At 71.2% G+C, this 54,107-nt stretch carries 57 protein-coding genes and 2 pseudogenes (1 of these 59 running past the window's edge); 26 read left to right on the forward strand and 33 right to left on the reverse strand.

Annotation, left to right across the window (positions count from 1 at the left end):
- The first annotated feature begins 419 nt into the window (after positions 1-419).
- Positions 420-833, forward strand: a complete 414-nt coding sequence (locus tag ACIRPX_RS25470) for a MerR family transcriptional regulator (protein ID WP_404198818.1) — start codon at positions 420-422, stop codon at positions 831-833.
- A gap of 16 nt (positions 834-849) precedes the next feature.
- Here ACIRPX_RS25470 and ACIRPX_RS25475 read toward each other — a convergent pair whose 3' ends face one another.
- Positions 850-1,188 (reverse strand): ArsR/SmtB family transcription factor, encoded by a 339-nt coding sequence (locus ACIRPX_RS25475; protein ID WP_404198821.1) that lies wholly within the window; start codon positions 1,186-1,188, stop codon positions 850-852.
- A gap of 116 nt (positions 1,189-1,304) precedes the next feature.
- Between ACIRPX_RS25475 and ACIRPX_RS25480 the strand changes: the two genes are divergently transcribed.
- The gene (locus ACIRPX_RS25480) at positions 1,305-2,285 is read left to right on the forward strand and encodes a zinc-binding alcohol dehydrogenase family protein (protein WP_404198824.1); all 981 of its coding nucleotides are present in this window, start codon (positions 1,305-1,307) and stop codon (positions 2,283-2,285) included.
- 4 nt (positions 2,286-2,289) lie between these two features.
- On the opposite strand, the gene ACIRPX_RS25485 is transcribed toward ACIRPX_RS25480, so the two are convergent.
- Positions 2,290-2,592: a hypothetical protein gene (locus tag ACIRPX_RS25485; protein WP_404198827.1), complete on the reverse strand. Its 303-nt coding sequence runs from the start codon at positions 2,590-2,592 to the stop codon at positions 2,290-2,292.
- A 120-nt stretch (positions 2,593-2,712) separates the two neighbouring features.
- On the opposite strand from ACIRPX_RS25485, the gene ACIRPX_RS25490 reads away from it, so the two are divergent.
- From ACIRPX_RS25490 to ACIRPX_RS25505, 4 genes are all read left to right on the forward strand, one after another.
- On the forward strand, positions 2,713-3,423 hold the full coding sequence (locus tag ACIRPX_RS25490; protein WP_404198829.1) for a MerR family transcriptional regulator: 711 nt from the start codon (positions 2,713-2,715) through the stop codon (positions 3,421-3,423).
- Positions 3,424-3,552: 129 nt separating this feature from the next.
- Complete coding sequence (locus tag ACIRPX_RS25495) at positions 3,553-4,452, forward strand: transglutaminase-like domain-containing protein (protein ID WP_404198832.1); 900 nt, start codon at positions 3,553-3,555, stop codon at positions 4,450-4,452.
- Positions 4,453-4,525: 73 nt separating this feature from the next.
- Positions 4,526-4,975 (forward strand): nucleoside deaminase, encoded by a 450-nt coding sequence (locus ACIRPX_RS25500; protein ID WP_404198835.1) that lies wholly within the window; start codon positions 4,526-4,528, stop codon positions 4,973-4,975.
- Entirely contained in the window at positions 4,968-5,942 is a 975-nt protein-coding gene (locus ACIRPX_RS25505) for an isopenicillin N synthase family dioxygenase (RefSeq protein ID WP_404198838.1), read from the forward strand. The genes ACIRPX_RS25500 and ACIRPX_RS25505 overlap by 8 nt, the downstream gene beginning before the upstream one ends.
- Before the next feature lie 18 nt (positions 5,943-5,960).
- On the opposite strand, the gene ccsB is transcribed toward ACIRPX_RS25505, so the two are convergent.
- The 7 genes from ccsB to hemL form a co-directional block, all read right to left on the reverse strand.
- The gene (ccsB, locus tag ACIRPX_RS25510; protein ID WP_404198841.1) at positions 5,961-7,061 is read right to left on the reverse strand and encodes a c-type cytochrome biogenesis protein CcsB; all 1,101 of its coding nucleotides are present in this window, start codon (positions 7,059-7,061) and stop codon (positions 5,961-5,963) included.
- Positions 7,058-8,788 (reverse strand): cytochrome c biogenesis protein ResB, encoded by a 1,731-nt coding sequence (locus tag ACIRPX_RS25515; protein WP_404198845.1) that lies wholly within the window; start codon positions 8,786-8,788, stop codon positions 7,058-7,060. Before ACIRPX_RS25515 ends, ccsB begins: the two co-directional genes overlap by 4 nt.
- Before the next feature lie 4 nt (positions 8,789-8,792).
- A complete protein-coding gene (locus tag ACIRPX_RS25520) occupies positions 8,793-9,563 on the reverse strand; it encodes a cytochrome c biogenesis CcdA family protein (RefSeq protein ID WP_404198848.1) in 771 nt (256 codons plus the stop codon).
- A 1-nt stretch (position 9,564) separates the two neighbouring features.
- Positions 9,565-10,188, reverse strand: coding sequence for a TlpA family protein disulfide reductase (locus ACIRPX_RS25525; RefSeq protein ID WP_404198851.1), 624 nt, complete (start codon positions 10,186-10,188; stop codon positions 9,565-9,567).
- Positions 10,189-10,254: 66 nt separating this feature from the next.
- Complete coding sequence (locus tag ACIRPX_RS25530; protein WP_404198854.1) at positions 10,255-11,535, reverse strand: hypothetical protein; 1,281 nt, start codon at positions 11,533-11,535, stop codon at positions 10,255-10,257.
- A 145-nt stretch (positions 11,536-11,680) separates the two neighbouring features.
- Positions 11,681-12,379: a histidine phosphatase family protein gene (locus ACIRPX_RS25535; RefSeq protein WP_404198857.1), complete on the reverse strand. Its 699-nt coding sequence runs from the start codon at positions 12,377-12,379 to the stop codon at positions 11,681-11,683.
- Positions 12,376-13,695, reverse strand: a complete 1,320-nt coding sequence (gene hemL / locus ACIRPX_RS25540; protein WP_404198860.1) for a glutamate-1-semialdehyde 2,1-aminomutase — start codon at positions 13,693-13,695, stop codon at positions 12,376-12,378. The genes ACIRPX_RS25535 and hemL overlap by 4 nt, the downstream gene beginning before the upstream one ends.
- Positions 13,696-14,047: 352 nt before the next feature.
- Here hemL and ACIRPX_RS25545 point away from each other — a divergent pair, with 352 nt between their 5' ends.
- On the forward strand, positions 14,048-14,683 hold the full coding sequence (locus ACIRPX_RS25545) for a hypothetical protein (protein ID WP_404198863.1): 636 nt from the start codon (positions 14,048-14,050) through the stop codon (positions 14,681-14,683).
- Between the two features lie 144 nt (positions 14,684-14,827).
- Here ACIRPX_RS25545 and ACIRPX_RS25550 read toward each other — a convergent pair whose 3' ends face one another.
- The 5 genes from ACIRPX_RS25550 to ACIRPX_RS25570 all read right to left on the reverse strand — a co-directional run bounded on the left by ACIRPX_RS25550 (position 14,828) and on the right by ACIRPX_RS25570 (position 19,089).
- Positions 14,828-15,517 carry a YdcF family protein gene (locus ACIRPX_RS25550; protein WP_404198865.1) on the reverse strand — a complete coding sequence of 230 codons (690 nt, stop codon included), beginning with the start codon at positions 15,515-15,517 and terminating at the stop codon, positions 14,828-14,830.
- Between the two features lie 191 nt (positions 15,518-15,708).
- Positions 15,709-16,458 carry a class I SAM-dependent methyltransferase gene (locus ACIRPX_RS25555; RefSeq protein WP_404198868.1) on the reverse strand — a complete coding sequence of 250 codons (750 nt, stop codon included), beginning with the start codon at positions 16,456-16,458 and terminating at the stop codon, positions 15,709-15,711.
- Entirely contained in the window at positions 16,455-17,858 is a 1,404-nt protein-coding gene (locus tag ACIRPX_RS25560; protein ID WP_404198871.1) for an asparagine synthase-related protein, read from the reverse strand. Before ACIRPX_RS25560 ends, ACIRPX_RS25555 begins: the two co-directional genes overlap by 4 nt.
- 512 nt (positions 17,859-18,370) lie before the next feature.
- Positions 18,371-18,496, reverse strand: coding sequence for a hypothetical protein (locus tag ACIRPX_RS25565; protein WP_404198873.1), 126 nt, complete (start codon positions 18,494-18,496; stop codon positions 18,371-18,373).
- Positions 18,497-18,717: 221 nt separating this feature from the next.
- The gene (locus tag ACIRPX_RS25570; protein WP_404198875.1) at positions 18,718-19,089 is read right to left on the reverse strand and encodes a hypothetical protein; all 372 of its coding nucleotides are present in this window, start codon (positions 19,087-19,089) and stop codon (positions 18,718-18,720) included.
- A gap of 165 nt (positions 19,090-19,254) precedes the next feature.
- On the opposite strand from ACIRPX_RS25570, the pseudogene ACIRPX_RS25575 reads away from it, so the two are divergent.
- From ACIRPX_RS25575 to ACIRPX_RS25585, 3 genes and pseudogenes are all read left to right on the forward strand, one after another.
- Positions 19,255-19,374: pseudogene (locus ACIRPX_RS25575) on the forward strand (helix-turn-helix transcriptional regulator); the annotation flags it as partial.
- A gap of 295 nt (positions 19,375-19,669) precedes the next feature.
- Positions 19,670-20,509 carry a transcriptional regulator gene (locus ACIRPX_RS25580; protein ID WP_404199020.1) on the forward strand — a complete coding sequence of 280 codons (840 nt, stop codon included), beginning with the start codon at positions 19,670-19,672 and terminating at the stop codon, positions 20,507-20,509.
- Positions 20,510-20,523: 14 nt separating this feature from the next.
- Positions 20,524-20,889, forward strand: a complete 366-nt coding sequence (locus ACIRPX_RS25585; protein ID WP_404198878.1) for a hypothetical protein — start codon at positions 20,524-20,526, stop codon at positions 20,887-20,889.
- A gap of 413 nt (positions 20,890-21,302) precedes the next feature.
- On the opposite strand, the gene ACIRPX_RS25590 is transcribed toward ACIRPX_RS25585, so the two are convergent.
- The 6 genes from ACIRPX_RS25590 to ACIRPX_RS25615 all read right to left on the reverse strand — a co-directional run bounded on the left by ACIRPX_RS25590 (position 21,303) and on the right by ACIRPX_RS25615 (position 27,545).
- Positions 21,303-21,599, reverse strand: coding sequence for a hypothetical protein (locus ACIRPX_RS25590; protein ID WP_404198881.1), 297 nt, complete (start codon positions 21,597-21,599; stop codon positions 21,303-21,305).
- 606 nt (positions 21,600-22,205) lie between these two features.
- Positions 22,206-23,894, reverse strand: coding sequence for a phosphoenolpyruvate--protein phosphotransferase (locus tag ACIRPX_RS25595; RefSeq protein WP_404198884.1), 1,689 nt, complete (start codon positions 23,892-23,894; stop codon positions 22,206-22,208).
- Complete coding sequence (dhaL, locus tag ACIRPX_RS25600) at positions 23,891-24,532, reverse strand: dihydroxyacetone kinase subunit DhaL (protein ID WP_404198886.1); 642 nt, start codon at positions 24,530-24,532, stop codon at positions 23,891-23,893. Before dhaL ends, ACIRPX_RS25595 begins: the two co-directional genes overlap by 4 nt.
- 136 nt (positions 24,533-24,668) lie before the next feature.
- Positions 24,669-25,667 carry a dihydroxyacetone kinase subunit DhaK gene (dhaK, locus tag ACIRPX_RS25605; protein WP_404198889.1) on the reverse strand — a complete coding sequence of 333 codons (999 nt, stop codon included), beginning with the start codon at positions 25,665-25,667 and terminating at the stop codon, positions 24,669-24,671.
- Positions 25,668-25,679: 12 nt separating this feature from the next.
- Complete coding sequence (locus ACIRPX_RS25610; RefSeq protein WP_404198892.1) at positions 25,680-26,441, reverse strand: MIP/aquaporin family protein; 762 nt, start codon at positions 26,439-26,441, stop codon at positions 25,680-25,682.
- 324 nt (positions 26,442-26,765) lie between these two features.
- Positions 26,766-27,545, reverse strand: a complete 780-nt coding sequence (locus tag ACIRPX_RS25615) for an IclR family transcriptional regulator (RefSeq protein WP_404198895.1) — start codon at positions 27,543-27,545, stop codon at positions 26,766-26,768.
- A gap of 60 nt (positions 27,546-27,605) precedes the next feature.
- On the opposite strand from ACIRPX_RS25615, the gene dhaM reads away from it, so the two are divergent.
- The 3 genes and pseudogenes from dhaM to ACIRPX_RS25630 form a co-directional block, all read left to right on the forward strand.
- Entirely contained in the window at positions 27,606-27,998 is a 393-nt protein-coding gene (dhaM, locus tag ACIRPX_RS25620) for a dihydroxyacetone kinase phosphoryl donor subunit DhaM (protein ID WP_404198898.1), read from the forward strand.
- Entirely contained in the window at positions 27,982-28,281 is a 300-nt protein-coding gene (locus ACIRPX_RS25625) for an HPr family phosphocarrier protein (protein WP_404198900.1), read from the forward strand. Before dhaM ends, ACIRPX_RS25625 begins: the two co-directional genes overlap by 17 nt.
- 164 nt (positions 28,282-28,445) lie before the next feature.
- A pseudogene (locus ACIRPX_RS25630) lies at positions 28,446-28,778 on the forward strand (ATP-binding protein); the annotation flags it as partial.
- 116 nt (positions 28,779-28,894) lie between these two features.
- Here ACIRPX_RS25630 and ACIRPX_RS25635 read toward each other — a convergent pair.
- The 4 genes from ACIRPX_RS25635 to ACIRPX_RS25650 form a co-directional block, all read right to left on the reverse strand.
- Positions 28,895-30,334 carry an ATP-binding protein gene (locus tag ACIRPX_RS25635; RefSeq protein WP_404198903.1) on the reverse strand — a complete coding sequence of 480 codons (1,440 nt, stop codon included), beginning with the start codon at positions 30,332-30,334 and terminating at the stop codon, positions 28,895-28,897.
- Complete coding sequence (locus tag ACIRPX_RS25640) at positions 30,335-31,042, reverse strand: response regulator transcription factor (protein ID WP_404199017.1); 708 nt, start codon at positions 31,040-31,042, stop codon at positions 30,335-30,337.
- 91 nt (positions 31,043-31,133) lie between these two features.
- A complete protein-coding gene (locus ACIRPX_RS25645; protein ID WP_404198905.1) occupies positions 31,134-31,775 on the reverse strand; it encodes an FMN reductase in 642 nt (213 codons plus the stop codon).
- Positions 31,772-32,932, reverse strand: a complete 1,161-nt coding sequence (locus tag ACIRPX_RS25650; RefSeq protein WP_404198908.1) for an LLM class flavin-dependent oxidoreductase — start codon at positions 32,930-32,932, stop codon at positions 31,772-31,774. The genes ACIRPX_RS25645 and ACIRPX_RS25650 overlap by 4 nt, the downstream gene beginning before the upstream one ends.
- A gap of 105 nt (positions 32,933-33,037) precedes the next feature.
- On the opposite strand from ACIRPX_RS25650, the gene ACIRPX_RS25655 reads away from it, so the two are divergent.
- Together ACIRPX_RS25655 and ACIRPX_RS25660 are read left to right on the forward strand one after the other, a co-directional pair.
- Positions 33,038-33,832 carry a DUF6597 domain-containing transcriptional factor gene (locus ACIRPX_RS25655; protein ID WP_404198911.1) on the forward strand — a complete coding sequence of 265 codons (795 nt, stop codon included), beginning with the start codon at positions 33,038-33,040 and terminating at the stop codon, positions 33,830-33,832.
- Between the two features lie 51 nt (positions 33,833-33,883).
- A complete protein-coding gene (locus ACIRPX_RS25660) occupies positions 33,884-35,356 on the forward strand; it encodes an MFS transporter (protein WP_404198914.1) in 1,473 nt (490 codons plus the stop codon).
- Between the two features lie 204 nt (positions 35,357-35,560).
- Here the strand turns inward: ACIRPX_RS25660 and ACIRPX_RS25665 are convergent, their stop codons facing one another.
- Positions 35,561-36,451 (reverse strand): NADP-dependent oxidoreductase, encoded by an 891-nt coding sequence (locus tag ACIRPX_RS25665; protein ID WP_404198917.1) that lies wholly within the window; start codon positions 36,449-36,451, stop codon positions 35,561-35,563.
- A gap of 122 nt (positions 36,452-36,573) precedes the next feature.
- On the opposite strand from ACIRPX_RS25665, the gene ACIRPX_RS25670 reads away from it, so the two are divergent.
- On the forward strand, positions 36,574-36,993 hold the full coding sequence (locus ACIRPX_RS25670; protein WP_404198920.1) for a winged helix-turn-helix transcriptional regulator: 420 nt from the start codon (positions 36,574-36,576) through the stop codon (positions 36,991-36,993).
- Here the strand turns inward: ACIRPX_RS25670 and ACIRPX_RS25675 are convergent.
- Complete coding sequence (locus ACIRPX_RS25675; protein WP_404198922.1) at positions 36,990-37,463, reverse strand: MarR family winged helix-turn-helix transcriptional regulator; 474 nt, start codon at positions 37,461-37,463, stop codon at positions 36,990-36,992. The two genes, ACIRPX_RS25670 and ACIRPX_RS25675, sit on opposite strands and share 4 nt — an antisense overlap.
- Before the next feature lie 84 nt (positions 37,464-37,547).
- The gene (locus tag ACIRPX_RS25680) at positions 37,548-38,015 is read right to left on the reverse strand and encodes a hypothetical protein (protein ID WP_404198925.1); all 468 of its coding nucleotides are present in this window, start codon (positions 38,013-38,015) and stop codon (positions 37,548-37,550) included.
- A 116-nt stretch (positions 38,016-38,131) separates the two neighbouring features.
- On the opposite strand from ACIRPX_RS25680, the gene ACIRPX_RS25685 reads away from it, so the two are divergent.
- Genes ACIRPX_RS25685 through ACIRPX_RS25695 form a run of 3 tightly spaced genes read left to right on the forward strand, consistent with a single transcriptional unit; the run spans position 38,132 to position 39,437 of the window.
- Positions 38,132-38,470, forward strand: coding sequence for a YnfA family protein (locus tag ACIRPX_RS25685; RefSeq protein WP_404198928.1), 339 nt, complete (start codon positions 38,132-38,134; stop codon positions 38,468-38,470).
- A gap of 53 nt (positions 38,471-38,523) precedes the next feature.
- Positions 38,524-39,297, forward strand: coding sequence for an SDR family NAD(P)-dependent oxidoreductase (locus ACIRPX_RS25690; protein WP_404198931.1), 774 nt, complete (start codon positions 38,524-38,526; stop codon positions 39,295-39,297).
- Entirely contained in the window at positions 39,294-39,437 is a 144-nt protein-coding gene (locus ACIRPX_RS25695; protein ID WP_404198934.1) for a hypothetical protein, read from the forward strand. Before ACIRPX_RS25690 ends, ACIRPX_RS25695 begins: the two co-directional genes overlap by 4 nt.
- Positions 39,438-39,449: 12 nt before the next feature.
- Here the strand turns inward: ACIRPX_RS25695 and ACIRPX_RS25700 are convergent, their stop codons facing one another.
- Positions 39,450-40,643, reverse strand: a complete 1,194-nt coding sequence (locus ACIRPX_RS25700; RefSeq protein WP_404198937.1) for an RtcB family protein — start codon at positions 40,641-40,643, stop codon at positions 39,450-39,452.
- Positions 40,644-40,848: 205 nt separating this feature from the next.
- Between ACIRPX_RS25700 and ACIRPX_RS25705 the strand changes: the two genes are divergently transcribed.
- From ACIRPX_RS25705 to ACIRPX_RS25715, 3 genes are all read left to right on the forward strand, one after another.
- Positions 40,849-41,682 carry a DUF3558 domain-containing protein gene (locus ACIRPX_RS25705; protein WP_404198940.1) on the forward strand — a complete coding sequence of 278 codons (834 nt, stop codon included), beginning with the start codon at positions 40,849-40,851 and terminating at the stop codon, positions 41,680-41,682.
- Between the two features lie 134 nt (positions 41,683-41,816).
- Complete coding sequence (locus ACIRPX_RS25710; RefSeq protein ID WP_404198942.1) at positions 41,817-42,722, forward strand: DUF3558 domain-containing protein; 906 nt, start codon at positions 41,817-41,819, stop codon at positions 42,720-42,722.
- A 156-nt stretch (positions 42,723-42,878) separates the two neighbouring features.
- Positions 42,879-44,090 (forward strand): DUF2637 domain-containing protein, encoded by a 1,212-nt coding sequence (locus ACIRPX_RS25715; protein ID WP_404198944.1) that lies wholly within the window; start codon positions 42,879-42,881, stop codon positions 44,088-44,090.
- Between the two features lie 43 nt (positions 44,091-44,133).
- Here the strand turns inward: ACIRPX_RS25715 and lysS are convergent, their stop codons facing one another.
- Entirely contained in the window at positions 44,134-45,873 is a 1,740-nt protein-coding gene (gene lysS / locus ACIRPX_RS25720; protein ID WP_404198946.1) for a lysine--tRNA ligase, read from the reverse strand.
- Positions 45,874-46,001: 128 nt separating this feature from the next.
- On the opposite strand from lysS, the gene argS reads away from it, so the two are divergent.
- A complete protein-coding gene (argS, locus tag ACIRPX_RS25725; RefSeq protein WP_404198949.1) occupies positions 46,002-47,771 on the forward strand; it encodes an arginine--tRNA ligase in 1,770 nt (589 codons plus the stop codon).
- Between the two features lie 84 nt (positions 47,772-47,855).
- Here the strand turns inward: argS and ACIRPX_RS25730 are convergent, their stop codons facing one another.
- Positions 47,856-48,671 (reverse strand): class I SAM-dependent methyltransferase, encoded by an 816-nt coding sequence (locus tag ACIRPX_RS25730; protein WP_404198951.1) that lies wholly within the window; start codon positions 48,669-48,671, stop codon positions 47,856-47,858.
- 76 nt (positions 48,672-48,747) lie between these two features.
- On the opposite strand from ACIRPX_RS25730, the gene ACIRPX_RS25735 reads away from it, so the two are divergent.
- Entirely contained in the window at positions 48,748-49,338 is a 591-nt protein-coding gene (locus ACIRPX_RS25735) for a TetR/AcrR family transcriptional regulator (RefSeq protein WP_404198954.1), read from the forward strand.
- A gap of 186 nt (positions 49,339-49,524) precedes the next feature.
- Entirely contained in the window at positions 49,525-50,268 is a 744-nt protein-coding gene (locus tag ACIRPX_RS25740; protein WP_404198957.1) for a DUF4253 domain-containing protein, read from the forward strand.
- 67 nt (positions 50,269-50,335) lie between these two features.
- On the opposite strand, the gene ACIRPX_RS25745 is transcribed toward ACIRPX_RS25740, so the two are convergent.
- Complete coding sequence (locus ACIRPX_RS25745; protein WP_404198960.1) at positions 50,336-51,238, reverse strand: SAM-dependent methyltransferase; 903 nt, start codon at positions 51,236-51,238, stop codon at positions 50,336-50,338.
- Between the two features lie 267 nt (positions 51,239-51,505).
- Between ACIRPX_RS25745 and ACIRPX_RS25750 the strand changes: the two genes are divergently transcribed.
- Entirely contained in the window at positions 51,506-51,688 is a 183-nt protein-coding gene (locus tag ACIRPX_RS25750; protein ID WP_404198962.1) for a hypothetical protein, read from the forward strand.
- 17 nt (positions 51,689-51,705) lie between these two features.
- On the opposite strand, the gene hemB is transcribed toward ACIRPX_RS25750, so the two are convergent.
- Both hemB and ACIRPX_RS25760 read right to left on the reverse strand, forming a co-directional pair.
- Positions 51,706-52,698, reverse strand: a complete 993-nt coding sequence (gene hemB / locus ACIRPX_RS25755) for a porphobilinogen synthase (protein WP_404198964.1) — start codon at positions 52,696-52,698, stop codon at positions 51,706-51,708.
- 135 nt (positions 52,699-52,833) lie between these two features.
- Positions 52,834-54,107: the 3' portion of a uroporphyrinogen-III synthase gene (locus ACIRPX_RS25760; protein WP_404198967.1), read on the reverse strand. The gene runs 433 nt beyond the window's last position; only the last 1,274 of its 1,707 coding nucleotides appear in the window; its start codon lies off the right edge, out of view; the stop codon is at positions 52,834-52,836.

The raw sequence follows: 54,107 nt of genomic DNA on the forward strand, positions 1-54,107 counted from the left end.
GCAGAAGGCAAGGGAGACGGAACCTTGTCGTGCTCGGGCACACCCCAGCGGTGGGCCGGGGCGTGCGGGAGGACGCGGAGGGGCCGGGCCGGCACCCCGCGGACGGCCCCGCGCGTACGGGGCCGGAAGTCGAGGACGGACAGGTGGGGGCCGGCACGGGGCGCGGCCTCACCTCACGTCCGCGGGCGAAGCCTCACGGCGGGCAGGCGGCGGCGCCGGGCGTCATGAGCTCGCGCACGCTTCTCTCCCGCGGGGATCGGATCTTCGCCGGGGGCGCCATCGGCCCCGACACGGCAGCGGCGGGGCAGCGGCACGCGACCCTCACCGCCGGCAACTCTACCCTAACGTTAGAGTAGGGACCGACGGCGCCCACCCGGGCCGAGACCGCCGACGACGAGAAGGACCGGAGGATCACGGGCGTGGACGGCAAGATGCAGATCGGCGAGGTCGCCGCGCGCACGGAGCTGTCCCTGCGCACGATCCGGCACTACGAGGAGACCGGCCTGGTGGTCCCCTCCGCCCGCTCGCAGGGTGGCTTCCGCCTCTACACCGAGGCCGACGTCGCCCGGCTCATGGTCATCCGCCGCATGAAGCCGATCGGCTTCACACTGGACCAGATGCGCGACCTGCTGGAGGCGACCGACCGCCTCGACGCCGGCGCCGGACTGGACGCCGGCGAGCGCGAAGCCCTCCTGGAACGTGTGCGGACCTGCCGGCGGGCCGCGGCCGAACAGGTGGAGAAGCTGCGGGTCCAGCTGGCCCGCGCGGAGGAGTTCGCCGCCACCCTGGACGCCCGCCTGGAGCAGAGCGCCCCGGCAGCCCACGCCCGCTGAAGCGGCGCCCGGACCGTCAGGCGCCCGGGCCGTCCCGCAGGACCAGGGCGAGCAGTCCCGGGAAACGGGCGTCGAACTCCGCCCTGCGCAGCCGGTTGACCCGCCGGGCCCCCTCGTCGCGCTGCTCCACCAGCCCGGCACCCCGCAGCACCGCGAAGTGGTGGCTGAGCGCCGCCTTGCCGACCGGCACGTCGAAGCTGCCGCAGCTGCGGGTCCAGTCGGCCGAAGCCGCCAGCTCCCGGACCAGGGTGAGGCGTACGGGGTCGGCGAGGGCGGCGAGCGCGGCGAGGACGGGGACCTCGTCGGGGTGCGTATGGCCGGGGGCGGCCCGATGACCGGTCGTGCGCTGCGCCACGCCCTGCTCCTTGCCGTAGATCCGCCTGCCGGGTGTCCGCTTGCCGAGTGTTCGATGAAAACCATACACTCACGAGTGTTCGCTTCCCATCGAACACTCGTGAGGAGTGTGCTGTCATGCGCGCGGTCGAGTTCCAGGAGTACGGCGGGCCCGAGGTCCTGAAGGTCGTGGAGGCGGAGGTCCCCGAGCCCGGCCCCGGCCAGGTGAGCGTGGAGGTGGCGTACACCGGGGTGAACTTCGCCGACCTCAAGGCACGCGGCGAGGGATACCGCGTGCCCCGCCTGCCGTTCGTACCGGGCCTGGAGGCGTCCGGCCGGATCCGCGCGGTCGGCGAGGGCGTCACGGGGCTGTCCCCCGGGCAGGAGGTGACGGCACTGACGGAGGGCGGCGCCTACGCGGACGTGGTGCTCGCGCACGCCTCGACCGTGTTCCCGGTCCCGGCCGGCGTCGGCCTGCGCACGGCGGCGACCCTGCCCACCGTGCTGCCGACCGCGTACGCCCTCGTCCATCGCGTCGGCCGGCTCCAGCCCGGTGAGACGGTGCTCGTGCAGGGCGCGGCGGGCGGGGTCGGCACCGTGGTCGGGCAGCTGGCGAAGGCGGCCGGCGCCGGCGCGGTGTACGGAGTGGTGTCGGGCGCGGCCAAGGCGGACTACGCCCGCGCGCAGGGGTACGACGAGGTGTTCGTCGGCGAGTTCACCGAGGCGGTGCGGGCCGCCACCGGCGGCCGCGGCGTCGACCTCGCGCTGGATCCCGTCGGCGGCGAGACCTTCCGCGGCAGCCTCGCCTGCCTCTCGGTCTTCGGGCGCCTGGTCTCCTTCGGCAACGCGAGCTCGGCCCCGGCCTGGAGCGTGGGACAGCCGGAGCTGTACCCCTCCGGCGTCTCGGTGGGCGGCTTCTCGATCCTGACGCTGGCGAAGACGGCCCCCGGCGAGCTGCGCGCCCTCGCGGAGCAGGCCTTCGCCAAGGCCCTGGACGGCACCGTGTCGCTGCCGGTCACCGCCGAGTTCGGCCTGGCGGAGGCCGCGGAGGCGCACCGCCTGATGGGCACGCGCACCAGCACGGGCAAGCTCCTGCTGAGGGTGGACGACGGCCGGTAGCCGCTCAGCTCTCCGGACCGGCCTCCAGCCAGGTCAGCTGGAGGTCGTCCAGGAGCGACTGTCCCGGCCGCCCCGAGGCGTGGGCGTTGATCTCCACCTGGACCGTCGCCCAGCACGCGAGGCTCATGGCGAGGACCCGCAGACCGTCCGTGCCGTACCGGTCCAGGACATCGTCGGCGCAGTCCAGGGCCTCCTGGGCGACCCGTTCGGCGGGATGGGTCCCGACCGCGCGGCGCAGCAGGTCGATGGAGAGCCGGGAGACCTCCGGAGCGATGGCGGACAGCTGCCGGTCCTCTTCTTCGTCCACGCCGATCCACACTAGGGGGTGGGGTCGATCTCGTACGGATTCCGCCAGGAATCTGCCCATTGGTGAAGATCCGGCAAGGGGAGCCGGCGGGGCCCTGGCAGGTCCGTACCCTTCGGACGGATGAGAAACGCCGACCGCCTCCGCCCCGTCGACCTGGCCCGGACGGCCGGCGTCTCGACCCAGCAGATCCGCACCTACGAGGACGCGGGCGTCCTGCCCCCGGCCACCCGCACCGCGTCCGGCTACCGCACCTTCACGGACCTGCACCGGCGCGCCCTGCTGACCCACCGCACGCTGACGAAGGGCTACGGCCCGGTGGCGGCGACCCGCATCATGCGCACCGTGCACGCGGGCGACGTCCCCGCCGCCCTGGCCCTGGTGGACGCCGCACACGCCGCCCTGCACACCGAGCGGACGGATCTGCGCGCGGCGGCCGAGGCGCTGGAGGAGCTGGCGCGGGCGGAACCCCAGCCGCTGCCCGCGCCCGGCGCACTGCGGGTGGGGGAGGTCGCCGCACTGCTCGGCGTACGGACGTCGGCGCTCCGGGTGTGGGAGGCGGCCGGGCTGCTGGCGCCCGGGCGGGAGCGGGGGACGCGGTACCGCACGTACGGCCCGGCGGACGTGCGCGACGCCCGGCTGATCCAGACGCTGCGCCGCGGCCACCACTCCCTCGACCAGATCCGCCCGGTCCTGGAGGGGCTGCGCCGCGAGGGCGGCAGCGAGGCGCTGCGGGCGGCGATCACCGCGCGCGGGGAGGCGCTGACGGAGCGGACGCGGGCGATGCTCGACGGGGCGGGGGCGCTGTACGCGTACCTCGCGGACGGGTCCTGACCGCACCGGGTGGGGGCGGCCGCAGGCCGGGGCGGGTCGCGGCTGGACAATCGGCGGCGAATTTTGGCACGGTGTGGCACACCGGCCCGTAATCGAACACGTGGCCGATGATGCCGAAAGGGAGGCTTCGTGTCCCTCGCCTTCTACGCCACGCAGAGCACCTTCTCCGACCCCGGTGAACTCCTCCCCCGCTACGCCGATCTGCCGCGGGACCCGGCCCGGCTCGCCCGCATCACCCGTGACCTGCTCATCCACCGCCTGGAAGGCGACATCTTCGGCCACACCCACCCGGCCGACCGCCTGCACAACGACGCCGAGACCCGCTACGTCGACGACATCCTGCGCCTCCTCGTCGCACGCGACGGCGCCTCGCTGACCCGGCGGCGCGAACCGGCCGACCGGTTCGTCGGGACCTGCCGGGACTTCGCGCTGCTGCACAGCTCATTCCTGCGCCACGCCGGCATCCCCGCCCGTACCCGGTGCGGCTTCGCCGACTACTTCGGGGACGGCGGCTTCCACGTCGACCACGTCGTCACCGAGTACTGGGACGGGGAACGCGGCTGGCTGCTCGCCGACCCCGAGCTCGCCGACCTCTTCGTCACCGGCCACTGGAAGGTGGACTTCGACCCGATGGACGTCCCGCGCGACCGCTTCCTCGTCGCGGGCGAGGCATGGCGGGCGATCCGCGAGCAGGGCGCGGACCCGGAGACCTTCGGGCTGCACCCGCCGGCGCAGGGCCCGTTGTGGGGCGAGCGGTTCGTCTCGGGCAACATCCGCCTCGACCTGGCCGCACTCAACAAGGTGGAGCCGCTGCTCTGGGACGTCTGGGGCGAGGCCGAGGGGGAGCCCGGAGAGCCCCTGCCCGAAGCGGCCCGCCTCTTCTACGACCGCGTCGCCCCCGTCGTCAGCGGCGAGATCTCCTTCGAGGCGGTACGCGGGCTGTTCCGCGAGGACGACGTCCTGCGCACCCCGGGGACGGTGACCTGCTACGCGCCCTTCAACGGGCCGAGCCGGGTGACCCTGCGCTGACCCTCCCCGCCTCGCTCCGCCGGGTCCGGGTCCGGCGTTGCCCGGACGCCCCGTCCCCTGGACAGTGGGAGACATGGATCAGGCACAGGCACGCACCTGGCTCGCCACCGCCGTCGAGGAGGCCCGCGCCGGACGCGCGGAAGGCGGTATCCCGATCGGCGCCGCCCTCTACGGCGCCGACGGCACCCTCCTCGGCCGCGGCCACAACCGGCGCGTCCAGGACGGCGATCCCTCGACGCACGCGGAGACGGCCGCGTTCCGCGCGGCGGGACGGCAGCGCTCGTACCGCGGGACGACCATGGTCACCACGCTCTCTCCGTGCTGGTACTGCTCCGGTCTGGTGCGCCAGTTCGGCATCTCCCGGGTCGTGGTCGGCGAGGCGGTGACCTTCCACGGCGGGCACGACTGGCTGGCCCGGCACGGCGTGGAGATCGTGCTGCTCGACGACCCCGGGTGCGTCATGATGATGCGCGACTTCATCAAGAAGGAACCGGCCCTGTGGAACGAGGACATCGGTGAGTGACGCCCCTGCCCCGCGTATCCCCACCATCGACCTGCGGCCCTGGACGACCGGCGGCCCCGCGGGCCGCGCCCGGATCGCCCGCACCGTCGACGCGGCCCTCCAGACCGCCGGATTCCTGCTGGTCACCGGCCACGGCGTGGACCCGGGGCTGCGCTCAAGCATCCGGGAGTCGGCCCGCGCCTTCTTCCGGCTGCCGGCGGGCACGAAGCGGGCCTACGAGGCGAAGGTCGGCGGGCGCGGCTGGCTCGGCCCGGGCGCCGAGGCCAACGGCTACGCGGAGGGGACCGAGACCCCGCCGGACCTGAAGGAGTCGCTGACGTTCGCGACCGACGAGCCCTTCGCGGACCCGGTCGTCAACGCGGAGTGGTACGCGCCCAACGTGTGGCCCGCGCAGGTGCCGGAGCTGAGGGGACTGTGCGAGGAGTACCTGGAGCGGATGGCCCGCCTGGAGAAGCAGCTGCTCCGCCTGCTCGGCGAGGCCCTCGGGGTCGGGCCGGACTTCTTCTCCCGGCACATGGACCACCCGACCTACGGCTTCAACATCAACTGGTACCCGGGCACGGAGGTCGTCGGCGAGCCGCGGCCGGGGCAGTTCCGCATCGGCCCGCACACCGACTTCGGCACCGTGACCATCCTCGACCGCCAGGCGGGCAGGGGCGGCCTTCAGGTCCACACGGACGCGGACGGCTGGCAGGACGCGCCGTACGACCCCGCGGCGTTCACCATCAACATCGGCGACCTGCTGGCCCGTTGGACCGGCGACCGCTGGCGCTCGGGGCGGCACCGGGTGCTGCCGCCGCCCGCGGACGCGCCCGCCGAGGAACTGATGTCCCTGGTCTACTTCGGCGAGTGCACCCCGGGCACCCTGGTGGAGTCGCTTCCCGCGCCGGTGGGGCGGGTGGTGCACCCGCCCGTCGACTCGCACGTCTACCTGCGCGCGAAGCTGGACTCCATCACCGTGGGCTGAGCCCTCCGGCCGCCCGGCTCACACGCCCGCGTAGGAGTGCTTGCCGGTGACGAAGATGTTGACGCCGTAGTAGTTGAACAGCCAGCAGCCGAAGGCGATCAGGGCCAGGTAGGCGGCCTTGCGGCCCTTCCAGCCGGCGGTGGCGCGGGCGTGCAGGTAGCAGGCGTAGGCGACCCAGGTGATGAACGCCCAGGTCTCCTTCGGGTCCCAGCCCCAGTAGCGGCCCCAGGCCGACTCCGCCCAGATCGCGCCCGCGATGATCGTGAACGTCCACAGCGGGAAGACCGCGGCGTTCAGCCGGTAGGCGAACTTGTCCAGCGACGAGGACGCGGGCAGGCGCTCCAGGAAGGACGTCGCGAAGCGGCCGGGCGTGCCGCCGTTCTCCAGCTTGGTCTCGTAGGAGTCCTTGAACAGGTAGAGGAGCGTGCCGGCCGCGCCCACGTAGAAGACCGCACCGCACAGGATGGCGGTGGAGACGTGGATGTAGAGCCAGTACGAGTGGAGGGCGGGAACCAACTGGTCACTGGCGGTGTACAAGACGGTGACGGCGATGCCGAGATCGAGGAGGACCGTCGTGACCAGGAACAGGCCGAGCCAGCGCACGTTCTTCCGCAGCGCCAGCAGCGTGAGGTACACACCGACGGCGACGGTGGAGAAGGTGATGTTGAACTCGTACATGTTGCCCCACGGCGCCCGCTGCACCGAGGCCGCCCGGGCGATCACGCCGACGAGGTGGACGAGGAAGGCGAGCACCGTCAGCGAGATGGCGATACGCCCGTAGAGGTCGCCCTGCTCGTCCCCGCCGTGCGCCCCGGGTCCGTCGGGCACGTCACGGGAGCCGGCCGAGGACCGTACGACGACCTTGGGCCGCTCGAGCACGGCCGTGCCGCCCGCCGTCTTCACGGTGACGGCGGGGGCGGCTCCCTTGGCCTTCCCCGTCGTGGTCAGCGCCGCCGCGGTGCGCGCGACCTTGCTGCGGCTGCCGAAGAGCCATTCGGCGATATAGGCGAAGAAGGCCAGGGTGTAGACGGCCATCGCGGAGTAGATCAGCGTGTTGCTGATGTTCGCGAGGTGTTCGTTGGCGGCCGTGGCCAACTCGGTCGGGGCGGCGAGAGTCACGTCGTCTCAGCCCTTTCGGCAGATGCGACTTGGGGGTCGGGGGTGGTGTCGTCTTGGTCTGGGGAGTCGTCGGACTCGGGTGCGCCCGGCGCCTGGTCGTACAGGACTGCGGCGAGGTCGCCGAGTTCCTCGGGTACCTTGGCGGACTCGCTGCGGCCGAGTCCGGCCATCTCCACGACCGTCACGCCGTCGGCGCCCGCGACCGCCCGCACCCAGACGCGGCGGCGCTGGATGAACAGGGAGCCGGCGAGGCCGAAGATGGCGACGAGCGCGCCGCCGAGCGCCCAGACGGTGCCGGGCTGCTGGACGATCTGGAAGTTCGCCCACTCCTTGGTGCCCTCGTAGGTGATCGTGCCCGCGCCGTTCGGGAGCGTCATGGTCTGGCCCGGCTTCAGGTTGTCCCTGAGCTGTGCGCCCTTGGCGTCCTTGAAGCCCTTCACATGCGACTTGTCGAGCTGGTAGACGCTCTGCGGAATCCCGGAGTCGACCCCCAGGTCGCCGTAGTACGGCGTGAGGTTCAGCACCGGGTTCCTCAGCGCCGGGAAGGTGGAGGCGGTCTCGCTGCCCTGGGTGTAGGTCGGCAGCAGGAAGGCGGAGATGCCCAGCTGCTGGCTGACGCCCTTCGCGTTCCGGTAGCCGTCGAGGACCTTGATCACACCGGTGGAGGTGACGTTGGAGTCGAGCGGAAGAAGGGGGACGGCGTCGTGGTAGACGACCTTGCCCCTGCCGTCGCGGACGGTGATGACCGGGGCGTAGCCGTGGGCGGTGAGGTAGACGTTGGCGTCGCCGATCTGCAGCGGCTCGTTGACCTTGACGAGGTCCTTGCGGTCCTTGCCGTAGGCGCCCTTGCTGTAGGTGAGGGCGGCCTGGTAGGTCCGCGGGGTGCCCTTGTTGGGGCCGCTGGCCTCGTAGGTGCCGGTGAACTTGTCCAGGGTGAAGCTGAAGGGCACCAGGTCGTCGGCGGTGAACAGGTTGCCGGACTTGAAGTCGTCGTACTGCGTGGTGGTGTTGGAGAAGCCGTCGCCCTCGACGATCAGCTTGTTGCCCTCGGACTTGAAGAGCTGGCCCCAGGCGAAGGCGATCAGCAGCACGATCAGCGCGATGTGGAAGGCGAGGTTGCCGATCTCGCGCAGATAGCCCTTCTCGGCGGCGACGGCGTCCCCGGCGGTGTGCGCGCGGAAGCGGCGCCTCTTCAGCAGGGCGAGCGCGGCCTCCCGGACCTGCTCGGGCTCGGCCCGCGTCCGCCAGGTCGTGTACGCGGGCAGCCGGTTCAGCCGCCTGGGCGCGCCCGGCGGGCGGCCGCGCAGCTGCCCGACGAACTGATGGGTGCGCGGGACGATGCAGCCGATGAGGGAGACGAACAGCAGGATGTAGATCGCGGAGAACCACACCGAGCTGTAGACGTGGAAGAGGCCGAGCCGGTCGTAGACCGGCGCGAGGAAGGTGTGGGCCTTGCGGAAGTCGGCGACCTTGGTCTCGTCGGTGCCGGACTGCGGGATCAGCGAGCCGGGGATCGCGCCCAGCGAGAGGAGCAGGAGCAGCAGCAGCGCGACCCGCATGGAGGTGAGCTGCCGCCAGAACCAGCGCGTCCAGCCGATCACGCCCAGCGAGGGCAGGTTCGGCAGCTCCTCCTTGGGGGCGGTGGACAGCTGCGAGCCGGCCGCGCCGAGGTCGTCGTCGGCCCGCTCGGGGGTCGTGCCGGACGCGGTGTTCTCAGTGGTGCTCATCGAGTCAGATCCCCACAGTGAAGCCGGCGGACCAGGACTGCATGTCCTGCACGAGGCGGTCCCAGGCGCCGGTGAGCAGCAGCAGACCGGTCACGATCATCATCGTGCCGCCGATCCGCATCACCCAGACGTAGTGGCGCTTGACCCAGCCGAAGGCGCCCAGCGCCTTGCGGAAGGCGACCGCGGCGAGCACGAACGGCACACCGAGGCCGAGGCAGTAGGCGACGGTCAGTATGGCACCGCGCCCCGCGCTGGACTGCTGGGAGGACAGGGCGAGCACGGAGGCGAGGGTGGGGCCGATGCACGGCGTCCAGCCGATGCCGAACAGCGCGCCGAGAAGAGGGGCACCGGCGAGCCCGGCCACCGGGCGCCGGTGGAAGCGGAACTCACGCTGGCTCATCCAGGGCATCAGGCCCATGAAGAAGACGCCCATGAGGATCATGAGCGCGCCCAGCACCTTCGACAGGACGCCCTTGTTGTCCTGGAGCGTGTCGCCGAAGAAGCCGAAGAGGGCACCGCTGGAGACGAACACGGCGGTGAACCCGAGCACGAAGAGCGAGGCGCCGGCGACCATCCGCCCGCGCCGGGCCTCGGCCAGGTCGGTGCCGGTGACGCCGGTCACGTACGACAGGTAACCGGGCACCAGCGGCAGGACGCACGGGGAGAAGAAGGAGACGAGGCCGCCGAGGAGCGCGACGGGCAGGGCGACCAGCAGGGCGCCGTTGAGCACCGTGCCGTTGTAGCCCGTGGTGGCGAGTGTGGTGACTGAGGTCACGTCACTTCTCCGCCAGGACCGGGGCGATCATCTTGCGCAGTTTCTCCTCGCTGAGGGCGGCCAGCGAGCGCGCGGCGATCTTGCCCTCGCGGTCGATGACGAGCGTGGAGGGCACCGCCTGCGGGTTGAGGGTGCCCTTCTTGAAGCGCAGCATCAGCTTGCCGGTCGGGTCGTACAGGCTCGGGAAGGTGATGCCCTCGTCCTTCTCGAAGGAGCGCGCGTTCTGGGCGCTGGTGTCGCGGGTGTTGATGCCGACGAACTGCACGCCCCGGGTCTTGAGGTCCTGGTAGACCTTCTCGAGGTTCGGCGCCTCGGCCCGGCAGGGGGCGCACCAGGAGCCCCACACGTTCAGGACGACGATCTTGCCCTTGTACGAGGCGACGTCGGCCGTGCTCCCGTCGACGGTCTTGCCGGACAGGTCGGGCACGTCGGCCCGCTCGCCCTTCTTGGCGGTGGAGATGCCGTCCTTGCCCATGACGAAGTTGGTGTCACCGCCTCCGCCGGAGGTCCCTCCGGACGAGCAGGCGGACATCAGCAGCGCGGCGACCGCGGCACCGGCGGTGGTCAGGACGACACGGCGGTGTGCGCGGTCGGAGCGCAGGGGGGCGCGGCTGGCGGCACTCATGTGAAAAGTTTCGCATGTCCGTTCCGGGGATCTTGCGCACCCCCCTCGCGGGGGGATTTCCGCCTCTCAGGCGGCCTGCCCGGAGGGTGAGGAGGAGGACGACGGGGCGTCCTGGAGGAAGGTCTTCCAGCCGCCGGCCGGTGCCTGTCCGACGTCGAGCGTCCGCAGCTTGCCGAGCACCTCGGGCCGCTGCGCGTCCATCCAGTCCACGAACTGCCGGAAGGAGACGAGGCGTACGTCGGCGCCCTTCTCCTTCTCCCGCGCGATGTGCTTGAAGGCCTCCTCTACGGCGTCCATGTAGATGCCGCCGTTCCACTGCTCGAAGTGGTTGCCGACGAAGAAGGGTGCCCGGTTGGTCTCATAAGCCCGCTTGAAGCCGGATATGTAGGAGTTCGCGGCCTGAGTGCGCCAGCCCGGGTAGTGGTAGGCGGGCGCGTTGGTCGAGTTGACCGACTGGTTGGCGAGCATGTTGTAGTCCATCGAGAGCACCTCGAAGCTGTGCCCGGGGAACGGGATCTGCTGCAGCGGCAGGTCCCAGACGCCCTGCTTCCTGCCGGGCCAGGTCTGGCGGCCGCCGGGTGAGGAGGCGTCGTAGCGCCAGCCCAGTTCCCTGGCGGTGGGCAGCAGGTTGTTCTGGCCGAGCAGACAGGGCGTGCGGCCGCCGACGAGCTCCTTGTCGTAGTCGAAGGGCAGGGAGGGCAGCTCGCTCCAGCCGGTGTGGGTGCGCCACTCCTTCACGAAGGACTTGGCCTGCTGGATCTCGCTGCGCCACTGCGCGGGCGTCCAGTTGCCGACGGTGCCGTGGCCGGAGCAGAAGTGGCCGTTGAAGTGGGTGCCTATCTCGTGGCCCTCCAGCCAGGCGCGGCGGACGTTCGCGAGCGTGGCCTTGATGTGCTCGTCGGTGAGGTAGCCGATGTCGGAGGCGCCGCGCGGGTTGTTCGGCGGGTCGTAGAGGCGCTTCTTCGACTCGGGCAGCAGATACAGCCCGGAGAGGAAGAAGGTCATGGCCGCGCCGTGCTCCTTGGCCAGGTCGAGGAAGCGCGGGAAGAGGCCGTTGCCGACCTCGCCGGCCCCGTCCCAGGAGAAGATCACGAACTGGGGCGGGGTCTGGCCCGGCTCCAGCGGCTCGGCCTTGGCGGGCTGGTGGGGCTGCCTGCCGGTGAAGGACGTCGAGCCGTCCCCGATGGGGCGATCCGGTTGCCGCGTTCGGCCGGACCCGCCCGCACCGGAACCCGATGGGTGGCTCGATCCGTCTGACGAGTCGAGGGCGCCACAGGCCGAGAGTGAGGCGGCTGCCGCGGCGCCCGCGCCGAGACCGAGCATTCCCCTGCGAGAGAGCGTGCGCATTCCATCCCCGATTCGTCATGTGCTCTGGTGGTCACCCAGTCAGAGGACATGACGAACCGGGAGGTTCCTCGCGAATGCGTTGGTCTCGTAACGAAATGTCACGAAAGCATCATGGAACCCACTGTGTGTGCATCGTCTCCCCGCCTCAGGCGCCGAAGGCCTTTCCCCGGCCCTTCACCGGCTTGGCGCCGGCCAGCAGATGGGCCGGGACGAGATCGCGGGCCGGCTCGCTGTAGCCCACGGAGACGAGCTTGTCGCCCTGGTAGGTGAAGCTCGTCAGCGAGGCGAGCGTGCACTGCCGCTTGCGCGGGTCGTGCCACAGCCGCCGCTTCTCGACGTACGACCGCACGATCCAGATCGGCAACTGGTGGCTGACGAGCACCGCTTCGTGCCCGCGCGCGCGGTCCTTGGCGGAGTCCAGCGCCTGCATCATCCGTACGACGATGTCGACGTACGGCTCGCCCCAGGAGGGCCGGAACGGGTTGACGAGGTACTTCCAGTTGCCGGGCTTGCGCAGCGCGCCGTCCCCGACGCCGAAGGTCTTGCCCTGGAAGACGTTGTCGGCCTCGATCAGCCGCTCGTCGGTGGCGAGGTCGAGCCCGTGCGCCTTGGCGATCGGGGTCGCCGTCTCCTGCGCCCGCTCCAGCGGGGAGGCGCAGACGTAGGTGATGTCGCGGGGGGCGAGGTGCTCGGCGACCCGGTCGGCCATCTGCCGTCCGAGTTCGGACAGGTGGTAGCCGGCGAGCCGTCCGTAGAGGACTCCGCCCGGGTTGTCGACCTCGCCGTGCCGCATGACGTGGACGACGGTGATGTCGCCGGCCGCCGTGTCGTTTCTCTCACTCATGCCGCTGTGGCCTCCGCCGCCGCTCGGGCCGCCGCCGGGAGGGCGTCGGCGATGCGCTGTACGGCCTGTTCGTCGTGGGCCGTGGACACGAACCAGGACTCGAAGGACGAGGGCGGCAGATAGACGCCCTGCGCCAGCATCGAGTGGAAGAAGGCAGTGAAGCGGAACGACTCCTGCCGCTTGGCGTCCTCGTAGTCGCGGACCTCGCGGTCGGTGAAGAAGACCGAGAACATGTTGGAGGCGTTCTGCAGCCGGTGCGCGACGCCCTCCTTGGCCAGCGCCTCGGTGACGAGCCCCCGGATCTGCTCCGAGACGGCGTCCACCGTGCCGTAGGCCGCGTCGTCGAGCAGGCGCAGCTGGGCGAGGCCGGCCGCGGTGGCGACCGGGTTCCCGGAGAGGGTGCCGGCCTGGTAGACGGGCCCCGCGGGCGCGAGGTGGGCCATGACGTCGGCACGGCCGCCGAAGGCCGCCGCCGGGAAGCCGCCGCCCATGACCTTGCCGAAGGTCATCAGGTCGGGCCTGACCCCGTCGATGCCGAACCAGCCCGCGCGGCTGGTGCGGAAGCCGGTCATCACCTCGTCGGAGATGAACAGGGCGCCGTTCTTCGAGCAGGCGTCCTTCAGCCCCTGGTTGAAGCCGGGCCGGGGCGGCACGACGCCCATGTTGCCGGGCGAGGCCTCGGTGATCACGCAGGCGATCTCGCCCGGGTGCCGGTGGAAGGCCTCCTGGACGGACTCGAGGTCGTTGTAGGGAAGGACGATCGTGTCCCCCGCCTGGGCGCCGGTGACGCCGGGCGTGTCGGGCAGGGCGAAGGTGGCCACACCGCTGCCCGCCGAGGCCAGCAGCGAGTCGACGTGGCCGTGGTAGCACCCGGCGAACTTGATCACCTTCGTACGGCGGGTGAACCCGCGGGCCAGCCGGATGGCGCTCATGGTCGCCTCGGTCCCGCTGGAGACGAGCCGCACCTGTTCCAGCGGCTCGATCCGCCCGACCATCTCCTCGGCCAGGGCGACCTCGCCCTCACCGGGCGTGCCGAACGAGGTGCCGTGCGCGACGGCCGCCTGGACGGCGTCGATCACGGCCGGGTGGGAGTGCCCGAGGATCATCGGACCCCAGGAACACACCAGGTCGACGTAGTCCCGCCCGTCGGCGTCCGTCAGATAGGGGCCCTTGCCGGACACCATGAACCGGGGCGTGCCGCCCACGGCCCGGAAGGCGCGCACCGGGGAGTTCACGCCGCCGGGCGTGACGGCCGCGGCCCGGTCGAACAAAGCCTGCGAGACAGGCGCTTCGTATGCATATGGCAGTTCGCTCATGACCTGCGACTTCTCCGACCTTCTCCGAATCGTCGGGCTCCGGGTTGCCAGTGACCTCCTCAGGGTAGGCCAGGGTGTGACCACGGCAGCGGGGCACCGCTGCTGACCCGGGAGACAGCCGGCCGCCGGATCGATCTGCGAAACTGAGTCCTGATACACACAGCTCAAACAGCCCTCGCGTACGTATAGGAGTACGGAAGGGTGTACGGAGGCTTGTTCAGAGGCTGCGGAGATCCTGCGGGCAGGTGGTTCGACGCACGTTTCGGCGGGCGGCCGTGGGGGAGGTCACTGACACGATGATCGGGTTGCGCGGCGGGGGCCACGCGTCCTAGAAAAGCACTCGGGTGGAGATATGCATCGCGGTGGCGGACTGGGCGAGGGGACTGATGACCTGGGTCCTCGACGTGCCCGGCGGGGAAGGCACCGACGCGAGGCGGAGGAGGCCGAGTCCCGACAGGCTCAGGGTGTACCGAGCGAGTCCGAGCGGACCGACCGGCGGATCGACCGGCGGGGCGAGACGCTCCGGGCGGGGAGCAGGAATGGTGGTCGGGTGGGGGTGACCTACAAGTACTTCGGCGCGCCGGACGGTGCGACGGCGGCCCGCGTCCCGATCTCGATGCGCCCCGAGGAACTCGGCGGCGACGAGCTCGGGATGAACGGCATGTTCACCAAGATCAAGCCGGAGACGATGGCGGCGATGGTGCTCACCGGCATCGAAGGCGTCCCCCTGCACAAGGTCCCGCCGCTCGAACTGGTCGTCCTGCACCCCGACTACGCGGTCGTCAAGCTCCCCATGACGGTCGTCGACCCCCTGCGCGGCATAGGCGAGGAGGCGGTGGGCGCGGCGGCGTTCATCTGGTCGACCGTCCCGGACCGGGGCGGCCCGCGCGACGCGTTCAACGTCTACCAACTGCTGCACGAGTGGCAGGACTTCTCGCACCGGCTGCATGAGGCGGGGCATCAGCCGTATTGCCTGGTGTGGCCGTGAGCTGAGGTTTCGGTGCCGTCGCCGGGTTTTCGGATCCCACCCATTTCTTGTGCCGGGATGTGTGATCAGTAGGGCCGGGCCTCCAGGACGACTCGATGGGAGCGGATCACCCGTACCTCGCCCGGCGAGCTGGCACGCGACGGGTCAGGTAGTGATGAGGCGGCTGTCGAAGCCGGCGCCCAGTAGGCGCCCATAAGCGTCATGCACATGCCCCGGTACGTCCTGCTCGACTGCGAAGCCGAGCTTCGGGTACTCGATCACCCGTTGCAGGTCGCCGATGAGCATGTCAATGACGAGCTTGTCGTCGCCGATGGAGTTGATGTAGTCGTCCAGCTCCAGCGGCTCGGAGGCGCACACGACCTCCACCTCGGGCCACAGCTTGCGGCAGGTCGCGTACGAACGCCGCTCCATGTATGGCTTGGAGATCAGCAGTAGCGACTCGACCGCGATGCCCGCTTGGGTCAGCAGCTCGCGGGAGAAGGTGATGTTCTGGCCGGTGTTGCCAGCCTTCGGCTCGACCAGGATCGCCTCGTTCGGCACGCCCAGGCTCATGGCGTGCTCGCGGTAGTGAACGGCCTCACCGCGGGGGAAGCGGGCGCGGGTGGTGGGGCTGTTTCCGCCACTGAAGACCACGACCGGAAAGAAGCCGGCGCCGTGGAGGTCGCCGGCAGTGGTGGCCACGCCCAGGTCGTGGCTGCCCAGGCCGATCGCCGCGGAGCAGGGCCTTCGCTCGTGGCCCATCCGGTGATAGTCCCAGATCAGCGCGGCGTCGTAGAACTGCTCATCGGTGATCTGGCCCTGTTCGTGCTGCGGCACGTAAACTCCCTGGCTCATCCCTGCTGGTCTTTTCGGATGCCCTCGATGCTGAGCAAGTTGGGGGTTCAGCACGTGTTGGAGGGCGGCCCCGTTTTCTTCCCGGGCATGCTGCCCCATCGAGGTAGCGAGCAATAGCCTGCTCAAGCGGAGTCCGCGGCTTTCAGGCGATGGCCCAACTCGCCGTGCCCTCAGCGGCATGGGCCTGAGCCTCACTCCTGATAGCGAGCTACCGTGTAGGCACCTGGACCCAGGACAGGCAGTGCGCCGGTTTCGTTGACAATCTCAAAGACCTCGAAACCGGCGAGGAGCGCGTGCAGCTCCAGTTCGCGAGGGCCGAGAACACGCCGCCGGATGGCATCGTGGCACTCCTCGCCCGAGTCGAACACCCAGTGCCGACGCATGGTGTTGATCTGCGTCCGCAGATCCCACTCGTAGCCGATAGTCACCGTGGCAGGCCCGAAGCGCGTCTCAACGCGGGCCTGTTGAGGGCTCTGTGACTGGATCGGGGCCACCGGGGAGCAGAGGACGAGCAGGGTGTGGCGGTGTGCGTGTGCGGCGAAGGTCTGGAACGTTGCCTGGAGATCAGCGTTTTCGTGCACGTAGGCGAGGGAGTTGCCCAGACACACCAGGACGTCGGCGGTGCAGCCGAGTCGCACAGTGCGTATGTCCCCGACACGGAGGTCGAGTTCGGAGCGCGTGTGTCGCCCGTAGTCGACCAGACCAGGTTGTAGATCAATACCGATGCAGTCGAAGCGCCGGGCCAGCAGCTGCAGGTTCCTGCCGGTGCCGCAGCCGAAGTCCAGCAGGGTGCGGGCTTCCGGGCAGTACCGGTCGATCAGCGCCTGGCAGATGCTCGTGCTGTCGCTGTCTGCCTGCACGCTGTCATACAGAGCGGGGTCTCGGTAGAAGAGGTTGGACGCTTGGAGGCGTTCCGCCTCCATGGTGTCCAGGTTGCTCATGAAAGGCTCCGGAGTCCGACTTCCAGGGCGAGTGTGTCGCAGAGCAGGTCGGGCACGACGGGGGCTCGCTCCGCGTGGTCCCGGGCCTGGGCCAGGGCGACAGGATCAACGTAGCCGAGGTCGACCAACATCGACTCGCGGAGCATGTCGTCCAAGAGCGGAAGGCCGTAGCTTCGCAGGCCCGACTCCATGACCGCGAGGAAGTTCTCCGGTTCGGCCGGGGCCGCAACAGAATCGGACAATCCGGCACGCCGCAGGCGGTTGCGGAACATCGCCTTGCCCTGCTTCTGCTCGTGCGGCAGCTGCTCCATGAAGCGGACGACTCGCGGGTGGACGAGCGGGGCGACCGGCCAGATGCCGTGTCTCAGGTAGGCCGGGTTGTGCAGGCCGAAGGCCATGAGGGTGGGGACGGGGAGTACTGGTACGGGAGCGAGGTTCTCATCCACCTGGACCAGGGCCTCAACGGCCTTGTTCCCGAGCCACGGGATGGGGTTGGCTTTGGGTAGTTGGACGTTCGTACGCGAGTGGCAGGCATTGACCTCGTCCCCACCACCACCCGTGAAGATCACCTCACAACCGTGGGCAGCCACGCGTCCACGCAGGACGTCGAAAGCCTCCTGGTAGAAGGCTCCTGCCGGGTCGTGCGGCGCTCCGCGCCTTCGTACCCCACCAGGCATGAACGGTGGGTACTGCATGGCCGGGACAGTCGTGTCCCGCAGCTCCAGGTGATCCACCAGGATGCGGCGCCGCTCTTGCTGAACCCAGCCGATCCGGCCACCCATGAGCAAGCCGAACGTGTGGACGGAGCTGAAGCCGGCTGCGGCGGTCGAGAGAGCCACGTTGCCCGAGTCGGCCCCGCCAGACACCTCCACGCCGACGCAGCTCACCGTAGAACGCCACCCGGCCACGGCCTCGGTCAGCAGCGCATCGAACGCCTCCACCGGGTCAACACCCGCGCGCAGTCTTCGGGGCTCCAGCACGTGCTGGGCGGGCTCGGGGTAGAGGATCGCGAGTCCCGCGGTCGTGAAGACGGCCGTGGCGCGTTCCGTGAGCCGGTACATGCCGTCGAAGAGGGTGTCGGAGCTGTAGCGGTGTCGGCGGGTCAAGGTGCGCGCCACGGTCCGGGGATTGAGTCGGTCGGGTCGCAGGTGCGGCCGTAGGTCGGCCAAGTCCCATGAGCCGTATAGGTCTTCTCCGGCCGCTACGAGGTAGAGCGGTGAGGTGCCGAACACTCCCGCTGAAACCTGAACCTCGTCCGGGCGTAGGAGCAGCGACGTGAAGTCCACCTCTCCGCCCTTGTCCTCCCTCACCAGCGCGTGGACGCCGGATCCATCGCCCGGCACAAGCTCGGCTTCCAGGGCAGCCGCGTGAGCGGGTCTGATCCAGCTGTCGCCGCTCACCCAACGATCTGTGTCCCAGCGCCAGGCTGTGCTACGGGTGTCCGCCAGCCGCACACGAAACGAAAGCACCTGCTTCCCCCCTCAGTCAGGGCGGTGGAGCAGAGCGCTCGGCCCTGCTCCACCGCGTTCACGGGCTGGTCAGCTGCAGTGGTCGCCGTTGTTGTCGCCGCCGCCGGGCATCTTGTCGAGCAGCGCCGCGTCCATGCTGGGGACGCCGGTGATCAGGTCGCCGGTGAACAGTTCGTCGATGTTCATGGTCGTTCCTCTCCTACGGAGTGAGTGGACGAGCCCCGCAAGTTGCGAAGCCCAGGACCCGTCCCGGCCGCAGGCAGATCCAGCGACCGGGACGGGGGCTTATCGGAGGTACTGCTGCCATGGCGGCAGGACGCACACAGGGTTGCCCCGTGGTGGATCCCGCTCCGGCCGCCGGGGGGGTGCTGAGCCCACCCCGGTGCGGGTCTTCCTGAGGGCTCGCGCGGCCAGAGCGGGAGTCTGTGAGTGCCCGACGAGGGCTAGGAGCGGTCGAAGTACCAGAAGGCCCAGGCGACCGGTGAGGTGGAGGCGATGAGCAGGGCTGGCAACAGCCACTGCCACCAGCCGTAAGGACCACGGCGCCTGTTGCTTCCCTGTCTCACCATCCTCGCGACACCGCAAGCGTGATCGAGCCGCCGAGCGCTAGGACCGAGACGACGTACATGACCTGGGCCGTGATGTGTTTCTTCACTGTTCGCGGTGGCTCTTCTCGGGTTGCCGGACTATGGGCGGGAGGCCAGGTGGACTGATGAAGAGGCGTCGTGTCCGTTCCTGCTCAGGCAATGTCGCTCCCCGCCAACGCATGGGCAGATCGGTGGGGGCTTCGTCAGGCATCGGCTTCGTCCTGTTCTTGCGCCTCGCGGTAGACATCGGCGAAGCGCCTGGTCAGCAGGCCGACTTCACGCATGTACTGGTAGGCGCCGAAGTGGGTGGACTCCGCAGTGGGCCGGCGCGTGAGGTCGAGGACCCGGTAGCCCTCCCGGCACAGCGCCTGCACGGCCGGGTCCTCGTCGAAGCCGAGGTCCTCGGCCATCAGCACTCTGAGGTGACTGACCAGGCCCCGGGTCGTCGCGTCGATCACCGAGCGATCGGGCATCGCCAGCCCGACGGCGAGTGCCGTGGCCACGCTCTCGTCGACCGCCTCCAGGACGATCGGGAGCTGCCCCGCCTCGGACGACATGGCCCTCTGCGTTCTCATGCCCGCACCCCTTCTCCGGTGTCCACCGTTGTCGTGGCTGACAACGTCCAGAAAACCGGAGCGGGTTGGCGCGGACCACGGCATCCACGAGGCAGTCCTGGGACACTCATGGGACAGATCAGCGCCGCCAGGGTAGACACGCACGGGAACGTGGAAAGGGGCGGCATGGGGCTTGCGGAACGGCGCAGGGTGCTGGGCTACAGTCAGGAAGCGCTCGCGCACGCCCTCGGCGTCGACCGGCGCACGATCGGGCGCTGGGAGACCCGGACCACCACACCCCAGCCGCCATTACGGCCACGGCTGGCCGAACTCCTGCACCTCGACCTTGACGAACTCGACACCCTGGTGGGACAGCCACAAGCAGCCCGTCCGGAGTCGGCAGGGTCGCCGCCTCGCGACCACCACGGCTCAGGGGACCTCGACGACATGATCCGACGCGAGTTCCTGCGCGCCATAGCCGTCACCAGCGCCCTCGTGGCCCTCCCGGACGACGAGAACGGTGCCCTCACCGACGGAGCGCGACGCGGAACGTCCGAGGACTTCCTCCGCATGAACGGCCACCTGTGGCAGGCGTACCAACTTGCCCGCGCCAAGGGCTCCGTGTACCCGATCGTTCGCGACCAGCTCACTGCACTCCACGACACCCTCGCCGGCCGGCCGGCGACGGAAGCCCAGGCCCTGCAGCGCAGCCGGCGACCTCTTCCAGCTCGCCGGCGAACTGGCCTTCGACGGCAACCGCTACACCGACGCAGCGGCCTCCTACACGCTCGCAGCCTCCGTCAGCAAGGACGCCAAGTCCTACGACCTCTGGGCATGCGCTCTGATCCGACACGCTTACGTCGACCTCTACGAACGGCGTTACACCGAGGCCGCAACCGCGCTCTCGGCTGCTGAGAGGGTGGCGCGGCGAGGAGACAACTCCCTGTCCACCCGCCACTGGGTCGCCTCTGTTCAGGCCGAGGCGTATGCCGGACTCGGGAACCTGTCCGCCTGTGAGCGCGCCTTGGACGAGGCGGAGAAGGTCGCAGATCTCAATGGCCCGTTCCACAACGGCGGCTGGCTGCGCTTCGACGGCTCCCGCCTCGCCGAGGAACGCGGCGCCCGCTACCTCCAACTCGGCCGCCTCGACCTCGCCGAGAGGGCCCTCACCACTGCCTTGAGCCAGGACGTACTCGCCTCCGGGCAGTCCTTCCGGCGCCGCGGCGCCGTCCTGACCGACCTCGCGTCCATCGGCGCCAAGCGGCACGACCCGGACCAGGTCCTCACCTACGGCCGCGAGGCCCTGCAACTCGCCCGAGCGACGTCCTCCGGCTACGTCGCCCGTAAACTCCAGGGGCTACGAACCGACCTCGGCCCCCTCGCCCGCGACGCCCGCGTGGTCGAACTGGGCGCCGAGATCGACGCACTGTGCACGACGTGACGAGAGGGGAAGGCATGTCGCAGATCGAGGGCGCACGCGTGTTCCGCGAGGCTTGGATCACCGGCGTTCGAAAGCACTTCCCTGGCGAACCCAAGCCCGGCTACATCACCCCCTGGGAAGAGACCCCGGAGTGGGAGCGCCAGGCCGCCGGCGCGGTGTTCGACCAGGTGCGACACTTCCTCGACCGCAGCGACGGCCACGCATCCCGGCTCACGCGCGAGCAGAAGAGCCGCTTCGTCGCCACCTGCTGGACCGCCCAGATGTACAAGCACTTCGAGAACCCCAAGCCCGGATACGTCGCCGACTGGCCCGCCCTGCCCGACTGGCAGAAGGAGACCGACGCCGACATCTTCGAGGCCATCGAGGACGCCTCGAAGTAGCGTTTTACCTGCGGGCGAAGGAAGCGCCGTCAAACACTCCGCGTTTCCTCCGCCTGCGTGAAGCAAGCACCCGCGGTTCAAGTGCCTGTTGTTCGCCCAATCGGACGGCGACGAGCGACAGAGGCCGGCGTTGGGCGTTGCGTGGAGGCATTGGGATTGCAACCACGACCTCGCTCTGCGGGCGCACGCGGAGTAGGCGGAGCGGGAGGGGCTGCTGCCGTCGCCGCGAGATCGTTCAGCGTGGCATTTCACCACCGGCCAGCACATATCGAGCGTGTCGCGGTTCGGTACGTGTCCGGTCCGCTTCTCTGCCAGGGGATGGACGAGATTCCTGTAGTGCCGGACCAGCTCCGAGGCCGGTTTGGCATCGTGCTCGATCCATTTGTTTTCGTACGCGAAGTCGACGAAGTCATTCAACCCCATGTTCCGCAATGGCTTCGGCATGCGTGCACCTGCTGCTCGGCATGCGCGAGCACCCCCCGAAGGCTGCCCAGCATGATGACCGCCGACGTGTAGGCGCCGTGCTCGTAGCAGGTGCGTGCCTCGTCCAGCCGGAGTTGCACGGTGGCGGCGAGTTCCGGGTCGCTCACCACCTCCGTCACAGAAACCTTCAGCTCGACACACGGCAGCTGCCGTACTTCGTGCTCGAAACCGGCTTTTAATGACGCGAACAAGCCATATACGGCGAAAGTTGGCTGCAACCCGGCCAACCGTTAGGAGTGAACCCACGTGTGGCGATCACGTGCCGCCGAATAGACCAACTCGACCTTGTCCGGTCGCCAGCCAGCCTTGAGGTGCTTGAACGCCGCGATGTCGCGCTCCTGAACGACACCGGCGTCCCAGAGCGATGGCCGGTGATCGCCGCCGTAGACCCCGACCAGCTCCCGGAGCGGGCGTGTCGGAGATGCCGGCGGCCCACTTGTCGACCGTGTCCCAGGTGGGCGGCGCACCCCCGGCGCCTTGGTGGCGGGCTCGGTCACGCGTGGGCTCCAGGATGGTGGGCTTCTCGTTGGGCGGCCGGCTGATCGGCCGGCGCATCGGGCCCGATCGTGTTCAGAGCCCACAGGCAAATGGATCGACGTACCCACCGCCAGAGCGGGTTGTCCACAGGGGTGTGGAAGGGCGGCACGGGAATGCCGTGGGCATCGAAAGGACACCGTCGACGTCCCGGGCGTCGGCCCGCTCGCGCGGGCGATGGAGCGGTCGGAGGAGTTGACCGTCAGCGACGGGTGCGCTGCGGCCACACCGACGAGAGCGTCGTCGAGCACGTGGTCGGGCGAGTTGATGAACTTCTTCATGCTTCCGGCCTTTGCTTCTCACGGCAGCGAAGGCCGGCAGTGCTGTTCGACCAGTTGCCAGACCTCTTCGGGGGTTTCGCGGGTGAGGGCGGCGGCGGCCAGGGAGGCACAGGTGTCGCGACGGAGTCGGCGGATGCGGGCACGGGTCTCGTCGAGGGCGGCGGGGCCGACCGAGAGGCTGTCGCAGCCGAGGCCGATGAGGAGGGGGGCCACGAGGGGGTGAGCAGCGGCGTCGCCGCAGACGGAGACCTGACGATCGTGGCGGTGAGCGGCGGTGACGACACGGGCCATGGCATCGAGTACGGCGGGGTGTGCCGCCATCGCGGGTGTGGCGGCGGGGTCGCGCCGGTCCAGTCCCAGAATCTGGCAGGTGAGGTCGTTGCTGCCGATGGAGAGGAAGGAGGCTTCACGGGCGAGGTCGTCGGCCGCGGCCACCGCTTCGGGAAGTTCCACCATGATGCCCAGAGGCGGCACAGGTACGCAGGCTTCGGCGGCCGCGGTCTCGAGAAGGCGCCGGCAGGCGCGCAGTTCGTCGACGCTCGCGACCATGGGGATCATGATGCGCAGGTCGTTGTCGGCTCCGGCGCTCAGCAGGCTGCGGAACTGGTCGGCGAAGGCATCGGGCCGGGCGAGCATCAGGGGGAGGCCCCGCCCGAGCCGTCGGCCCTCGCGGCCCGCGGCGAGGAACGGCGGCAGTTTGTCGTCGGCGAAGTCGAGCGTGCGAGCCGTGACGACCTGCCCGGTGAGAGCACGCAACACGGGGACGAGGGTGGCCGCGTGCTGCTCACGGGTGGGCCACGCCGGATGGTTGAGGAAGGGCAGCTCGGTACGGAGCAGGCCGACACCCTCGGCACCCGTGGTCACCGCCGTGCGGGCCTCGGCCGCTGTGGCCACGTTGGCCCGCAGCACGATGCGGTGCTGGTCGAGTGTCTCGGCGGGCAGGTGACGCTCTTCGGCGAGGGCGAGCCTGCGAGCTCGGGCGGTCTCCATGGCTCGCAGCGTCCGGGTGCGTTCCTCGGCGTCGGGGTGGGCGACCGCGCCGGCCCGATCGGCGTCGAGCAGGATCTCCTGCCCGTCCGGCAGTTCGAGCAACTCGGGGTCGACGCCCAGGAGGAACGGGATGCCCAGCGAGCGGGCGACGATCGCGGCGTGCGCATTCGGGCCGCCGGTCACGGAGATCGCGGCGGTCACCGTCAGACCGGGTTCCAGCAGGTCGGCGGCGCCGATCTCGTGGGCGACCAGGACGAGCGGCTGGTCGGTGGCGGGGCCCGTCTGGCCGTGGAGGTGGGCCAGGACGCGGCGGCCGACCTGCCGGACGTCCGCCGCCCGTTCGGCGAGGGTGGGATCGTCCAGGGCGGCGATGGTTCCGGCGTAGGCGTCAATGGCCTGGCGGACGGCGACGGGTACCGGCCGGCCGTCGTTCGCCCTCCTGACGGCCTGGTCGCGCAGATCCTGGTCCTGGGCGATGTAGCTGTTGACCTCCATGATGTCGGCCTGATCGTCCTTGCCCCGTGCGCGCAGCGCGGTGGACAGGTCGAGCAGGCGGGCGGCTACGGCGTCGAAGGCATCGGTGATCCGCTGCGCGGGGTCGCCGGCGGCGCGGTGGGGCAGCGCCGTTGTGGTGAGTGGCCGGTCGGTGCGATGGACGACGCCGAGGGCGGTGCCGGGCGCGGCGGCGTGCCCGGTGTAGGTGCGGCGGCCGGTCATCGGGGCCCCAGCGTCTCGGCGAGGGCGCGGAAGACCAGGGCGGTGGAGGTGGCACCGGGGTCCTGATGGCCGATGCTGCGGGCGCCGAGGTAGGACGCGCGGCCCTTACGGGCCTGCATCGGGGTGGTGGCGCGCATGCCCTCTTCCGCGGCGTCGGCGGCGGCCACGGCCGCGGCGGCCAGGCCGGCCCCGGCGTCGGCCCGTTGCCGGAAGGCGGCCAGCGCAGGGGCGTAGGCGTCGATCATCGTCTTGTCCCCGGGTGCGGCCGCACCGAGTTTCTCGATGCTCGCGAGGCCGTCGGCCAGTGCGGCGGCGACCAGCTGTGTGTCGGCGACGGGGGCGTCCAGCGCTTTGCCGATGGCGCGGAAGGCGCCGCCGTAGAGCGGTCCGGAGGCGCCGCCGACGGTGGAGATGAGAGTGGTGCCCGTCTTGACCAGTACGGCGCCGACGGTGTCCGGCTCGTAGTCGGCCAGGGCCGTGACGGCGGCGGAGAAGCCGCGGTGCATGTTGGTGCCGTGGTCGGCGTCGCCGATGGCCGAGTCGAGCTGGATGAGGTGGTCCTTGTGCTGCTCCACGGCGGCTGCGATGGCCTGCACCCACGTGCGGGCGAGGTCGGTGTCCACGGAGTCTCCGTTCATGGTCGGTAGAAGGCTGGTCTGCGGTCGGGGGAGCCGGGGGCGGGGGAAGACGCGAAGGGTGCGGTCCGGGCGGGCGGACGACGGGAAAGCATCTGATCCGGCCCTCGTGTCGCGCGTGGCCCCGCCCCCGGCTCCGTCAGATGCCCCAGCGCAGGGCCGGGGTGTTCACGGGAGCGTCCCACAGGGACAGCATGTCGGCATCGGCCTTGCACACGGTGACGGAAACACCGGCCATGTCCAGGCTGGTCACGTAGTTGCCGACGAGGCTGCGGGCAACGACCACGCCCTTTTGCGCGAGTGCGGCGATGACGTCGTTGAAGACCACGTACAACTCGAGGAGAGGGGTGCCGCCCAGGCCGTTGACCATGACGACGGTTTCGTCACCGGGGTCGAGGGGCTGGTCGGCGAGGATGGCGTCCAGCGCGGTGGCCACGATCTCCTTGGCGGGGCGGAGCTTCTCGCGGCTCCGTCCGGGTTCGCCGTGGATGCCGACGCCGACCTCCATCTCGTCCTCGGGCAGATCGAATCCGGGCTTGCCGGAGGCGGGGGTGGTGCAGGCGGTCAGTGCCACGGCGAAGGACCGGGACGCGGCGTTGACCCGCTTGCCCATGTCCGCGACCTCGGTGAGGCTGGCGCCCTGCTCGGCGAGGGCTCCGGCGATCTTCTCGACGAAGACGGTGGCCCCGGTGCCCCGGCGTCCGGCGGTCCAGGTGGAATTCTGGACAGCGACGTCGTCGTCGACCAGGACGGTCTCCACGGTGATGCCTTCCTCGGCAGCCAGTTCGGCGGCCATCCGGAAGTTGAGGACGTCGCCGGTGTAGTTCTTCACGATGAACAGCACGCCCGCGCCGCCGTCGACGGCCTGGGCCGCGGCCAGCATCTGGCCCGGAACGGGAGAGGTGAAGACCTCGCCGGGGCAGGCGGCGTCGAGCATGCCGTGTCCCACGAAGCCGCCGTGCAGGGGTTCGTGCCCGGATCCGCCGCCGGAGACGAGAGCGACCTTGCCCGGCCTGGTCCCTGCGGCGCGGGCGATCACCTTGTTCTCCGCGTCGACCTTCAGACCGGGGTGGGCGGCGGCGATCCCGGACAGCGCCTCGGCCAGCACCGCTTCAGGGGCGTTGATCAACTTCTTCATGGCAAGGACTCCTCAAGCGGCGGCGACCGGCTCGGCCGTCGCATCGGTGGCGGTAGCGGTGGCGGTGCGACGGCGGGCGTTCAGGGCGACGTACAGGACGCCGGCGGCAACCGCGCCCACGATGTCGGCGATCAGGTAGACCGGGAGCTGGCTCCAGTGGACCGTGCCGTCGAACACCTGGCCGACCAGCATCGGACCGACGACGCGGGCGGGGTTGATCGCGGAGCTGGTGGCGGGGCCGACCACCATGATGACCGCGAACACGGCCAGGCCGATGGCGAGTCCGGCGAAGCCGCCGGCCGAACGACGGTCGATGGCGCCGAAGACGACGAAAGCGAGGATGGCGGTGCCGACGGCCTCGGCGAAGAAGGCTTGACCGGCACTGACCTGGGGGCCGTACGAGGCGATGCCCAGGCCGACGGTGACGGCCTGGTGACCGAGCACCCCGATGATCGCGAGGGCTCCCAGGAACGCGCCGAGGACCTGGGCGGCCATGTAGCCGGGGACGTCCCGCCAGGGCATCTTCCCCGTCGTGGCGAGCGCGAGGGTGATGGCCGGGTTGATCTGGCAGCCGGAGATGTGGCCGATCGCGTAGATCATCGCGATGACGACCGTGGCGAACGCCAGCGAGATCATGCCCAGGTCGGCGAAGGTGAACGGGGCCTTGCCGTTGACGATGAGCGTAGCGGGAACCGAACCGACGCCGATGAACACCAGCATCGCGGTGCCCAGCAGCTCGGCCAGGAGCTTCTGTGAGTAGGTGTTTTCTTCCATGGAAGGCGCCCGGCGCCGTGCGGCGGCTCGGGCGTCTCACCTCCTCCGCGTGGAGCGGGTTGTGAAGGGGGAGGTGGCCGCCAGGTGGTCAGGGTCGGGCAACCTGGCGGCCGCTCAGGGGGAAGCCGGGAAGCTTCAACCTTCCGGCTGCAGATTGTTCATCATGGATGAACGTTGTTCTGGAAATTAAGGCCGTGTTTCCGACCTGTCAAGGGCTTCGGCAGCGCTGGGGTTCCGCGGGCGCAAAGAAGGCCCCTCGGCAGCTGCGGAGGGGCCTGGATCAGAGGCGGGGCGGGACGGCGGACGACTGCCACCGCGTTCGGGTCAGGTCACGGTGCTGCGTGCGGCCGCCCCGCGAGGGGCGCCCAGATCGCGGGAAAGGTTGCGGGCGGTCTCCCGGACGGCGACGGCAAGTTCCTGACGTGCCGGTTCGGCGAGCAGCCGCTCCACGGGGCCGACGATGCCGAGAGCGCCGACCACCTCACCGGAACGGTCGAAGACGGGAGACGCGATCCCCGCGTCCCCGATGGCGGACTCCTGATCCTCCATCGCGTACCCCGTCCTGAGGACCTCCTTCAGCTGACCTGCCAGCTCCTCCGCATCGGTGATGCTGGCGCCGGTGAGCACGGCCGGCTCACCCGCGAGCAGCCGCTCACGCTCGCCGGCCGGCAGGAAGGCTGCGATGGCCTTCCCCAGGGCACACGTGCTCCACGGAATGCTGGCGCCCACCTCAAGGATCTGCACAGCCCCCTCGGGCCGGAACGCATGGTGCACCACCAGGACGTGGTCGCCGGTGAGCACGGCCACCCAGACCGCCTCGTTCGTCCGATTCGCGAGCTGGTCCGCCCAGGTCAGGGAGCGGGTCCGCAGCTCCTGGGTGTCCAGGTAGGCATTGCCCAGTTGCACCAGGTCCGGTCCGAGCTGGTACTTCGAGCTGTCCCGGTCCTGTACGACCAGCCCCTCGGCCTCCAGCGTGCGCAGCAGCGCATGCACGGTCGGCTTGGCCACGCCCAGACGGTCGGCCAACTCGGTCACGCCGAGCCGGGGCCCGGTGGACGCGAGCTCCCGCAGTATCTGCACCGCCCGCTGCACCGCCTGCACCATCGAAAGTTCTCCCTGATTCACTATTGCTGAACAGCGTTCCGAGATTTACCGTAACTGTTCATGAGCGCATCTGTCGGCATCGTACTCGTGTCCCACAGCGCCGAGCTCGCCGCGGGCCTTCGCCTGCTGGTGGAGCAGATCGGCTCCGACGCAGTTCCCCTCGGCACTGCCGGAGGCACCGACGACAGCCGGATCGGCACCAGCTACGACCTCGTCCTCGACGCCATCCGCAGCGTCGACCGCGGCGGAGGCGTCGTCGTCCTGCCCGACCTCGGCAGCTCCGTCCTGACCGCCCGCACCGTCCTGGACGACCATCCCCGCCCTGACGTGCTGATCGTCGACGCGCCCTTCGTCGAAGGAGCCGTCGCAGCCGTCGTCACCGCCGCATCCGGCGCCGACCTCAAGACCGTCGCCGACGCCGCCAAGGAGGCCCGCCATGTCCACAAGCTCTGAGTCCACCGCCACCACCGCAGCGACCGCGTCCAAGCACGAGACGGCCGTCGTCCTGCCCGCCGACCTCCACGCCCGGCCCGCGGGCCGACTCGCCCGCGCCGCAGCGACATTCACCAGTGCCATACAACTGGAGTACGGCAACCGGACGGTCAATCCGACCGGAGTCCTCGCCGTCATGGGCCTGGGGGCCACCGTCGGCAGCACCGTGACCGTCCGCGCCGAGGGCCACGACGCCGAAGAGGCCGTCGCGGCGTTGACGCAGATCCTCGCCACCGCCGAGTGATCCGTCCGTCACCGGTGGCACGGTTCCAGCCTCCGCTTCCGACATGAGAGGCAACGACCGGTCGAGTTGGCCGAGGACGAGCGTCCCCGCCACGAACACGTCTGACCGCAGAAGCAGAAATCGCGCAGCACTCGCACGCCGAGCTGGTCTGCGCGCTGCCGCACATCCCGGAGGCCGTCTCCGTCGTACGCCGACGGGCACGCACCGTCCTCGCCCGATGGCGCGTGCCCACCCCGACGACCGACGACGCTCTCCTGGTGATCTCGGAGCTGACCACCAACGCGATCGCCCACGCACGGCCGCCGGCGGCGCTGCGGTTGTCCCTGCCCGACGTCGGCGGCCGCCGCGCCCTGCGCATCGAGGTCATCGACTCGGGGCCGGTGCCCCGACGACACACGTCCCGTGACAGCCCCCGCCCTGCCGAACACAGGGAGAACGGTCGCGGGACCGGCATCGTCGCGGCCCTCTCCGCACGACACGGGGTATCCCGCCATCCCGAGACGACCACCCGATGGGCGGTTCTCCGGATGGGCGCTCGACCAGCCGTGGCCGGCGAAGCAGCAGGATCTCCGGCCCCGCCCTTGTCGTGTGCGGGCCGGGTGCGCCGTGTCGGTCAGGCCGGGCCCTGCGTCGTGTTCCCCGGCACCCCCACCACCGTGAACCCGATCACCGACCCGCCGCCCTCCCGCTGGAAGGCGAAGGGTGCGCCGCCGTGGGCCGTGGCGACCTCGCGGACGATCGAGAGGCCGAGGCCGGAGCCGGGCAGGGAGCGGGCGTCGGCCGCGCGGTAGAAGCGGTCGAAGATGCGCATCAGGTCGCAGTCGGCGATCCCGGGCCCGCGGTCGAGGACCTCGACGCGGACCGTGCCCGGGCGGGCGGGCCCGAGGACGGCGATCTCGATGGGGCCCGTGCCGTCGCGGTCGAACTTGGCCGCGTTCTCGACGAGGTTGGAGATCGCGCGCTGCAGCATGCCGGGGCGGCCGTCGGCCGTCGTGTCGCCGCTCGCGCGGACCCGGATCTCGTGGCCGGTGCGGCGCCGGGCGAGCCCCGCGACGTCCTCGGCGATCTCGGCCAGGTCCACCCGCTGCGGAGGCTCGGTGTCGGACTGCCCGGCCGCGAGGTCCACCAGCTCGTTGACCAGGTCGGTCAGCTCGCGGGCCTCCTGGCCGAGGTCGGCGACCAGCTCCTCGCGGGCGGCCGGCGGCAGTTCGTCGATACGGCGCAGCAGCGAGATGTTCGTCCGCAGCGAGGTGAGCGGCGTGCGCAGTTCGTGGCCCGCGTCCTGGACCAGCCGGCGCTGGTCCTCCTCCGACTGCGCGAGCCGGCCCAGCATGCGGTCGAAGGCGCGGCCGAGGCGGCCGACCTCGTCGTAGCCCGTGACGGGCACGTCGATGCCGAGCCGGCGGGTGCGGGCGACGCCCTCCGCGGCCGAGGTCAGGATGACCAGCCGGCGGGTGATGCGCCGGGCCAGCCACCAGCCGAACAGGCCCGCGGCGACCACCACCGCGCCCATCAGGATCAGCGTGCGCTGCTGAAGCGCCCGCAGCAGGTCCTCGGTGTCGCTGAACTCCTGCGCGACCTGCACCGCGCCCCGCCCCTCGCCCAGCGAGACCGTCGCGATGCGGTAGATGTCGGCGGCGACGTAGACGTCCTTGTGCTCGACCACCTTCCCGGCGGTGCGGCCGGCCGCGATCGCGCGGTCGTCCGCGCCGACCGGCAGCCCGGGCCTGCCCCGGTCGACGACGTCGCCGGTCGGCCCGAGCACCTGCACGTCCGTCCGCGCGGGCCGCACCACGTCGTGGCCGGGCGCGGACGAGGAGAAGTCCTCGGGCGTCATCCGGTGCTGCCGCACCTCGTCGCGTACGTCCTGGACGACCTGGTCGAACACCGACTCCTGGTCGACGCGGACCAGCCGGGCGGCCGCGCCGTACGACAGCACGCCCACCAGCACCGTCACGGCCGCGGTGACGGCCGCGAACGACACCGCGAACGTGGTGCGCAGCGAGACCAGCCCGGGCCGCCGTCTGTCCAGCAGCCGCCTGAGCCGGCCCACTCAGTCCTCCCGCAGCACGTAACCCACACCGCGGACCGTGTGGATCAGCGCCGGCGCCCCCGGTTCGTCGAGCTTGCGGCGCAGATAGCCGACGTAGACGGCGAGGTTCTTGGAGCCGGGCCCGAAGTCGTAGCCCCAGATGCGGTCGTAGATGGTGGCGTGGTCGAGGACGATCCCGGCGTTGCGGACCAGCAGTTCCAGCAGTTCGAACTCCGTGCGGGTCAGCTCCAGCTCGCGCTCCCCGCGCCAGGCGCGCCGTGCCTGCACGTCCATGCGCAGCCCCGCCGCCTCGATCTGCCGGTCGGAGACCTGGGGCTGCTCCTTCGGCGCGTCCACCGGGGCGGCGTGGTCCGGGCTGGTGCGGCGCAGCAGGGCGCGCAGCCGCGCGAAGACCTCGTCGACGTCGAACGGCTTGACCACGTAGTCGTCGGCGCCCGCGTCCAGGCCCGCGATGCGGTCCGCCGTCTCGACGAGCGCGGTGAGCATCAGGATCGGTGTCCGGTCGCCCTCGGCGCGCAGCACCCGGCAGACCTGGAGCCCGTCGATGCCGGGCATCATCACGTCCAGCAGGAGCACGTCCGGCGGCGACTTGTGGGCCTGTGCCAGTGCCTCGACGCCGTCGGCGACCGCGGTGACCTGGTAGCCCTCCAGGCTCAGGGCCCGCTCCAGGGCATGACGGATGGCACGGTCGTCTTCGGCGAGCAGCACAGTCTGGGACACGTACCCAGTCTGCCTCGGCCCACCGCGGTTCCGCCGAGCACGCCTGCCTAAGATCAGCCTTTTTACCGGGCTCTCACCGTCACCGAGGCAACCCGGGCGGGACGCCTACCGTCTTCTCACCGAAGTGGCCGTCGGCCGCGGGCGACAGCGCCGCCAGTTGTTCGGCGAAGGGCACCACGGTGAAGCCGTCCTTCGCCGGCCCGCTCACCGGCCGGTCCGTCATCAGCGCCGCCAGCTCGCCCGCCGCCCGCTCGATCCGGTCGTCCAGGCCCTCGGCACCCCAGTCCTCCGAGGCGGCGTAGACGCCGGTGGGTACGACCACGGCGCGCAGATGGGAGAAGAGCGGGCGCAGCGCGTGGTCCAGCACCAGCGAGTGCCGGGCCGTGCCGCCGGTCGCGGCGATCAGCACCGGCTTGCCCGCCAGCGCGTCCTTGTCGAGCAGGTCGAAGAAGGACTTGAACAGGCCGCTGTACGAGGCCGAGAACACCGGGGTGACGACGATCAGCCCGTCGGCAGCGGTCACGGCGTCGAGGGCGGCGGACAGGTTCCGGCCCGGGAACCCGTTGGTGAAGTGGTGCGCGATCTCCACGGCGAGGTCGCGCACTTCGACGACCTGGAGCTCGGCCGGGGCCTGCCGGCCCAGCGCGGCCGCGAGCCGGTCGCCCAGCAGCCGGGTGGACGACGGGACGCTCAGTCCCGCCGAGACGACGACGAGCTTCATACGGCGGCCTCCTCCTGCGAGTCCTTCGAGTCCTGCGAGTCCTGCGAGTCCTTCGAGTCCTTCGAGTCGTTGGAGTCCTTGGGGTTCTGCGCGGCGGCCAGCAGGGACGCGTGGGTCGGCGCCTCGGGCACGCCGGCCGGGCGTCCGGCGGCGAACTCCCGGCGCAGCACCGGCACGACCTCCTCGCCCAGCAGGTCGAGCTGCTCCAGCACGGTCTTCAGCGGCAGCCCGGCGTGGTCCATCAGGAACAGCTGGCGCTGGTAGTCACCGGCGTACTCCCGGAAGGCCAGCGTCTTCTCGATCACCTGCTGCGGGGAGCCGACGGTCAGCGGGGTCTGCTCGGTGAAGTCCTCCAGCGAGGGCCCGTGGCCGTACACCGGCGCGTTGTCGAAGTACGGGCGGAACTCGCGCACCGCGTCCTGCGAGTTCTTCCGCATGAAGACCTGACCGCCGAGGCCCACGATCGCCTGCTCGGGCGTGCCGTGCCCGTAGTGCGCGTAGCGGGTCCGGTACAGCTCGACCATGCGCCGGGTGTGGTCGGCGGGCCAGAAGATGTTGTTGTGGAAGAAGCCGTCGCCGTAGTACGCGGCCTGCTCGGCGATCTCCGGCGAGCGGATGGAGCCGTGCCAGACGAACGGCGGGACCCCGTCCAGCGGCCGCGGCGTGGCCGTGAAGCCCTGCAGCGGCGTACGGAACTTGCCCTCCCAGTTCACCACGTCCTCGCGCCACAGCCGGTGCAGCAGCGCGTAGTTCTCGATCGCCAGGTTGAGGCCCTGGCGGATGTCCTTGCCGAACCAGGGGTAGACCGGGCCGGTGTTGCCGCGCCCCATCATCAGGTCCGTGCGCCCGTCGGCCAGGTGCTGGAGCATCGCGAAGTCCTCGGCGATCTTCACCGGGTCGTTCGTGGTGATGAGGGTCGTGGACGTGGAGAGGATCAGCCGGTCGGTCTGCGCCGCGATGTACCCGAGCATCGTGGTGGGCGAGGACGGCACGAACGGCGGGTTGTGGTGCTCACCGGTCGCGAAGACGTCGAGCCCGACCTCCTCGGCCTTCAGCGCGATCGCGACCATGGCCTTGATGCGCTCACGCTCGGTCGGCGTACGGCCCGTCGTGGGATCCGGGGTGACGTCCCCGACGCTGAAGATCCCGAACTGCATGGTCGCTCAACCTCCACTTTGTTGACGCTTCAACTATACCTGGGAACGGCGGCCACCCCCCCGCGTATTCCGCGGGCTGTCAGTGCCCCGTCCTAGGCTCGGCGCATGGCCGCCCCACGCCGTGACACCCGAGGCATCGTCGACGCCGCGGAGCTCTTCGCGCGCGTCCGTTTCCGCCGCCGCGAACCGGCACCGCCGCTGCGGCCGTACCTGGAGCACTACTGGCTGATCGACTGGGACCTCACGCAGCCGTACGCCTCCCACGTGGTCCCCCACCCCAGCGTGAACATCGTCTTCCAGCGCTACGCCGGCCAGGAGCAGTTCGCCGAGGTGGCCGGGATCGGGCTCGAACTGTTCACGCAGAAGCTGGAGGGGCGGGGCCGAGTCTGCGGGATCCAGTTCCGTCCGGGCGGCTTCCGGCCCTTCTTCCCCGACCGGCCGGTGTCGGAGTGGACGGGCCGCCGGGTCCGCCTCCCGGACGCCGACACCGAGGACGTCCTCGCTCCCGGCGCCGAGGACGCGCGCGTGGCCGCGCTGGACCGCTTCCTGCTCTCCCTGGGGCCCGGCCCCGACCCGCAGGCCGAGTTCGCCATGGCCCTGGCCGACCGTATCCGCACCGACCGCACGATCCGCCGTGTCGCCGACCTCGCCCGGTCCGAGGGGATGTCCGTACGGCTGCTCCAGCGCCTGTTCGCCGGGCATGTGGGGGTCGGCCCCAAGTGGGTCATCCTGCGCTACCGCATCCATGAGGCCCTGGAGCGCGCGGAGGGCGACCAGGCCGTGGACTGGGCCGCCCTCGCGGCCGACCTCGGCTATGCCGACCAGGCCCATCTGGTACGGGACTTCACGGCGACGGTCGGGGTGCCGCCGACGGCGTACGCGGCGCAGGGCGTGGGCTGAGCCCGCGTCAACCGGTTGACCGTGCGTGGTCCGTCACGGATATTTATCTGCGTGACGCAGATTCTTCGTAACGCAAGAGATACCCCACCGCTCCCCGCCCGCACCCGCTGGGCCGTCCTCGCCGTCGTCCTCGCCGCCGACGTCCTCGACCTCCTCGACGGCACGATCACCAACATCGCCGCGCCCACGATCACCCGTGACCTGGGCGGCGGTGCCGGCCTCGTGCAGTGGCTCGGTGCCGCCTACGCCCTGGCGCTCGGCGTGCTGCTGGTGCCCGGCGGACGGCTCGGCGACAAGTACGGGCGCCGGCGGCTGTTCCTGACCGGGCTCGCCGGGTTCGTCGCGGCCTCGCTCGCGTGCGGGCTCGCCCCGGCGCCCGCGTTCCTGGTCGCCGCCCGGCTGGTCCAGGGCGCCTTCGGTGCCCTGCTGGTTCCGCAGGGCTTCGGCATCCTCGGGGCCACCTGGCCCAGGGAGGAGATCGGCAAGGCGTTCAGCCTCTTCGGGCCGGTGATGGGGCTGTCGGCCGTCGGCGGGCCGATCCTCGCCGGCTTCCTCGTCGACGCCGACCTCGCCGGCCTGGGCTGGCGCCCCATGTTCCTGATCAACCTGCTCCTCGGCGGTGCCGCCCTGCTCGCCGCCGCACGGCTGCTCCCGCGCGACCCGGGCGACCCGTCCGTCCGCGTCGACGGGCCGGGCTCCGCCCTCCTCGGCGGCGCCATGCTCGGTCTGCTCGGCGGCCTCATCGACGGCTCGGCTGGCTGGACGGCCCGGCCGCTCGCGCTGCTCTCGCTGGGCCTCGCCCTGTTCGCCGCGTTCTGGCACCGCCAGCGCACCGCCGCGGAGCCCCTGATCCGCCCCACCCTGCTGCGCAACCGCGGCTTCACCTCGGGCCTGGTCCTCGGCGTCCTCACCTTCGCCGCGGTCGCCGGCCTCCTCTACGTCCTCTCGCTGCACTTCCAGCGGGGCCTCGGCCGCTCCCCCGCCGGCACGGCGCTCGGCCTGATCCCGCTCTCGGCGGGCATCGTCGTCGCGTCCGTCGCCTGCTACCGGCTGATCCACACCCACGGCCGCCGGCTGGTCGTCGCCGGGCTGCTGCTGATCCTCGCCGGCTGCGGGGGGCTGGCCCTGCTCGCCGACCGCGGCGGCCCGGTCCTGCTCCCGCCCCTGCTCCTGGTCGGCCTCGGCATGGGCACCTGCTTCGGCACCGTCTACGACATCACCATCGGCGACATCGCCGCCGAGGAGGCGGGCAGTGCGAGCGGCTCGCTCAACGCGGTGCAGCAACTCGCCAACGCGGGTGGCTCCGCCGGGGTGACCAGTGTGTACTTCCGGGCGGCCGAGGGCGGCGAGTCCCACGGCCTGCTGGTGAGCCTCGCCGTCGTCGCGGGCACGGTGCTCCTGTGCCTGCCGCTCGTACGCCTGCTGCCGGGGGGTGCGGCGGGGCATTCGACGGAGGCGGAGCAGGGGGGCGGGCATTCGGCGGAGGCGGAGCAGGCGGCCGGACACTCGGCGGAGGCGGAGTAGGCCGGAGGGCAGGTGCGGGTGCAGGTGCGGGTGCGGGTGCGTCGTGGTCGGGCGCGCGGTTCCCCGCACCCCCGGGCGGTGCTGCCGCTCAGGGGCGCGGGGAGGTGCGCGGTCCGCCTGGGGGCCTCGCCGGCGTCTTCAGGGCGTTCCGCCGAGCCGGGCCACCCTTGGGGAACCGCCCCGCAAGGGGCTTCGGAAGGTCGCTCAAGGGATCAGGACCAGGCGGCCCCTGACTCCGCCCTCCTCCAGGCGGGCGTGGGCCTTGGCCGCGGCATCCAGGGGGTAGGTGTCGGCCACCCGCAGGGTCAGGACGCCGTCGTCGACCAGGGACGCCAGCCCCGCGAGGCGGGCTCCGTCGGAGGTGACGGCGACCGCGGTGGTCCGGATGCCGCGTACCGGATCCGGCTGGCCGCCGGGGCGGACGCCCACGTAGACGCCGCCGTCCCGGACCCACTCCAGCGCCGCCGCACCGAGGTTCGCGGCGTCCAGCACGCCGTCGAAGGCACCCGCCTCGGCGGTCCCGGACGCGAAACGGGAGGCCCCCAGGGACCGTACGAGCTCCTCGTCGCCCTCCCTGGCGAGCGCGGTCACCGACAGGCCCCGGGCGACGGCGAGCTGGATCGCGAAGCCGCCGACCGCACCCGCCGCGCCCGTCACCAGCAGCGACTGCCCTTCCGCCAACGCCAGCAGGTCCAGGGCCTGTTCGGCGGTCAGGGCGTTCAGCGGCAAGGTCGCCGCGTGCACGGCGTCGACCGTGGCCGGCGCCTTCGCCACCGCGTCCGTGTCGACGACGACGTACTCGGCGTGCGTGCCCAGCGGCCGCACCATGCCGGGGTCCAGAGCCACCACCTCGTCGCCCACGCTCCAGGCCGTCGCCACACCCGTGGCGTCCACGGTCCCGGCGACGTCCCAGCCGAACCCGATCTGCTTGCCCGCACCCCCGAAGAACCCGCCGCGCACACCCGCGTCCACCGGATTCAGCGCGGCCGCCGCGACCCTGATCCGCACCTGACGCGCACCCGGCTCGGGCACCTCGGTCTCGACGATCTCCACGCTCTCGGGCCCGCCGAAGGTCTTCACCACTGCAGCACGCATGACTGCCTCCCGGAATTGAGATGATTCGTACCGTTTCCTCTGTGCTGCAACAACCCTAGGGAGAGGTACTATCCAGGAGGAAGTAGTTACCTGAAGGTGCCTACCGCACCCGGAGGAGACCCATGGCGACCATGAACGCGGCCCAGAAGCGCGAGCAGGCCCGCGTCGCGTACGACGCCTTCCTGCGCGCCTGCCCGACCAACCAGCTCCTCGACCGCCTGAGCGACAAGTGGGTCAGCCTGGTCGTCGCGGCGCTCGCCACCGGGCCCATGCGCTACAGCGACCTCAGCCGCAAGATCGCGGGCGTGAGCCCCAAGATGCTGACGCAGACACTGCGTTCGCTGGAGCGCGACGGCATCCTCACCCGCACGGTCACCCCGTCCGTACCGGTCCGCGTGGACTACGAGCTCACCGAACTCGGCGGCAGCCTCGCCCAGCTGATGACCGCCGTGAAGACCTGGGCCGAGACCCACTTCGACGAAGTGCACGCGGCACGCGAGCGTTACGACGCCGACAGCGACAAGGCGCGGGCCACGGCCTAGACCTCGCCCGCCCGCAACCGCGCGATCTGCTCCGCGCCGAACTCCACGGTGCGCCCCATGTGCCCGATCACCACGGCCAGTTCGGCGTCGTCCAGCTCGTCGAAGAGCGCCGACCACCCGCCGCTCAGCCGCTCCCACATCCGCCCGAACTCCGCGATCCGCTCCGGCACGGTCGCCACCAGCACCCGCCGCCGGTCCGTCGCGTCCCGCTGCCGTACGACGTAACCCGCCTTCTCCAGCCGGTCCACCAGCCGTGTCGCCGACCCGGTCGTCAGCCCCGTCATCGCCGCGATCCGGCCGGTCGTCACCGGCCCGCCCTCCAGCGTCAGCAGGTTCAGGCACTGCAGATCGGTGGGGTGCAGCCCGATGCGGTCGGCGACGGCCTGGTTGAACAGGGCGTACGAGGCCATGTAGCGGCGCGAGACCTCGGACAGCTCCTCGAGCAGCCGCTCCCGCGCGTTCCCGGCCATGCCTCGCTCCTCCTCGTCCACACCGCGCACGCCCGCAGCCCGCGCGTCCGTACCGTGCGGAGATCGTACGGCTCCCGCCGATCCCTAGAAGTGGTACGCGTCGCCGGTGTCGAGGACCAGCACCCGCTGCCGGTCGTTCGGGCGGTTGCGGTCCACGGCGCCCGCGCTCCACACCGTGTCCGTCTCCAGCACCACCTCGGACGGCGCGCCCCGCAGCCGCACCCGCAGCGCGATCGGCCGGCCCACGTCGTCCGCGGCCAGCGCCCCCACCCGGCACAGCACGGCCCGCGCCTGCGACCGCACACACCCCTCGGGCAGCGACTGCCGGTCCACGAGCGGCGCCGACCAGCGCAGCCGCACCGTCGCGTCCGGCACGGCGGACGGCCCGTGGTTGCGCGGCACGAGCCGCAGGTCCACCCGGCCTCCGGCCATCGAGACGACGCCGTGGTACGCCAGATCGGCCTCGGGAGCGCCGCCGCCTGCGGCAGCGGGCACCACCCCCGCGGCCACCGCCGCGAACGCCGCCACCGACACCGGGAGAACCCTGCGCATGCCACCACTCCTCACTCCGCCGCGGGCGTACGGACGTATCCCACCGGATGTATCCCACGCGGAGCGCGCGGCAGGCGCCGTCCATCAGGTGACAGCGCGCATGGCAGGCTGCCGTCATGCTCGTCGCCCGCTCCGCAGCCCTGTTCGCCGTCGCCGCGCTCTTCGAGATCGGCGGCGCCTGGCTGATCTGGCAGGGCGTGCGCGAACACCGCGGCTGGCTGTGGGCGGCCGGGGGCGTCCTGGCCCTCGGCGCCTACGGCTTCGTCGCCACCCTTCAGCCCGACGCCCACTTCGGCCGCATCCTCGCCGCGTACGGCGGGATCTTCGTGGCCGGGTCGATCCTGTGGGGCGTGGTCGCGGACGGCTACCGCCCGGACCGCTGGGACATCACCGGCGCGCTCGTCTGCCTGGCCGGAATGGCCGTGATCATGTGGGCGCCGAGGAACGGCGGCTGAACCTCACTTACGCTGAACGGAGCCGACCGCACACCGCAGACCAGGAGCACCGCATGGCAACCGCACCGTCCGCCGCCTCCCGCATCGCGATCGTGACCGGTGCGAGCAGCGGCATCGGCGCCGCCACGGCCCGGCAGCTCGCCGCGGCCGGCTACCGCGTCGTCCTCACCGCCCGCCGCAAGGACCGCATCGAGGCCGTCGCGGAGGAGATCAACGCGGCGGGCCACTCGGCCGCGGCGTACCAGCTCGACGTCACCGACCGTGCGGCGGTCGACGCATTCGCGAGCGCGTTCAAGACGGTCGGCGTCCTGGTCAACAACGCGGGCGGCGCGCTCGGCGCCGACCCGGTGGCGACCGGCGACCCGGCCCACTGGCGCTCGATGTACGAGACGAACGTCATCGGCACGCTGAACCTCACCCAGGCGCTGCTGCCCAAGCTCGTGGCGAGCGGCGACGGCACGGTGGTCGTCGTCTCCTCCACCGCCGGGCACGGCACGTACGAGGGCGGCGCGGGCTACGTCGCCGCCAAGCACGGCGAGCACGTCCTCGCCGAGACCCTCCGCCTGGAGATCGTCGGCCAGCCGGTGCGCGTCATCGAGATCGCGCCCGGCATGGTCAAGACGGACGAGTTCGCCCTGACCCGCTTCGGCGGCGACGAGCAGCGGGCCTCGAAGGTCTACGAGGGCGTGCCCGACCCCCTGACGGCCGACGACGTGGCGCAGACGATCGCCTGGACGGTCACCCGCCCCAGCCACGTCAACGTCGACCTCCTCGTCCTGCGCCCCCGCGCCCAGGCGTCCAACACCAAGGTCCACCGCGCGCCATGACACCCGACGCCACGGAACGCCGCCGCCTCGCCCTGGAGAAGAAGCGCGAACGATACGTCTGGTACTACCTCGCGTACTTCCTCTTCGGCATCCACATCGTGGCCTTCGTCATGATCTACGCGGTCCTGCACGCCAAGTAGCACCGCGTCGGATCAGCCCTTCACGCACACGACCTGCTTCAGCTTCGCCACGACCTGGACCAGGTCCCGCTGCTGGTCCATGACCTGGTCGATCGGCTTGTACGCGCCCGGGATCTCGTCGACGACGCCGGAGTCCTTGCGGCACTCCACGCCCCGCGTCTGCTCCTCCAGGTCCTTGGTCGAGAAGCGCCGCTTCGCCGCGTTGCGGCTCATGCGCCGACCCGCGCCGTGCGAGGCCGAGTTGAAGGCCTTCTCGTTGCCGAGACCCTTCACGATGTAGGTGGCGGTGCCCATCGAGCCCGGAATGATTCCGTACTCACCGGAGCCCGCACGAATCGCCCCCTTACGGGTGACCAGCAGGTCCATGCCCTCGTAGCGCTCCTCCGCCACATAGTTGTGGTGGCAGGAGATCTCCGCCTCGAAGGTCGGCCTCGCCTTCTTGAACTCCTTGCGGATCACGTCCTTCACGAGCGCCATCATCAGCGTGCGGTTGTACTTCGCGTACTCCTGGGCCCAGAACAGGTCGTTGCGGTACGCCGCCATCTGCGGGGTGTCCGCGACGAACACCGCGAGGTCGCGGTCGACCAGGCCCTGGTTGTGCGGAAGCTTCTGCGCGACGCCGATGTGATGCTCGGCCAGCTCCTTGCCGATGTTCCTCGACCCGGAGTGGAGCACGATCCACACCGAACCGGACGCATCCACGCATATTTCACAGAAGTGATTCCCCGATCCCAGGGTCCCCATCTGCTTCGCCGCCCGCTCGGCACGGAACTTCACCGCTTCGGCGACCCCGTCGAACCGCCCCCAGAAGTCGTCCCACCCCGCGGTCGGGAGCGCGTGGAAGCGGCCCGGCTCGACCGGGTCGTCATGCATCCCCCGCCCCACCGGAATCGCCTGCTCCACCTTCGACCGCAGCCGGGACAGATCGCCCGGCAGGTCGTTCGCCGTCAGGGACGTGCGGACCGCCGACATGCCGCAGCCGATGTCGACGCCCACCGCCGCCGGGCAGACCGCGCCCCGCATGGCGATGACGGAGCCGACCGTCGCGCCCTTGCCGTAGTGGACGTCCGGCATGACGGCGAGGCCCTCGATCCAGGGCAGGGTCGCGACGTTGCGGAGCTGCTGGAGGGCCACTTCCTCGACCGACGCCGGGTCGGTCCACAGGCGGATCGGGACCTTCGCGCCCGGCATTTCCACGTACGACATATCGTCCTCATTCCCCCGGAAACACAACAGAAGCAAGAAAGCGCAAAACCGGCGCCAAGGTCGTTGAAACAGGTCGACGGACCGGCGTCCACGGCAGTGCGTGCGATACACATTGTCTCCAGGGGACGCCCCCGCCCGGCAAGCGAATAACCAGCAGGGACACTGGAGCCACGGCCCCAGCCCCACCGTCGAGAGGAGCCAGCCCGTGCAGCGGAAGGCCTACGTATCCGGCGTCGCCGCTCTCCTCGCGGCGTTGCTGGCCGGCTGCACCGGTGGCTCGAGCGGCGGTGGTTCGACCGACGACTCCAACCCGGGCGACGCCGGCACCGCGACCGCCGCGGCCCAGCCCGGCAAGTACCGCACGCTCCCGGAGCCGTGCGGCGCCCCCGGCCACAGCACCCTCGACGCACTGCTGCCCGGCATCAAGGAGATCACCGACGAGCAGCAGCGCGAGAAGGCGTACGAGGGCGAGGCCACGCTCACGTACGACACCGACCGCAAGGTGGGCTGCCGCTGGAAGGTCCCGTCGTCGGACGCGACCGACCATCTCCTCGTCGACTTCGAGCGCGTCGTCTCCTACGACAACTCCGTGAGCGACGACGCCCAGGCGCAGGAGTTGTTCGCGCAGAAGCAGACGGCGGCCGACCTGCCCGAGCCCGGCTCCTCCGGCAGCGCGGAGGGCGGCTCGGGTGCACATCCCGCGCCCGGCGCCACCGGACCGGGCGCCTCGCCCGCCGCGTCCGGCGCGGCCTCCGCCCCGGCCTCCGGCTCCGCCTCCCCCTCCGTCGCACCGTCCGATCTGCAGCCCCGCGTCCTGAGCGACCTCGGCGACGAGGCGTACCTGGACGACGCGCTCAGCGGCTCCGCGTCGACGGCTCAGCAGCGCACGGTGACTGTGGCGTTCCGCACGTCCAACGTCATTGTGACCATCCAGTACGAGGAGCAGCCGGCCGTCGCCGGCGTGGCCCCGGACAGCAAGGAAATGCAGGACAGGGCCCGGAAACTGGCGAGTCAGCTGGCCGACACCCTGGGCGGCTGACCCCCTTTCGGCCGTACCGGCCGCCCGCCCGCAAAGCCCGTGAAGCAGAAGCACACAGTTTCCTCACCGCGTACCGTGGCCCCTCGGACCCGAACCGCCGACCGCAGGACCACAGCGTCATGAGTGAAGGAACCATGCAGCGAGCAGCGAAGCGAGACCAGCGGAACCAGCGAGACCGTCGGCCGAGGCGCGCGGGGCGTGTCGCCGTCTGCGCGCTCGCGCTGCCCGTGATGGTGTTCGCGGCGGCCTGCTCGTCCGACTCCGGCTCCGGTGACGGGGGGAGCAAGGACGCGGGCGACGGCACGTCCTCGTCGCAGTCGGGCGCGAGCGCGTCGCCGACGGTGCAGGCGGCGGCGTACCGGAAGTTGCCGGGCTCGTGCGCGGTGCTGTCGAAGAAGACGCTGACCTCCCTGGTGCCGAAGGGTGCCAAGTCCGGCAAGGAAGGCGCGTCGGACGACACCGCGACCCGGGCGAGCTGCTCCTGGAGCAGCCTGGACAACAACGGCGTGAAGGGCTCGCAGTTCCGCTGGCTCAACGTCTCGCTGCTGCGCTTCGATTCGGACGCCCAGCGCGGTGCGGGCGACCGGCTGGCGCACGCGTACTACGCGAAGCAGGTCAAGGACGCCATGGGGGTCGAGGGCGCGAAGAACGCCAAGACGCAGCCGGTCGCCGGGACGGGCGACGAGGCGACGCTGGTGCGCTACGACCTGAAGAAGAAGGAAGGCGCCTTCAAGCAGCAGACGGTCGTCACGCGCGTCGAGAACGTCGTCGTCACGGTCGACTACAACGGCGCCGGTCTGGCCGGTGAGAAGACCCCGGACGCCGACTCCCTGTCGAAGGCCGCGGAGCAGGCGGCCAAGGAGGCCGTCGCCTCGGTCGCGTCGGCGAACGGCGGCGGCGGCTCGGGGGCAGGCTCCGGCTCGGGTTCTTCGAAGCCCTCGCCGTCCGCGTCGGCCTCGAAGAAGGCGTCCCCGTCCCCGTCGAAGGCCGCGAAGTCGTCTTCGCCCTCTCCGTCCTCTTCAGCGTCCAAGAAGAGCTGACTGTCACATCTGGACGCCAAGTCGCAGCTCAGCACCGCTTTTTGACGGAGTCCGGCCCCCGGTGGGGACCGGGCTTCCGCCGTCCCGGCACCGCGTTCGCCGGACACTTGTGCCACTCTGTTGCGCGCAACAGCACGCAAGGGGAGGGGAGTACGAGTGGCCGCGCCACTGCAGCTGACTCGGATGCACCGGATTCTCATCGGCGTGGTCGTGACCGGCGCCGTGATCATCGCCGGCATCGGCTTCGCCGGTTCGTACGCGGCGGTGCGCGAGTTGGCCCTCAAGAAGGGCTTCGGGAACTTCTCCTACGTCTTCCCGATCGGCATCGACGCGGGTATCTGCGTCCTGCTGGCCCTCGACCTCCTGCTCACCTGGATCCGGATCCCGTTCCCGCTGCTGCGTCAGACGGCCTGGCTGCTGACCGCGGCGACGATCGCCTTCAACGGCGCCGCCGCCTGGCCGGACCCGCTGGGCGTGGGCATGCACGCGGTGATCCCGATCCTCTTCGTGGTCTCCGTCGAGGCGGCCCGGCACGCGATCGGCCGCATCGCCGACATCACCGCCGACAAGCACATGGAGGGCGTGCGCCTCACCCGCTGGCTGCTCTCGCCGGTGCCGACGTTCCTGCTGTGGCGGCGCATGAAGCTGTGGGAGCTGCGCTCCTACGAGCAGGTGATCAAGCTGGAGCAGGAGCGGCTGGTCTACCAGGCCCGGCTGCGCTCCCGCTTCGGCCGCGCCTGGCGCCGCAAGGCCCCGGTGGAGTCCCTGATGCCGCTGCGGCTGGCCCGCTACGGCGTCCCGCTGGCGGAGACGGCCCCCTCGGGCCTGGCGGCCGCGGGGATCGAGCCCGCGGTCCTGCCGCCGGCCCCCCAGGTCACGGCCCCCGCCGTGGAGAGCCGCGCCGCCGTGGCGCCGCCCCCTCCGGAGCAGTACCTGCCCGCGCCGGAAGAGAGCCCGTGGTTCAACGTGCCGCAGCAGGCCGAGTATCACGGCGACTACGACCCGAACTACGACCCCGAGCAGTACGCCCAGTGGTTCGCGGAGCAGCAGGCGGCCGAGCAGTATCCCGAACCGGAGCCCCTGTACGAGGAGCCCTCCCCGGAGGAGACCGGCAGCTTCCAGATCCCGGTCAGTCCGGGCCGCACGCGTGAGCTGGGCGAGGGCGGCGGCGAGCCGGAGCCGACGGAGGAGGACTACTACCTGGTCTTCAAGAAGTCGATAGACGGCAGCTACCCGACGCCCCGGGAGTTCAGCGAGAACTTCGAGGCGGAGTTCAGCTACGCGCTCCCTCCGGAGGAGGCCAAGCGCATGGTCAATCGCTTCACCAACCGCTACAACGCGGAGCTGGAGGAGGACCACATCGCGTGAGAGGGACCCTCGGGCGAGGGCCCCTCTCACGCGGTGCACAGCACTACGCGCCGAGCAGGCGCCGCACCCGCTCCTGCCCCACCGCCAGCAGCAGGGTGGGCAGGCGCGGTCCCGTGTCCCGCCCGACCAGCAGGTGGTACAGCAGCGCGAAGAACGTCCGCTGGGCGGTCTTGATCTCCGGCGGCAGTTCCTTGGGCGTGGCGTCCGCGGGGAACCCGGCCTGGACCTTGGGCACGCCGTAGACGTGGTGGGTCAGCCCGTCGAGCGACCAGTGTTCGGCGAGCCCGTCGAGCAGCAGCCGCAGGGACTCCTGGGACGGCTCGTCGAGGGACTTCAGCAGATCGGCGTCGGGCTCGTCGCGCACGATGGTGCGCTGGTCGGCCGGCACCTGTGTGTTGATCCAGGCCTCGGCCCTGTCGTAGCGGGGCCGCACCTCGTCGAGCGTGCCGAGCGGGTTGGCCGGGTCCAGTTCGCTGAGGATGCGCAGCGCCTGGTCCTCGTGCCCGGCGGTGATGTCGGCGACCGAGGCCAGCGTCCGGTACGGCATCGGGCGCGGGGTCGACGGCAGCTCGCCGGCGGCCGTGCCGACCGCCCGGGCGTGCGCGGCCACGTCCGCGGGGAGCGCGGACCCGTCGGCGACCTTGGCGCCCAGCTTGTCCCACTCGTCGTAGAGGCGCTGGATCTCCTGGTCGAAGGCGATCTTGAAGGACTGGTTGGGCCGGCGGCGGGCGTACAGCCAGCGCAGGAGCTGGGGCTCCATGATCTTCAGCGCGTCGGCGGCTGTGGGCACTCCGCCGCGCGAGGAGGACATCTTCGCCATGCCGGAGATGCCGACGAAGGCGTACATCGGCCCGATCGGCTGCTTGCCGCCGAAGATGCCGACGATCTGCCCGCCCACCTGGAAGGAGGAGCCCGGGGAGGAGTGGTCGACGCCGCTGGGCTCGAAGACGACGCCCTCGTAGGCCCACCGCATCGGCCAGTCGACCTTCCAGACCAGCTTGCCGCGGTTGAACTCGCTCAGCCGGACGGTCTCGGAGAAGCCGCACGCCGTGCAGGCGTACGTCAGCTCGGTCGTGGCGTCGTCGTAGGAGGTGACCGTGGTCAGGTCCTTCTCGCAGTTGCCGCAGTACGGCTTGTACGGGAAGTACCCGGCCGAGCCGGAGCCGTCGTCCTCGGCGGCGGCGCCGGAGCCCTCCGCGGCCTCCAGCTCGGCCTCGTCGACGGGCTTCTGCTGCTGCTTCCTGGCGGGGGCCTTCTTCGTCCGGTACTGGGCGAGCACGGCGTCGATGTCCCGCCGGTGCTTCATGGCGTGCAGGATCTGCTCGCGGTAGACGCCCGAGGTGTACTGCGCGGTCTGGCTGATCCCGTCGAACTCCACGCCGAGTTCGGCCAGCGAGGCGACCATGGCGGCCTTGAAGTGCTCGGCCCAGTTCGGGTACGGCGAGCCCTTGGGCGCCGGGACCGAGGTCAGCGGCTTGCCGATGTGCTCGGCCCACGTCTCGTCGACCCCGGCGACCCCGGCCGGCACCTTGCGGTAGCGGTCGTAGTCGTCCCAGGAGATGAGGTGGCGCACCTGGCGCCCGCGGCGCCGCACCTCGTCGGCGACGAGGTGCGGGGTCATGACCTCGCGCAGGTTGCCGAGGTGGATCGGCCCGGAGGGGGACAGCCCGGACGCGACGACGACCGGTTTGCCCGGTGCCCGGCGCTCCGACTCCTCGATGACCTCATCCGCGAAACGGGAGACCCAGTCGGTGGTCTCGGTGCTCTGAGCCACGATCGGCACGTCCTTCTTTCTGAACGGGGTGAGGCTCCATTCTCACAGACGGCCCTGCGACGGAGAAAACCGCTTTACCCCCCGTGGGATACTTGCTGGGTCTATCCATCCCCACGAGGAGAACGGCTCCCCTTCCTATGGCCTCGGTCACGTCCCTCAGCGACTCCGTCCAGCAGCAGCTCGCGTCCGCCCTCTCGGCCACCCTGCCGGAGGCCGCCGGTGCGGACCCGCTGCTGCGACGCAGCGACCGGGCCGACTTCCAGGCGAACGGCATCCTCGCCCTCGCCAAGAAGGCCAAGGCCAACCCCCGGGAGCTGGCGGCGCAGGTCGTCGGCAATCTCGTCACCGGTGACGTGATCGAGGAGGTCGAGGTCTCCGGCCCCGGCTTCCTGAACGTCACGCTCTCGGACCGGGCGATCACGAAGAACCTCGCGGCGCGTTACGCCGACGACACCGGCCGCCTCGGTGTGCCGCTGCGCCAGGACGCCGGGGTCACGGTCGTCGACTACGCCCAGCCGAACGTGGCGAAGGAGATGCACGTCGGCCATCTGCGCTCGGCGGTCATCGGCGACGCCCTGCGCGGCATGCTCGACTTCACCGGTGAGAAGACGATCGGCCGGCACCACATCGGCGACTGGGGCACCCAGTTCGGCATGCTCATCCAGTACCTGTTCGAGCACCCCGGCGAGCTGGCCCCGGCGGCCGACGTCGACGGCGAGCAGGCGATGAGCAACCTGAACCGGGTCTACAAGGCGTCGCGTGCGGTCTTCGACGCGGACGAGGAGTTCAAGGAGCGGGCCCGCAAGCGGGTCGTCGCCCTGCAGTCCGGCGACAAGGAGACGCTCGAGCTGTGGCAGCAGTTCGTGGACGAGTCGAAGGTCTACTTCAACTCGGTCTTCGAGAAGCTCGACATGCGGATCCGCGACGAGGAGATCGTCGGCGAGTCCGCGTACAACGACATGATGGCTCAGACCGCGCGGCTGCTGGAGGAGTCGGGTGTCGCCGTCCGCTCCGAGGGCGCGCTGGTCGTCTTCTTCGACGAGATCCGCGGCAAGGACGACCAGCCGGTGCCGCTGATCGTGCAGAAGGCGGACGGCGGCTTCGGCTACGCGGCGTCCGACCTGTCCGCGATCCGCAACCGTGTCTTCGACCTGCAGGCCACGACGCTGCTCTACGTGGTGGACGTGCGCCAGTCCCTGCACTTCAAGATGGTCTTCGAGACGGCCCGGCGGGCCGGCTGGCTGAACGAGGGCGTCACCGCGCACAACATGGGCTACGGCACGGTGCTGGGCGCGGACGGCAAGCCGTTCAAGACGCGTGAGGGCGAGACGGTCCGGCTGGAGGACCTGCTGGACGAGGCGGTCGAGCGGGCCACGGCGGTCGTGCGGGAGAAGGCCGGGAAGGTGGGCCTGAGCGAGGAGGAGATCGCCGAGAACGGCCGGTACGTCGGCATCGGCGCCGTGAAGTACGCGGACCTGTCGACCTCGCCGAACCGTGACTACAAGTTCGACCTGGACCAGATGGTGTCGTTGAACGGCGACACGAGCGTGTACCTGCAGTACGCCTACGCCCGTATCCGGTCCATCTTCGGCAAGGCGGGCGACCGCACCCCGCTCGCCCACCCGGAGCTCGAACTCGCCCCGGCCGAGCGGGCGCTGGCCCTGCACCTGGACGCGTTCGGCGAGACGGTCTTCGAGTCGGCGGCGGAGTACGCACCGCACAAGGTGGCCGCGTACCTCTACCAGCTGGCGTCCCTGTACACGACGTTCTACGACCAGTGCCCGGTGGTGAAGCCGGCTCCCGCCCAGGACGTCGCGGAGAACCGCCTCTTCCTGTGCGACGTGACGGCGCGGACGCTGCACCGGGGCATGGCCCTGCTGGGCATCCGGACGCCCGAGCGCCTCTGAGCGCCCGACCGCACGCGCGCGGCCCGTCCTCTCCCCGCGCGGGGAGGGCGGGCCGCGGCCGTCGGCGCCGGCCGCGGCAGTGCCTCAGTTCCGTCGCGCGGTCACGGCCAGCGTCGCGTACGGCATGGTGATGCTGCCGCCCCGCGCGTCGATGGCGGCCCCGGCGGCGTCCAGGATCTCGCCGAGCCCGTCGGCCGGGAGGCGGGTGAAGGCGCCCTGGGTGGGCATGACGTCCAGCCAGGCGTCGCGGGTGTAGGTGAACTCCCAGTCGTAGCGCCACTGTTCGGGCTCGCCGAAGCCGCCGGCCGCCCGGATCACGTCGGCCGCCCCGTCCAGGAACGTCCGGTAGCCGTCCACCATCGACCTCGTCAGGACCGCGCGGAAGTCGAACGGCGCGTCGGGCATGACGCGTGCGCAGGCGTCGGCGACGGCCTCGGCCAGGTCGGCCGGGATGTCGGCGACGTTCCAGAAGGGGGCCAGCAGGCCGCCGGGGCGCAGGACCCGGGCCGCCTTGGCCACGCCCGCGACGGGATCGACCCAGTGCCAGGCCGTCCCGGCAACGACGGCGTCGAACCGCCGCTCCCCCGGCTCCCATTGCTCGAACGTCGCCACGTCCACGTCGACGTCCCGGTCCGGGCCCCGGGCCAACTCGGCCATACGCGCGTCGGGTTCGACCCCGAGCACCCGGCACCCGGCGGCCCGGAACTGCCGGGCGGCGATCCCGGTGCCGCAGCCGACGTCGAGGACGTCCGGACCGGGCAGGGCAGCGGCGATCCGCCGCACGAGGGCGTCGGGATAGCGGGGCCGGGCCCGGTCGTAGCGCTCGGCGTCGCCGCCGAAGGACTCGGCGATGTCCCGGTGCTCATGGGGCCGGTTCGGGGTGGACGCAGGAGTGGGCATGCGCCCACTATGAGTGGGCGGGCGCCCACTGGTCAAGGGACGCTCGCCCGCCCGCCGACGGGAGAGAATGACCCGCATGCCGACCGGTACGGCCCTCCACGACCCTCGCCGGCAGCTCTTCGAAGCCGCCGAGCGCATCCTCCTGCGCGCCGGCCCCAACGCGCTGACCAGCAGGGCGGTGACGGCGGAGGCCGGCGTCGCGAAGGGGGTCCTGCACCGCTACTTCCCGGACTTCGACGCGTTCCTGGCGGAGCTGGTGCGCGACCGCATCCGCGCACTCGACGCGCTGGGCACGGCCCTGAACGGGTCCGCCGGCACCGGCACGGTCACCGGCAACCTCACCGGCGCCCTGGTCGACCTCTTCGACCCGGTCGCCACGTCGGTCGTCGGCCTCGTCATCGCCCGCGACGAGCTCCGCGCCCGCCTGCGCGCGACCGGCTCGACCGGCATCCCCCTGATGACGGAGGCCGCAGCGGTCCTCGCGGCCTATCTCAGGTCGGAACGCGACCTCGGCCGGATCGCCCCGGACGCGGACGCGGACGTCCTCGCCCCGACCCTGCTCGGCGCGGCCCACCTGCTGTTCGCCGACCGGGAGGCGGGGGCGCCGGACACGGAGACGGTGCGCAGGACGGTGGCGGCGGTGACGGCGGGGGCCGCGCCGTCGTGACCCCGCCCCACGAGGCGGGCGGCCGGCGTGGCCGACCGCCCGGAGATCGACCGGTTGTGCCTACTGCGCACGTGCGAGTATGCGATGCTGCGGGCGCGGTCCCTCGCGTCCGGGGACTCCAGAAACCCGCCGGTGCGTCTGCCAGGAGAGCCATGAGCACCGCACCGCACCACGGCACGAGGTGACATGGCCACGCTTCCCAACCCGCTGCCGCGACTCGCGGAGCTCGGGCTGCGCCTCCCGCCCGGCACGCTCATGGACACGCTGCTGTGGCTGGCGGACGGCCGCACCGCCCCCGGCGAGTGGGCCGCGCTGCGGCAGCGGGCGCCCCGGGTGGGGCTGCTTCCCGTCGTCATCGATGCCGGCTCGGGTCACGGTGGGCCGGAGCGCTGGGAGTTGGCGCCCTGCGAGATGTCGTACCCGGGGGACCACGACGCGGAGGAGGTGCTGGAGGAGTTCTGGGACACCTACGGCGACACGGACTGGCCCGGCCTGGCCGAGGCGCCGCAGGGCTCCGGCGCGGAGCCCGAGACCGTCGCCGCCGACCTCGTGGAGTCCCTTCTCGACGGCACCGGCGGACCGCTGAGGGAGCCCCGCCTCGCGCTCGTCCCGGCCCGCCGCAGCGCCGACATCCCCACCGCCATCGGCTGGACGGGCCCGGTCAACCACGAGAACGACACCGCGCGCCTGTCCGCGGTCCTCCGCTCCTGGGAGGACCGCTTCGGGACACGCGTGGTGGCGCTCGGCTACGACACCCTGCTGGTGTCCGTCGCCGCGCCGCCCACCACCCTGGCCGAGGCGCAGGTCCTGGCCGCCGAGCACTACGCGTTCTGCCCGGACAACCTCGACCAGGGCGCCGACCCGACGCTCACCGCGTACGCCGAACGCCGGCTCCTCGGCCGGCCCGCCTGGCACTTCTGGTGGGACTGAGGCACGGACACCGCTTCGTGGCGGCTCGCGTCAGGGGTGTGATCGCGGCCCTCCCCGACCGGGCCGTTCAGGCCTTGTCGCCGACTCCCGCGTAGACGTTGATGTCGGCGTCCGTGACGTCGTTGATGTCGGCGTACCGCACCTTCTCGATGTCGTCGAGCCCCGCCAGGTACGACGACTCGGGCTGGTCCGGGACGGGTGCGGCGTTGTCCGCGCGCCAGTGGTGGACCGGCACGACACCTGGGTCGACCACCTCCAGAGAGCTCTCCGAGAAGAAGCGCTCGACCTCGGCCCGGGTGCGCAGCACGAAGGTGAACCCCCGCTCGGTGTACGTCCGCTGGACCGCGCGGATGTTCTCGGCGTTGAGGTCCTCGGTGAGATGGCTGAGCACCAGCCGGCTGCCGGCCGGCAGCGCCTCGACCAGCTCGCGCACGATCGGGTACGCCTCCTCGTCCTCGACGAAGTGCAGGATCGCCACGAGGCAGAGCGCGATCGGCTGGTCGAAGTCGAGTGTCTTCGCGGCCTGTTCGAGGATCTGCGCCGGGCTCGTGAAGTCGGCGTCGATGTAGTCGGTGCGTCCCTCGGGGCCGCTGGTGAGCAGCGCCCGCGCGTGGGCCAGCACGACGGGGTCGTTGTCGACGTAGACCACCCGTGCGTCGGGGATGGTCCGCTGGGCGATCTGGTGGACGTTCTCCGCGGTGGGCAGGCCGGTGCCGACGTCGAGGAACTGGCGTATGCCGTCCTCCTGGACGAGCGTGTTCACCGCCCGGCGCAGGAAGTCGCGGTTGTGCCGTACGTCGAGGTAGCCGCGCGGGTTGGCGGCGAGCGCGGCGGCGGCCGCCGCCCGGTCGACCGGGTAGTTGTCCTTGCCCCCGAGGAAGACGTCGTAGACGCGGGCCGGGTGCGCCTTGGTGGTGTCGATCCTCCTTCTCAGCTCGGCGGGGTCCTGGCTGAGGGCGTCACCGGACATGGGCGTCTCCCTGGAGAGTCGGCGGGTCATTCAACAGGCAACGAGCAGTCGCCAACAACCTAACTCCCGGCGGTACTTGATGGTGCCCGTCCCGTGATCCCGCCGCACGGCGTCCCGGACCGGCGTCCCGGGACACGGCGTCCGTGCAGGTCAGCCGCGATCCGGCGAGCCAGGCGTCCCGAATGGTCCGAGGACGGTGGCGGGCCGGGCGGATCACCGAGCAGGCTGATGCCCCGACCCCGCGTTCGCCACCGAGAGGGCCGAGCCATGTCCGCACGCCCCACCCGCACCCGGGCCCGCGTGCTCCTCGCCGCGACGGCCGCACTCGCCGCGCTCGTGCTGACGGCGTGCCGGGACGGCGAGGGTTTGCGCGACGAGGGACCCTCGTCCCTCACCACACCGGCCGCGCGCTCGGCCCCCGCCCCGGCACCGTCTCCCCCGGCTCCCTGAGCCGGCCGGCCGTGCGCTCAGCGCAGCTTCTGCGCGGCCTCGACGGCCCAGTACGTGAGGATGTTCTGCGCGCCGGCCCGCCTGATGCCGGTCAGCGTCTCCAGGATCGCCCGGTCCCGGTCGATCCAGCCCTTCTCGGCGGCGGCCTCGATCATCGAGTACTCGCCGGAGATCTGGTAGGCCGCGACCGGCACGTCCACCGAGTCGGCGACCCGCGCCAGGATGTCGAGGTAGGGCCCGGCGGGCTTGACCATCACCATGTCGGCGCCCTCCTCCAGGTCGAGCGCCAGCTCTCGCAGGGACTCGCGCGCATTCGCGGGGTCCTGCTGGTAGGTCTTGCGGTCGCCCCGCAGCGACGAGGCGACGGCCTCACGGAAGGGGCCGTAGAAGGCGGAGGCGTACTTCGCGGTGTAGGCGAGGATCGCCACGTCCTCGCGCCCGATCTGGTCGAGCGCGTCCCGGACGACGCCGATCTGCCCGTCCATCATCCCGCTGGGGCCCACGACATGGGCGCCCGCGTCGGCCTGCACCTGGGCCATCTCGGCGTACCGCTCCAGGGTGGCGTCGTTGTCGACCCTCCCCTGCGCGTCGAGCACACCGCAGTGACCGTGGTCGGTGGTCTCGTCCAGACACAGGTCGGACATCACCAGCAGGTCGTCGCCGACCTCGGCCCGCACATCGCGGATCGCGACCTGGAGAATCCCGTCCGGGTCGGTGCCGGGCGTCCCGACGGCGTCCTTCTTCGCGTCCTCCGGCACCCCGAACAGCATGATCCCGGAGATCCCCGCCGCCACCGCCTCCGCGGCCGCCTTCTTCAGGCTGTCGCGCGTGTGCTGCACGACCCCCGGCATCGCGGAGATCGGCACGGGCTCGTCGACGCCCTCGCGGACGAAGGCCGGCAGGATGAAATCGGCGGGGTGCAGGCGCGTCTCGGCAACCATCCGCCGCATGACGGGCGAGGTCCGCAGCCGCCGGGGACGCGTACCGGGAAAGGATCCGTACTTCGTCATACCGCCTACGCTACGCCCGCCCCAGGGGCACCTTTGCCGACGCGGCGTCGGCGCCCGGCCCGCCGGCGCGGGCCGGTGCGGCACGACGACGGGACGCGCCCCGGGGCACGTCCCGTCACCTCACCGCCGGTGCGCTCACGTCGTGGAGCGACGCCTCCGGGCGCCCGGACGGCGCTCGCTCGGGCGGGTCACCGGGTCGCCGGACTCCAGTGCGGCGGCGCGGCGCTTCATGCCGAAGTCGGCCAGCGCCTCGGCCAGCTTGTGCACCGACGGCTCCGGAGCCATCACGTCCACCCGCAGCCCGTGCTCCTCGGCGGTCTTCGCGGTCGCCGGGCCGATGCAGGCGATCACCGTCACGTTGTGCGGCTTGCCCGCGATGCCCACCAGGTTGCGCACGGTGGACGACGACGTGAACAGTACAGCGTCGAACCCGCCGCCCTTGATCGCCTCCCGCGTCTCCGCCGGCGGCGGCGACGCCCGCACGGTCCGGTAGGCCGTGACGTCGTCGACCTCCCAGCCCAGCTCGATGAGCCCGGCGACCAGCGTCTCGGTGGCGATGTCGGCACGCGGCAGGAAGACCCGGTCGATCGGGTCGAAGACGGGGTCGTACGGCGGCCAGTCCTCCAGCAGGCCCGCGGCGGACTGCTCCCCGCTCGGCACCAGGTCCGGCTTCACGCCGAACGCGACGAGCGCCTTGGCGGTCTGCTCCCCGACTGCAGCAACCTTTATGCCGGCGAAGGCACGCGCGTCGAGCCCGTACTCCTCGAACTTCTCGCGCACCGCCTTGACGGCGTTGACCGAGGTGAAGGCGATCCACTCGTACCGCCCGGTGACGAGCCCCTTGACGGCCCGCTCCATCTGCTGGGGCGTGCGCGGCGGCTCGACGGCGATGGTCGGCACCTCGTGCGGCACGGCCCCGTACGACCGCAGCTGGTCGGAGAGCGACGCCGCCTGCTCCTTCGTCCGCGGCACGAGCACCTTCCAGCCGAACAGCGGCTTGGACTCGAACCACGACAACTGGTCGCGCTGGGCGGCGGCGGAACGCTCACCGACCACGGCTATCACCGGCCGGCCGCCCTCCGGCGAGGGCAGCACCTTGGCCTGCTTCAGGGTCTGCGCGACGGTCCCGAGCGTGGCCGTCCAGGTCCGCTGGCGCGTGGTCGTACCGGCCACCGTCACCGTCATCGGCGTATCGGGCTTGCGGCCCGCCGCCACCAGTTCCCCGGCCGCCGCGCCGACGGAGTCGAGCGTCGTCGACACGACCACGGTCCCGTCGGACGCACCCACCTCCGTCCAGCACCGGTCCGAGGCGGTACGGGCGTCCACGAACCGCACGTCGGCGCCTTCGGCGTCCCGCAGCGGAACACCGGCGTACGCGGGCACGCCGACCGCGGAGGCGACACCGGGAA

It is taken from the genome of Streptomyces sp. NPDC101225, from assembly GCF_044767585.1.
Lineage (GTDB): Bacteria > Actinomycetota > Actinomycetes > Streptomycetales > Streptomycetaceae > Streptomyces.

What these genes read in the sequence shown, in the direction of transcription:
- ACIRPX_RS25480 (WP_404198824.1), top strand. Translation starts at nt 1,305, where the DNA reads ATGCGCGCGGTCGAGTTCCAGGAGTACGGCGGGCCCGAGGTCCTGAAG.
- ACIRPX_RS25490 (WP_404198829.1), top strand. Translation starts at nt 2,713, where the DNA reads ATGAGAAACGCCGACCGCCTCCGCCCCGTCGACCTGGCCCGGACGGCC.
- ACIRPX_RS25500 (WP_404198835.1), top strand. Translation starts at nt 4,526, where the DNA reads ATGGATCAGGCACAGGCACGCACCTGGCTCGCCACCGCCGTCGAGGAG.
- ACIRPX_RS25515 (WP_404198845.1), bottom strand. Translation starts at nt 8,788, where the DNA reads ATGAGCACCACTGAGAACACCGCGTCCGGCACGACCCCCGAGCGGGCC.
- ACIRPX_RS25525 (WP_404198851.1), bottom strand. Translation starts at nt 10,188, where the DNA reads ATGAGTGCCGCCAGCCGCGCCCCCCTGCGCTCCGACCGCGCACACCGC.
- ACIRPX_RS25530 (WP_404198854.1), bottom strand. Translation starts at nt 11,535, where the DNA reads ATGCGCACGCTCTCTCGCAGGGGAATGCTCGGTCTCGGCGCGGGCGCC.
- ACIRPX_RS25535 (WP_404198857.1), bottom strand. Translation starts at nt 12,379, where the DNA reads ATGAGTGAGAGAAACGACACGGCGGCCGGCGACATCACCGTCGTCCAC.
- hemL (WP_404198860.1), bottom strand. Translation starts at nt 13,695, where the DNA reads ATGAGCGAACTGCCATATGCATACGAAGCGCCTGTCTCGCAGGCTTTG.
- ACIRPX_RS25545 (WP_404198863.1), top strand. Translation starts at nt 14,048, where the DNA reads ATGCATCGCGGTGGCGGACTGGGCGAGGGGACTGATGACCTGGGTCCT.
- ACIRPX_RS25550 (WP_404198865.1), bottom strand. Translation starts at nt 15,517, where the DNA reads ATGAGCCAGGGAGTTTACGTGCCGCAGCACGAACAGGGCCAGATCACC.
- ACIRPX_RS25555 (WP_404198868.1), bottom strand. Translation starts at nt 16,458, where the DNA reads ATGAGCAACCTGGACACCATGGAGGCGGAACGCCTCCAAGCGTCCAAC.
- ACIRPX_RS25565 (WP_404198873.1), bottom strand. Translation starts at nt 18,496, where the DNA reads ATGGTGAGACAGGGAAGCAACAGGCGCCGTGGTCCTTACGGCTGGTGG.
- ACIRPX_RS25570 (WP_404198875.1), bottom strand. Translation starts at nt 19,089, where the DNA reads ATGAGAACGCAGAGGGCCATGTCGTCCGAGGCGGGGCAGCTCCCGATC.
- ACIRPX_RS25585 (WP_404198878.1), top strand. Translation starts at nt 20,524, where the DNA reads ATGTCGCAGATCGAGGGCGCACGCGTGTTCCGCGAGGCTTGGATCACC.
- ACIRPX_RS25595 (WP_404198884.1), bottom strand. Translation starts at nt 23,894, where the DNA reads ATGACCGGCCGCCGCACCTACACCGGGCACGCCGCCGCGCCCGGCACC.
- dhaL (WP_404198886.1), bottom strand. Translation starts at nt 24,532, where the DNA reads ATGAACGGAGACTCCGTGGACACCGACCTCGCCCGCACGTGGGTGCAG.
- dhaK (WP_404198889.1), bottom strand. Translation starts at nt 25,667, where the DNA reads ATGAAGAAGTTGATCAACGCCCCTGAAGCGGTGCTGGCCGAGGCGCTG.
- ACIRPX_RS25610 (WP_404198892.1), bottom strand. Translation starts at nt 26,441, where the DNA reads ATGGAAGAAAACACCTACTCACAGAAGCTCCTGGCCGAGCTGCTGGGC.
- ACIRPX_RS25615 (WP_404198895.1), bottom strand. Translation starts at nt 27,545, where the DNA reads ATGGTGCAGGCGGTGCAGCGGGCGGTGCAGATACTGCGGGAGCTCGCG.
- dhaM (WP_404198898.1), top strand. Translation starts at nt 27,606, where the DNA reads ATGAGCGCATCTGTCGGCATCGTACTCGTGTCCCACAGCGCCGAGCTC.
- ACIRPX_RS25625 (WP_404198900.1), top strand. Translation starts at nt 27,982, where the DNA reads ATGTCCACAAGCTCTGAGTCCACCGCCACCACCGCAGCGACCGCGTCC.
- ACIRPX_RS25645 (WP_404198905.1), bottom strand. Translation starts at nt 31,775, where the DNA reads ATGAAGCTCGTCGTCGTCTCGGCGGGACTGAGCGTCCCGTCGTCCACC.
- ACIRPX_RS25650 (WP_404198908.1), bottom strand. Translation starts at nt 32,932, where the DNA reads ATGCAGTTCGGGATCTTCAGCGTCGGGGACGTCACCCCGGATCCCACG.
- ACIRPX_RS25655 (WP_404198911.1), top strand. Translation starts at nt 33,038, where the DNA reads ATGGCCGCCCCACGCCGTGACACCCGAGGCATCGTCGACGCCGCGGAG.
- ACIRPX_RS25665 (WP_404198917.1), bottom strand. Translation starts at nt 36,451, where the DNA reads ATGCGTGCTGCAGTGGTGAAGACCTTCGGCGGGCCCGAGAGCGTGGAG.
- ACIRPX_RS25670 (WP_404198920.1), top strand. Translation starts at nt 36,574, where the DNA reads ATGGCGACCATGAACGCGGCCCAGAAGCGCGAGCAGGCCCGCGTCGCG.
- ACIRPX_RS25675 (WP_404198922.1), bottom strand. Translation starts at nt 37,463, where the DNA reads ATGGCCGGGAACGCGCGGGAGCGGCTGCTCGAGGAGCTGTCCGAGGTC.
- ACIRPX_RS25680 (WP_404198925.1), bottom strand. Translation starts at nt 38,015, where the DNA reads ATGCGCAGGGTTCTCCCGGTGTCGGTGGCGGCGTTCGCGGCGGTGGCC.
- ACIRPX_RS25685 (WP_404198928.1), top strand. Translation starts at nt 38,132, where the DNA reads ATGCTCGTCGCCCGCTCCGCAGCCCTGTTCGCCGTCGCCGCGCTCTTC.
- ACIRPX_RS25690 (WP_404198931.1), top strand. Translation starts at nt 38,524, where the DNA reads ATGGCAACCGCACCGTCCGCCGCCTCCCGCATCGCGATCGTGACCGGT.
- ACIRPX_RS25695 (WP_404198934.1), top strand. Translation starts at nt 39,294, where the DNA reads ATGACACCCGACGCCACGGAACGCCGCCGCCTCGCCCTGGAGAAGAAG.
- ACIRPX_RS25700 (WP_404198937.1), bottom strand. Translation starts at nt 40,643, where the DNA reads ATGTCGTACGTGGAAATGCCGGGCGCGAAGGTCCCGATCCGCCTGTGG.
- ACIRPX_RS25710 (WP_404198942.1), top strand. Translation starts at nt 41,817, where the DNA reads ATGCAGCGAGCAGCGAAGCGAGACCAGCGGAACCAGCGAGACCGTCGG.
- argS (WP_404198949.1), top strand. Translation starts at nt 46,002, where the DNA reads ATGGCCTCGGTCACGTCCCTCAGCGACTCCGTCCAGCAGCAGCTCGCG.
- ACIRPX_RS25730 (WP_404198951.1), bottom strand. Translation starts at nt 48,671, where the DNA reads ATGCCCACTCCTGCGTCCACCCCGAACCGGCCCCATGAGCACCGGGAC.
- ACIRPX_RS25735 (WP_404198954.1), top strand. Translation starts at nt 48,748, where the DNA reads ATGCCGACCGGTACGGCCCTCCACGACCCTCGCCGGCAGCTCTTCGAA.
- ACIRPX_RS25740 (WP_404198957.1), top strand. Translation starts at nt 49,525, where the DNA reads ATGGCCACGCTTCCCAACCCGCTGCCGCGACTCGCGGAGCTCGGGCTG.
- ACIRPX_RS25745 (WP_404198960.1), bottom strand. Translation starts at nt 51,238, where the DNA reads ATGTCCGGTGACGCCCTCAGCCAGGACCCCGCCGAGCTGAGAAGGAGG.
- ACIRPX_RS25750 (WP_404198962.1), top strand. Translation starts at nt 51,506, where the DNA reads ATGTCCGCACGCCCCACCCGCACCCGGGCCCGCGTGCTCCTCGCCGCG.
- hemB (WP_404198964.1), bottom strand. Translation starts at nt 52,698, where the DNA reads ATGACGAAGTACGGATCCTTTCCCGGTACGCGTCCCCGGCGGCTGCGG.